Below are 56,599 nucleotides of genomic sequence, written 5' to 3'. Positions count from 1 at the left end.
CTCTGACAGCGTATCGCCCCACTCGCCTTCAACACCGGACGTGTCGTCGGCCAGGTCGAGCCAGCGATAGAAATAGGGCCGCTCGGCGCGCAGAAAGGCCATGGGTGTCGGGTCGTAGCTCATCACCTTGATCTGGCCGTAAAAGGCCATGTCGGCCAGCGATGGCCGGTCCCCAAACAGGAAACTTGCCGATCCAAGCGCCATGTCCTCGAGGCAGGCGGTCACCCGGGCAAAGGATGTTTCGATGATCGGGGCCGTTTCAGGCGTGCAGCCAACAAGGGGCATGCGCGAGATCTGCCGTTCGCGTATCGTGGCGGCGGCTTTCTCGACGGCCTCGCGCCCGGCATTGGGCAGGCTGTCATACATCAGCCAGTTGGCGCACCATTCCGCGTCTTCCTCATAGGCCCAGCGGTAGTGGAACATCGCCTTCATGGTCCATTCGTCGGCCATGTCCTCGAGAAGCAGGCAAGCGAAGCGCTGGACCGGATCTTCCGGCAGGAGCGCCCGGCCTTCGGTTTCAAGGCCAAGCAGGAATGGCGTTGAATCGTTCGTCCATTCGCCTTCCGGTGTCTGGATCACGGGAATGACGGGCGCCTTGACCTTTGACAGGACCGGCTCTCGCAGGTCGGCGGTGAGGGGTACCCAGACATGTGGCAGGCGCTTGGCGCGCATCGCCGCGCGGACCTTCATCGAATAAGGCGAGCCGAGCGCCCCGTGGACCTTGTAGATGCCGCTCATCGTCCCGGCCCCGGCACGGCGGCACAAGGCTCGCCATACATGGCGCCCTGGTCGATGCAGAAGAATTCCCAGTCGCCGGGTGTGTCCGGCTTGTCGCCGACATTGTCGCCGACATAGGCGACCACCTCGACATCCGGATAGCCTTGCGCACCCAGCATGGCCGGGATGATGGCATAGCGCGGCATCTTGTTGGAGGCGCCTTCCGGATAGGCCCGTGTCATCAGGATGCGGAAGTCGTCCGGGCGGGTCAGGCCGACCTGGGCGAGGTTTTCCTCCGTCCAGAGCTGTTCGCTATCGGCACGGTTGGTGACCAGTGCGATGTGGCCGCCAAGCGCATTGACGCGCTCGAGAAACTCCTTCGCGCCCGGCACGAGCGTGGCCGCTTTTTCCCCGGTCCAGGCATGCCAGCTTTCCGGCGTGTAGGTGGCGCCGCTTTCTTCAAGGCGGACCTGGTATTCGACATTGTTCAGCACGGTCTCGTCGATATCCAGCGCGACGGCCCAGCTGCCCTCTGGCCGGCTGGCGGCGACCTGCTCGACATAGGCGGTGGCTTCGTCATAGACGGCTTCGGCTTCGTCGGCCCAGCCCTGGCTGCTGGCGACCCAGGCGACGCCGGGGCTGAGGTCTCGTTCGGCTGTGGGTGTGGTCGCTGCTGGTGTGGCGCAGGCCGCAAGGCCCGCTGCGGCAAGCATGGCGGCCAGGTGTCTGAAGCGGATCATGATGTCTCCCCTGAAAAGCGGTCGGTCAGATCGGCTGGGCCGTGCCGCCCGTATCATTGTTCCAGCCGATCTGGTCCATGAAGGCTTTCACTTCGGTCGTGAACCAGTTCAGCGTGTTGATGAAATTCTCGCGGCTGACGCCATGCACCATGTTCACCGAGAATTCGACGAAGGGATCACCGCTGTCGTCGAGATAGGCCTTGGTATAGTGCGTGGCGTTCCAGTCCCCGAGAATGTCGCGGACCTGCGGGCTGTCGAAGTCGAAGCCGGAGGAGAAGGTGATCACCTCGCAGCCGGTAAACTCCGGCGTGCAGGCCTGGAAATAGAGCCAGAAATTGGTCTCTGCGATGCTCGATTCGATCTGGACGGCGCCGGTCGGTTGTGTGGTGAGGCGGGCGTCGAAACCGGCTTCCTCCAGCAGGTCGACAATCGCGGCGGGATCGCTGGCATCGATGAGGCCACTTGGCGCCGACGGTGTCTGGGCCGGTGATGGCGAGCCGGGCGGAAAGGTGTTGGTCTGATCGGCCATGGCGGCCGGGGCGATCGCGAAGAGCAAGGCCGCAAGGGCCGCAGGCCTGATCATCGTCACGGTGTCTCCCTCTGGACGCGCACTCCGGGGAAGCTTGGCCCAGCCCTGACGCCATCGCAAGCGCGGCAACATTAACTCATCGGATGGGTTTCGATCAGGTCCTGATGGAGCAGGCCCGCCTCGCGGTGGCGGTGGACTTTCTGATAACGCGCATCGCGCATCATGGTCAGCATGTGCTGGCGCGACGGGTAGTGAACGACCAGCACCCGGTCCCAGTCGCCCTCGCCGATGAGGAAGCCATGCGCGCTGCCGGCATAAAGCGGCTTCAGCCCGATGGACGGATCGCGGCTCAGCTCCTCAAGGCCCTCGGCATAGCGGTCATAGGCTTCGGCGCCGGATATGTCGTCGCCGTGTTCGGAATCTTCCGGCTTGTACTGGGCCTTGTCGCGGAATTTGAGCAGGTTGATCATGACGATCGGGCCGTCATGCTCATCCTTGGCGAAGGCGCGCATCTGGTCTGTGGTCGGTTGCAGGGCTGGCATGAGGTCCTCCGTTTCGTCTTTCGGGAAGACTTACGCATGCTGTGCTCTCAGACAACCTCGTCCCAGTTGCGGCTGAGCCGGTTGGCGGCATTGATGATGCCGACCATGGAATAGGTCTGCGGGAAATTGCCCCAGAGCTCTCCCTTGGAGGTATCGATGTCCTCCGACAGCAGTCCCAGCCGTGTGCGGTGGGCGAGCACGTCCTCGAACATCTCGCGCGCCTCGTCGATCCGCCCGATGCGGGCCAGTGCGTCGATATGCCAGAAGGTGCAGGCGGTGAACGCGGTCTGCGGCAAGCCGAAATCGTCCTCCACCTTGTAGCGGAAGACGTGATAGCCATCGCGCAGTTCCTCATCCACACGCTCGACGGTCTTGATAAAGCGTTCGTCCTTCGCGTCGATGAAGCCGATCTCGGCCATGAGCAGGACGGAGGCATCGAGGGCCTCCTCGCCGAAGGCGCCGGTAAAGGCCTGGCGCTCCTCGTTCCAGGCCTGCTCGAGCACGCCGTCGCGGATCTCGTCGGCCCGGCCTGTCCAGTAGGTCGCGCGCTCGTCCATGCCGAGATGGGTGGCGATCCGGGCCAGCCGGTCGCAGGCCGCCCAGCACATGATGGCCGAGGAGGTGTGGACATGGGCCTTGCCGCGAAACTCCCAGATGCCGGCATCCGGCGTGTTCCAGACGGCATAGGCGCGCTCGCCGACCCCTTCGAAATGGGCAAATTCCAGCGCGCCGGCCTTGGCATAGAGCCGGTCGTCGAAAAAGGCCTGGCTCGCACCGAGGATGACGTGGCCATAGACATCGTGCTGGATGTGTTCGGCGGCCTGGTTGCCGAAGCGGACCGGGCCGGTGCCGCGATAGCCGGGCAGGGCGCCGGCAATCTGCTCGGTCAGGTCGTTCTCCAGCGCGATTCCGTAGACCGGCTGGATGTGCCCGCCGCGTGTGTGGGCGACGGTGTTCCTGAGATAGGCGAGATAGTGTTCCAGCGTGCCGACGGCCGACAGCCGGTTCAGCGCGGTGACGGTGAAATAGGCGTCGCGCAGCCAGCAGAAGCGATAGTCCCAGTTGCGCTCGGAACCGGCATGTTCGGGAATGCTCGTGGTCAACGCGGCAACGATCCCGCCGGTCTCCTCATAGACGCAGAGCTTCAGCGTGATCGCCGCGCGGATCACCGCATCCTGCCAGTCCGGCGGGGTGGCGAGGCGCCGCGACCATGACATCCAGTGATCGGCGGTGCGTTCCAGCCATTCCAGCGCGATCACGCCGACCCGGTCGGACAGGCTTTCATCGGGGCCGAGCAGGAAGCTCAGCTCCCGGTCGAGCACGAAATCCCGGCCATCCATGACATAGGACACCGGTGCGTCGGTCGTGACCCGGAAACTCGCATATTCGTCGAGGAAGCTGATATGGTTCACCCCGCGCCGGGTCACCATGTTGTATTCGCCGCGCTGGCTCTGGGCGAACAGTTCGACGCGGATGCGCGGCATGCCCTTGAGCGGCGTAATCCGGCGCACCATGGAGGCCGGACGGAACATCCGGCCGCGGTCCATGAAACGCGGGCAGTAGTCGGTCACCTTGATGGCCGAGCCGTCCTCGGCCTCCAGGATGGTCTCGATGATCGCGGTATTGTGCTGGTAGGTCTGCGTCGAGCGCGTGTGGCCCTGCAGCGAGACGGCGAACTGGCCGCGCCCGTCCAGCAGCTTGTTGAAGACCGGTTCGCCATCGATACGCGGCAGGCAGAACCAGACGCAATTGGCGTGTTCGTCTATCAGGCCGGCAACCGTGCCGTTTCCGATGATGCCGAGTTCGAGATTGGTCATCAGCGCCCCTGTTCTGTCAGCCATGTGGTGACATCGTGTGTATCCTCAAGCCGGTATTGCGCGGCTGTTTCGCCCGGCCCGACCTTGATGGAAAAGCCGCCGAGCCGGTTGACCGCATCGAAGGCGTCTTCGTCGGTCGTGTCGTCGCCTACCATGACCGGCAGGCGGTCGCGGAAGGGCGCATGTTCCATCATGTGGGTGATGGCCCGGCCCTTATGGGCATGGGCGGGCTTGGCCTCCAGCACCATCTTGCCGGCCTGGATCTTGTAGTCCGGGTCGTCGCGCACCGTGTCCTTCAGCCGCGCCAGCAGCATCTCGCCCATTTCCGGGGCCTGGCGGAAGTGGACGGCTATGACCGGACCTTTCCGTTCCATGCGGACCCCTTCGAGCCCGCTCGTGATCATCTCGATGGCATTGACGAGGCCGCGCGGTGCCGCGATCGCTGTCTCGGGCGGGCCTTCGCCCGGCCCGCAGATTTCCAGGCCATGGCCGCCAGCGCGCCAGTAGGCGTTCGGTACGCGGGCCGACAGGTCGCGCACATCGCGACCGCTGATAATGGCGATGGCCTCGCCGATCAGGCTTTCGAGGCCGGCCAGCGCGCGGGCATTTTCCGGTGACAGGACAACCTTGTCGGGATCGTCCTGGATCGGGGCCAGGGTGCCATCGAAGTCAAGAAACAGGGCGTGGCGCTCTTCAAGGCGCGGGGGAGGGGAAAAATCTGGCATGCTCAGGTCAGGTCGCTGGAGAGATCATCGAGAAATTTCTGCCGCCACCAGGAGATGTCCTGCTCCACGACGATGTCGCGCAACTTCTCCCAGCGGGCCTTGCGTTCCTCCAACGGCATTTCGAGGGCCTGATAGATGGTCTCCGCCACCTTGTATGTATCATGCGGATTGACGATCAGGGCTTCCGAGAGCTGCTCGGCGGCGCCGGCAAATTCCGACAGGATCAGCACGCCCGGATCGTCCGGGTCCTGCGCCATGACATATTCCTTGGCGACGAGGTTCATCCCGTCGCGTAGCGGCGTCACCAGGCAGACGCGGGCAATGCGGTAGAGCCCGGCCAGCTCGCGCCGGTCATAGGAGCGCGCCAGATAGCGCAGCGGGATCCAGTCGAGATCGCCATAATCGCCATTGATGCGGCCGGCCAGTTCATCCAGCTGGATGCGCAGGTCGCGATACTCTTCCACCTTCGAGCGTGAGGGCGGGGCGATCTGGGTCACCGACACCACACCACGCGTGGAAGGGAAATTGTCGAACAGCTGGCCAACCGCTTCGAAGCGCTGGGGCAGGCCCTTGGAATAGTCCATCCGGTCGACGCCAAGCACGAGATGACGCCCACCCAGGAAGCGTCCGATGCGCGAGGCGGCTGTTGAGGCCCGCTCGCTGACGGAGGCCTTCGCAAAGCCCTCCGCGTCGATGCCGATGGGATAGGCGCTGGCGCGGATCTTCCGTCCGAAGACGCTGATCCAGCCATCGCCTTCATCGACGGCATCGTAATTCTCGATCAGGTAGCGCACGAAGTTCGACCGGTCGGTTGTCGACTGGAAGCCCAGCACGGAATATTCGCACATGGCCCGCGCGATCCGCTCATGATCGGGCAGGGCCTTGAAGATCTCCGGAGACGGGAAAGGGATGTGCAGGAAGAAGCCGATCGGCCCGTTCCAGCCGCCCTGGCGCAGATAGTCGCCCATCAGCAGGAAGTGGTAGTCGTGCACCCAGACGCTGTCGCCTTTCTTCAGGCGCGGCGTCACAAGGCCCGCGATTCGCTTGTTCACCGCCGCATAGATATCGAAATCGGCATGGCCGAAATGGGCGAGATCGACGCGGTAGTGAAAGACCGGCCAGATCACCCGGTTGGCATATTGGAGATAGAAGCCGTCATGTTCGGCTTCGGTGAAGTCCGTCGTGACGAATTCGACGCCCTCATCGGTGAAGACTTCCGGCGCGCCAACCTCGTCTTCGACGATATTGCCGGACCAGCCGAACCAGATCCCGCCTGTCGCTGTCAGGCTTTCCCAGACCGCGACGGCCAGCCCGCCTGCGCGTGCGCTGGCATCGGCGGCGGTGCGGTTCGAGATGGCGATCAGTCTGCCCATGGTGATCCCGTATCTGCCTCTTGAGAGGATGCTGCAACCGCGCAGTGGTTCAAGGGGTATAATCCTTCTGGAAGCGAGAAATACCCTTTTGGCTCAAAAACCTGTCAGTCCGATGTATCCGGTTTCAGGTGCCGGTTGAGGAAGGCTATGCGCGTCTTCATCAGGTGCGTCTGAAGCGCGGCGCCGCGAATGCCATGGCGCTGGCCGGGATAGGTCATCAGCTCGAAGGGTTTTCCCATCTCCTGAAACGCCGCCATCAGCCGGGTCATATTGTCGAAGGTGACATTGTCGTCGGCCATGCCGTGCATGAGCAGGAGCGGCGTGGTCAGGTTCTTCGCATGGGCGAAAACGGAGGACTGTTCATAGCCGTCCGGGTTGTCCTGCGGCGTATCCATGTAGCGCTCGGTGTAGAAGGTGTCGTAGAGCGACCAGTCGGTCACCGGCGCGCCAGCGGCGGCGGCCGCGAAGGTGCCTTTCGGGGCCTGCAGGATGGTCATCAGCGTCATGTAGCCGCCATAGGACCAGCCCTGTATGGCGATGCGGTCCGCATCCACGAAGGGCTGTGACTTCAGCCAGTCGACGCCGGCGAGCTGGTCGCGCACTTCCGGCCCGCCTGTGCGCCGGTAGATGACGTCCTCGAACTTTTTGCCGCGGTTCGCCATGCCGCGATTGTCCAGCCGGAAGACGATATAGCCCTGCCGGGTGAGATACTGGTCGGACATGCTTTCCCAGTCGCGGTCGACCGTCTGGACATGCGGGCCACCATAGACCTCGATGATGACAGGGTACTGTTTCGACGCATCGAAATCCGGCGGGGTCTGGATGGAATAGTAAAGCGTCTGGCCGTCCTCGGCTTCAAGCGTCCCATAGTCCGGCACCGTATGCCCGGCGAGATAGGGGGCGTAGGGATGGTCAGCGTCCAGCCGGTTCTCCTCGATCCAGGCAATGCGCTTGCCCTCAACTGTGTAAAGCCCCGTCTGCGGGGGCTGGGTCGGCGAGGAGGAGGTGCCGACGAAGGACTTGCCGTCCGGCGCCAAGGTGATCGACCAGGATTTGCCGGCTTCGGTGAGGCGCTCCGGCGCCGGACACTCGCGGGTCGCGCGGGCGGAGTCGGGGGTCAGGTCGATGCAATTGCTGCCGGGCAGGGCGCCCGGGTGGTCTTCACTGTCGAGTTCTTCCTCGGTCCAGGGCAGGCGGGTCCGGTAAAGGTGCTTCTCCAGCGGCGTATCGGCAAAGCCCGTGAAATAGACCATGCGATTTTCGCGGTCGATGCCCTTCACTTCGTCCACGGCCCAGTCGCCGCGTGTCAGGAAGGCCAGCCTCTCCGGGTCGCCATAAGGCGAGACGGCAATGTGACGATGGCCTGTTTTCTCGCTCGTCAGCAGGACGCTTTCATCCAGCGCGACGAAGTCCTTCGACAGGTTCACCCACTTTTCCTGCGTCTCCTGGAGCGGGGACCAGATGCGCCACGGTTTGCCGTCGGTGCGGTGATAGGTGATCTCGGTCTGGTCGCGGTCGACGGTCTGGAACCACAGGCTTCCGGGCGTCCAATTGACCCGGGCGAGATAGGTGTCCGGGCCGACGCTGTAGAGCTTTGTGGCCTCACCGGTTTTCATGTCGCGGACGTAGAGATCCACGATTGCATTCGGCCGGCCGGCTCGCGGATAGCGTTGCTTGATCACGGTCGTCTTGTCGGCCTGGATGTCGAAGCGCGGGATGATGTCGACCGTGCTTTCGTCGACTCTGGTATAGGCGATGTAGCGCGCGTCCGGGCTCCACCAGTAGCCAGTATACCGGCTCATCTCTTCCTGTGCGACGAATTCCGACGTGCCATAGGAGATGGCTTTCTCCGGCTCGGCGTCCGGGGTGATCTGCTGTTCGGCGCCGCTGGCGAGGTCGATCACGTGGACCGCACCGTCGCGGATGAAGCTGACATAGCTGCCGTCCGGCGAGAGGCGGGCATCGTATTCGAAGGCTTCGGTCTCGGTCAGCTGGCGGACGGTCGGGCCGCTGGCGGTGAGCGTGACGAGATAGAGGTCTCCGCCAAGCGGCACGAGCAGGGTGTCGGCGGTGCCCCAGTCATAGTCGACAATGCCCTTCCGGCCGGCAATCCGCTTGCGCTCGCGCAGCGCCTTTTCCTCTTCCGACAGCTCGACATCGTCCGGCTGCAGCAGGGTGGAGTCGACCAGCATGGATTGCGCGCCGGTCGCGACATCGAACTGCCAGAGATCATAGCGGCTGGAGTCGTCTTCCCGCGCCTTGAGGAAGGTCACCCGCTTGCCGTCCGGGGCGTACTTTACGCCGGTGGCGGACGGCCCGTTCAGGGAAGGCGAGGTATACAGGCGTTCGAGGGTCAGCTCTTGCGAAGGCATGGCATCCTTTGAGTGTGACTGGGCCAGCGCGCCGGCACCGGCACAGGCTGAGACGGAGAAGAGAGCGGCGAGGCCGGCAAACACGGGTTTCATGGCGCGCAACCTAGCGCGCCAGCCCTGTCTGTCAGCCCCTGAAAGACAACGCGAAAGATTGGTCATGGCCTGTTTACAGGCTGTTGTGTCGCGGCCCGCAAGCTTTACCTTGCCGCTTGATCTGTAAGCCTCTGCGCGTCTAAACCGCAGGCTTTATTCTCAACCCTCTACGAGCGAGCGTCAGTTCATGGCCGGACCGCAATACGTTTACCACATGCAAGGCCTCTCCAAGACCTATCCGGGCGGCAAGAAGGTCTTCGAGAACATCCACCTCTCCTTCCTGCCGGACGCCAAGATCGGTGTGGTCGGCGTCAACGGCTCCGGTAAGTCGACGCTCTTGCGCATCATGGCGGGCCAGGACCAGGAGTTTAACGGCGAAGCCTGGGCGGCCGATGGCGTGAAGGTCGGCTACCTCCCGCAGGAGCCGAAGCTCGACGAGTCCAAGACCGTCTTCGAGAATATTGCCTCCGAATGCCCGGAAAAGCAGCTCTTCGACCGGTTCAACGAACTCTCCGCCAAGCTCGGCGAGGAATATACCGACGAACTGATGGAAGAGATGACGGCCCTGCAGGAGCAGGTAGACCAGGCCGATGCCTGGGATATCGACTCCAAGATCGAGATGGCCATGGTAGCGCTTGGCTGCCCGTCCGGCGACTCGGGCGTCGACAACCTCTCAGGCGGTGAGGTCCGCCGTGTCGCGATCTGTCAGCTGCTGCTCTCGCGCCCCGACATGATCCTGATGGACGAACCGACCAACCACCTCGACGCCGAGACGGTGAACTGGCTGCAGAACTATCTGATCAACTTCCCGGGTTGCGTCATCCTCGTCACGCACGATCGCTACTTCCTCGACAAGATCACCGACTGGATCCTCGAACTCGACCGTGGCCGGGGCATTCCCTACCAGGGCAACTATTCCGACTGGGTCGAGCAGAAGGCCAAGCGGATGGAGCAGGAGGCCCGCGAGGATGCCGGCAAGAAGCGTACGCTGGCAAAGGAACTCGAATGGGTCCAGGCCGGCGCCAAGGCCCGCCAGACCAAGTCGAAAGCGCGTATCCAGGCCTATGAAGAACGCGCCGCCGAGGCCGAGCGCGAAAAGGTCTCGCATGCCCAGATCCGCATTCCGCCGGGTCCGCGTCTCGGCAATCTCGTCATCGAGGCTGAGCATCTGCGCAAGGCATTCGGCAACAACCTGCTCATCGAGGACCTCACCTTCTCCCTGCCCCCTGGCGGCATCGTTGGTGTCATCGGTCCGAACGGCGCGGGTAAGTCGACCCTGTTCAAGATGATCATGGGCCAGGAAGAGCCCGATGACGGCACGTTGCGCATCGGCGACACGGTGAAGCTTGGTTATGTCGACCAGTCGCGCGACAAGCTCGATGACAAGAAGAATGTCTGGGAAGAGGTTTCCGACGGGCTCGACGTGATCGATCTCGGCGGGGTCGAAGTGAATTCGCGCGCCTATGTCGGCGCCTTCAACTTCAAGGGCTCCGACCAGCAGAAGAAGGTCGGCATGCTCTCGGGCGGGGAGCGCAACCGCGTCCACCTGGCCAAGATGCTGCGTCAGGGCGCGAACCTCCTGCTGCTCGACGAACCGACCAACGATCTCGACGTCGAGACGCTTCAGGCGCTGGAAGAAGGCCTCGACGGCTTCCCGGGTTGCGCTGTCATCATCTCGCACGATCGCTGGTTCCTCGACCGTATGGCGACCCATATCCTCGCCTTTGAGGGCGACAGCCATGTTGAATGGTTCGAGGGCGACTTCTCTTCCTATCTGGAAGACAAGAAGCGCCGCCTCGGGGCCGATGCGGTCGAGCCGAAGCGCCTCAAGTTCAAGAAGTTCTCGCGCGACTAGGGCGGAGGCCTGCACGCCTTGCGTCACACCCTCTCCCATATCCTGCCGGCCGGCCTTGCCCTGGCCGCGCTGGCGGGGCTTGGCCTGCTCGTTCATGACGAAGCGGCACTGACGGCCTTCGACCGGACGCTGAGCGATGGCATCATCGCCCTGCGCAATCCGCCACTCGACTGGGGCGTCGTCCTGATCACGCTTTTCGGCGATGGCACGGCGCTCACCATGATTGCCGTGGCGGTTGTGGTGACCCTGCTTGTGCGGCGCGCCTGGTGGCCGGCGGGCATCTGTGCGGCGGCGTTCAGCCTGACGCCGCTGATCGTGAAGGCGGTGAAGCTCACCGTCGCCCGGGCCCGTCCGACGGCGGATCTCTATGCCGGGGTGGAGAGTTTCAGCTTCCCCTCCGGCCACATGACCAATTCCATGGTGATCTATGGCGCGCTCGCCATTTTCGCCGTGCATGCGCTGACCGGCTTGCGCCAGCGTCTCGCGGTTGGCGGGTTCATCCTGCTCATCACGCTGATGGGCCTGTCGCGCATCTATCTCGGCGCGCACTGGCCGAGCGACGTCATCGGCGCGGTGCTGCTGGCCTCGGTCATGCTGTTCCTGATCGCATGGGGCTTCGACCAGATGCCCGGCCGGGCCCGTTTCGCCCGGCCCTATGGCGTCGTGATCGCGGTCATGCTGGCGATCTGGACGGTCTATGCGGTCGTCACGATCGAAGCGGCCATGGATCTCTATGCCGTCGATGTCTCGCCCGAAGGCACAATTGAGCTAGATGCTGATGCGGTCCGTAATTGACGCAGGAGAAGTCCGACTTCTCATTCTGTTAAGTGCTGTACGTATCTCAGGCTGCCTATATAGGGTATAAATAATTTAATATATTTTGCACAGAGAAAGTATGCATAAAGCAAGCATTTTATGGCATGTGTGCTGTTACTATAATTGGATGAAGGCTCATGGAGTCAATGTTCGCGGAAAATGATATTACATATGCCCCGGCCGATGAATTCTTCCAGAATGTCGTAAAACTTCTTCGCAACATGCTTGGGGTCGAGTCTGCCACAATCTCTGTGACAGATGGTCAGCAGCGATGGCTAAAGGCGTCTTCCGGGCTGGACTACGACGACATTTACACCGATGTGAAATTCTATGCCGGTGTTCCCATTCTGTCAGTAGATGACGAGATTATCGGGACGCTGTCAGCGCTGGATTCCGAAGAAAGGACTCTGTCTCCGGGCCAACTCCAGGCCTTGGAAGGGGTTGCCCGTGTGGTCACGGATTTTTACGAACTCCGCCGGCTGGCCGTAAGTGACGGATTGACCGGCTTGCTGACCCGGCGGGCTTTCGAGGAAGAAGCGGAACGTTTGGCGCAATTATGCACGCGTCACCGGCACCCGTTGAACATGATCTGTCTCGACGTTGACCACTTCAAGTCGATTAACGACACCTATGGTCATGCGGCCGGTGACAAGGTTCTGAGAGCTGTTTCCGAAACCTGTCGGTCCCACCTGCGTCAAAGCGATGTCTTTGGCCGCATGGGAGGCGAGGAGTTCGCGATCCTCCTGCCGCAGACGGATGAAGACGGGGCTATTCTCGTGGCCGAGAAGTTGCGTGTCGCCATTGGCGCCATGCGTTTCGAATTTGGCGGCAAGACTGTTCGTGTGACGGCAAGTTTTGGTGTCGCAAGCCAGAAAGACCGCCAATATGACGTGGCCACCTTGCTCGGCCGCGCGGATGCAGCGATGTATCAGGCAAAGCAGACGGGCCGCAATCGCTCTGTCATATGGGGTGACGAGACAGACCGGGTCGAACGTGTGGTTCGGCGCCGGGTGCTGAAGGCGGGTCAGATTGCCTTTGCCGGAACCCATGCATCGATTGACTGTACCGTTCGATCCCTTGGTCAGGAAGGTGCCGGGCTTGATCTTGTAACCACGACGAACGTGCCTGATGAGTTTCGTTTGCTCATCCGTTCTGACAAACTGAGTGTTTCCTGCAAGGTCACCGCGCGCACGCGCACCCACCTCGAGGTCGAGTTCCGCTAGGTCTCAGCCGTCGCGGCGGAAGGGGGATTTCACGATAATGGTTTTCTTGCCGTCATCGGTTTCCTCCGCCGGCGCACCGTCAAGCTGTGGCGACGCGCCTTGCGGCAGGAAGGTGTCGCTCGACTCGTCCATGGCCGCCATGCCGCCCGGACGAGGCGCCGCGGTCTCTTCTTCCGGCACGATCTGGAAGCCGAGCGCGCCGAGCAGGAAGTAGAAGCCGATGCCGGTGATCAGGGCGGTGACCAGCGTGCGCACGATGAAGCGCATGATGGCGCCACGAATGGTCCAGGCGACAATGGCGGCGCCGCTGCCGCCCGCCAGACCTGCCCCGGAGGCGACCGCCGCCAGGTCGAAGACTTCATTGAACCACTCCATCACGCGCTCCTTTGCCTTGCGGACATCTTGTCCCAGACCGGGACTATAAGCGCGCGAGGGCCGGTGAGGCCAGACGGATCAGAGCCTACTCATTATTGAGAACGAGCCGGGCGCCCCCAATACGGACCCCGTCGCCCGTGCTCTGCAGGTCAAGCTTGTCGGCCCGCTCCAGGGCTTTCATCGCATTGTTGATCGTCAGGCAGAAACCGTCGAGTCGCGGCTTGGCGCCGTCCTGGAAAACCAGAGTCTGATCGTCATCGAGATTGATGCGGGTGACGTCCGGATGGGTCGATGCCGGCACGCCGAGCGCAGCCGCCCAGCGCGAGGCAAGCCCGTTCGGATCCGGGCCTTCCAGGATGGCACCGGTAATCTCGCCCTCGATGGAATTCGTCTCCCAGACCGGGCCGGCCCAGCGCCAGCTCTCCCAGGGATGGGCTTCGTCGAGCGAGACAATGGCCGCGCCGACATCGGCAGGGTGGACGTGGCTGGCGGCGATATCGTCCAGATCGATGTTCCAGACCCGGCGGATCCCGGCCCCGTCGAGGCGTTTGCGGGCCGCGGCGATGTCGTCTGTCTGGAAGATCGCCATATAGCCGCCGGGCCCGTGTTGCTTCAGGAAGCGCTGGACCGGCGCGTCCTTTGTCACCGGAGCGACCACCTCGATGAAGTGGTGTCCGAGCGGGAAGACGGCGTTCTCCAGTCCGAACTCGGCGACATTCCTGTCATGAAAGGGCTCACCGAGATCGAGCACGGTCTGCAGCTGCTCGGCGGTCTTCAGGCTTTCGGCGGCGATGACGAGCTGGCGCAGGCGTAATCGGGTCATGAGAGCGCTCTAACACAAAATGCGTAGAAGAGGGGAGCCATCGAACTCAATTCCTTGATCCAGGTTAAAGCCTGGTATGCTTAAGGCATCGCCGCATGCGCCTGGCCGGAATGCAGGACGAAGATCAGGCTGGCGACCGAGATCGCGATGACGAAGACGGTGCAGGCCGAGGCGACCAGTGCGGTGGCGGCCTTGCGATTGGTCTCGGCCGTCTTCCGGCGCAGCTCGGCGGCTGTCTGCGGCACGTCCGCCATGGCCGCGTTCGAGCGCGGCTCTCTGTAGCGCTTCGCCATGTTCCGGTTTTCCTGCTCGCCCCAGCCATGCAGGACGAAGAGCAGGGCGATGAGGCACATCATGCTGGACGGCATCCAGATGATGAAGCCGCCGGCGGATTCGTCCATCATGGCGGAGATGCCGAACAGGCGGCCTTCGATGTCATAGGCCGGGTAGAGCACCTGGTCCTTCAGCGTCGTCACCGCGCCGAGGATGATGTTGGAGACGATCGCGCCGAGGATCATCAGGATACGCACCGGCCGCGAGGCGCCGAGCGGCGGATCCTGCCGGCGAAACAGGGTGAAAAAGAAGATCAGCCCGGCGAGCAGCATGGTCACATGCATCGTCTCATGCAGCGGGTCGTTCAGGATGGAGGCGTCGTGAACGGCCGGGATCTGCCAGAAATAGAGCGACAGGAAGAAGATCAGGAAGGCTGCCCAGGGCCGGCTGACCCCGCCGCCGAGCCCGCGCATGACGCGGCTTGTCGCAACCGGGCGGATCACGCTGCGCCTCAGCCAGCGCGGCGAGCCCGCCAGCAGCACGCCTTCGGGATGGGCGAGCGCGATGAACATCGGCCCCATCATCCGGATCAGGATGTGCTGGATCTGGTGGACCGAGAACAGCCGCTCGGCCATCGGGTCGACCGGCGATTGCAGCGACAGCCAGACAAGCCCGAGCCCGGCGATGAATGAGATATGGCGGGCCGGGTGTGGGGCGTGCGCACTGCCGGCGCGCCGCCGCATGCCGTTGATATAGATCGCCAGCACAGCGAGCGCCGGGCCGCTCACCAGCCAGTCGAAGCGCCAGGCCGCCCACCATTCGGTGTGATGGCCGATCTCTTCGCCGCCATGGGCGAAGGCGGGCAGGGCGGGGCTCGCCAAGAGGAAAAGGACAAGGAGGGTTCGAAGGCCGAACGGCACAGAGCGCGCGAACGCAGGGTGTCGCCCGGCTGGAGGGACAGACCGGGAAAACATGACCGGCCTTGTACGCTTCTCGCTGCGAGGGGCCATGCGGCGGATCGTCAGGCCGGGCGGGCGGGAAATGACATCGTGCCGCTTTACCGCGCCGGCCGCGTCACTCCGGCTCCATCTCGATCTCGGCGAGACAGCCGCGCACCATGGCCCGGATCGCGCCGGAGGAGGCCGAGCCGCCCTCATGGCGGTACTTGTCCCAGGCACAGTCGCAGGCCGCTTCGGTGTTGGACGCGCTCATCAGATTGCTCGAGGCGCCGCCCTGCTGTTCCATCATCTGCGCGACGGGCCGGCACTTGGCCATGAAGCTCTCATAATCGTCCCCGCCGCCGCTCTCGCCGCACGCCGCCAGAGACATCATCGCCACGCCGGCCAGCATCGTCCGTGTCATCATCCCGATTTCCCTCACTTGCTACAGGGCGAGTTTATCCAAGGCGGGCCGGCTTCGCCATGATGACCGGCAAGATTTGTTTATCCCATGCCGCCATGGACCCCTATCTTCACAGGGGTCTGCGGAGAGGAAATCTTGCGCCGCACCCACATCCAGGGCGGGTCTTCGCGCACCTCGGGGCCGAGATGGCGCAGCATGTCGGTGAGCCAGGGTGGCGTATGCCGGCTCCGCGCGCCCGGCGGCCAGCCGGGGCGGGCCGGATTGAGCCGGCCCATCGGCGTGTTGGCGGCGGCCTTGCGGGCGAGGAAGCGGGCAAAACGTTTCGCCCGGTGTTTCGGATTCTCCAGCACTTTCCGGAGCGCGCGCACCCGCGCGACGAGCCGGGCGGCGCAGAGGCCATCGGGCTGTTCCGCCTCGGCCGGGTAGGGCGTGTCGAGGCTCAGGATGCGCGGGTTTCCGGCGGGTTTCGGCGTGGGCCTGCTGGTGCAGGAGGCGACCGTCGCCAGCGGCTCGAAGAGCTGGAAGTGCGCTTTTTCAGTTTGATCCCGTTTCACCCGGACAAGGTCCGGGCTCACATGGATCGGGCTCAGGGCTGCCGGGTGCGTGCCGGAGAGGTTGCCGTAGAGTTCCCGCGCCATCAGCACGATCAACCGGCGCAGCAGCGCTTCGGCGGGCCGCAGCAGGCGCATCGCACGGATGTGCACGCTGCGCGAGACGCGGACGGGCGCGATGCTGTCGGTGAGCCCGATCAGCGCGGCCAGCGTCGCCGCAAGCCCGGCCAGCAAGGGCCAGGCGCGCTCCATCGCGATCTTCAGGTGCCGGTCTGGGGTCTCCATCGTGTCCCAAGGGTACACCTGAACGGTACAGTGGGGATGGATTTGAGGTGCACCAATCCCAACCCCCTCTCCCGATCACCCCGGCGAAGGCCGGGGTCTCAGGCAGATGGAGAGGTCCCGCCTGTGGCACGAGGTCCCGGCCTGCGCCGGGATGAGCGGGACTCGACGTCCGCGCTTCCTCTCCCGGGAGAACCGGGAGAGGAAAAGACGCTCTATTTCTGCCGCTGGTCGAAGACGTTGTGGACGCCGGTCTTGAGCGACGGGTTGGACGCATTCGTCTTCGGCTTTTCCTTCTTGGGCTTGCGCGGCTCGCGGTTCGATCTCTGTTGTTTCGACATGGGATGGGTCACTTCCTTTGCATCGCAGCCAGCGATGCGGATTGCCCCTGTTGGCCGGCGCGCGGCATGCGCGATCAGGCAGGGACAGCGCCGGAATGGCTTTGCGGATTTTTGGTGTGACGTGGGCCGCAAAAGGCGTGGGTTAGATATCGTGCGCGGGGAGAGGGAATGCAATGGGATTTGCTAGGATTATGCCACTTACCATGCAGCAAGCTCAGAGTGAGAGATTCACCCGCATCAAAAAAACAGAACGCTGGACAGAAGTCTTTAGTTAATACATTATAAATTTCCAACGGAACGTTCTGTTGGTCGAAAGGAGGCATACATGACGTTTGATGCGATCATGGTATTGCTTTCTGCCTTAAACCTCGCAGCCACTGTTTGGCGACGGACTGCGAAGAAATAGGGCAAAAGCGGGGCGGCGGAGCGAAAGTTCCGCCGCTTCGATTCTATAGCAACGTACTCGCTATCCTCGAACTGTCACCTTAGCCTTACTCTATGGTGTTTACTAAAACACATTGATCTCGAAGCTGGCAAGCGCACTTTTTAGGAAAAATAAGAATTTTTCAGATTGACACTTTTTAAAAACAAAAATTCTGGTTCTTGAACAGAGGCTTACTCTTCTCAAAAAAGTCTTTGGGCTTTCGTGAACATGTGGTTTTCGACAAATGTTCATTTATTGTTCTGTCAAGCAAAATTGAGCATTTTATGTAACAAAGTTATGAGGGCGCGTCTCAGATCACGCTTTACCCCATGGATCGGGCGCTCTTGGTGTATCCGTGTCAACATCCATGGCGGTGGCTGCTAGTTTCCGCAGGGAGAGCGGATGGGGGGCTAATGCGCCGCCGCCCAGTTGTCCGCCGCGCGCGCATCCACATCCAGCGGTACGCTGAGCTGCAGGGCCGGCAGGGGCGCTTTCTGCATGACCTTCTGCACCACGGCGATGGTGTCTTCGGCCTGGTCTTCGGGGCATTCGAAGATGAGTTCGTCGTGGACCTGGAGCAGCATTTTCGCATCGAGCTTCGTTGCCGCCAGCGCGTCGGGCATGTGGACCATGGCGCGCTTGATGATGTCGGCGGCCGAGCCCTGGATGGGGGCGTTGATGGCCTGTCTCTCCGCAAAGGCCCGTTGGGCGCCGTTCTTGGACTTGATCTCCTTCAAGTGCAGCTTCCGGCCGAAGGCGGTTGAGACATAAAGATTTTCCTTCGCGAACTCCTTGGTCTCGTCCATGTATTTCCGGATGCCGGGGAATTTCTCGAAATAGGCCTTGATATAGTCCGACGCCTCGCCGCGCTCGATGCCGAGCTGGTTGGCGAGGCCGAAGGCGGAGATGCCGTAGATGATGCCGAAATTGATCGCCTTGGCGCGCCGGCGGATCATCGGGTCCATGCCCTCAATGGGCGTGTCGAACATCTCGCTCGCCGTCATGGCGTGGATGTCGAGCCCCTCCTTGAAGGCGTTCTTCAGCGCGTCGATATTCGCGATGTGGGCGAGCAGCCTGAGTTCGATCTGGGAATAGTCGGCGCTGATCAGGACATGGCCCGGCTCGGCGATGAAGGCTTCGCGGATCTTGCGGCCTTCCTCGGTGCGCACGGGGATGTTCTGCAGGTTCGGATCGGTCGAGGACAGCCGGCCCGTCTGCGCGCCCGCCATGGAATAGGAGGTGTGGACGCGGCCCGTCTCCGGATTGATCGCGTCCTGCAGGGCCTCGGTATAGGTCGAGCGCAGCTTTGAGAGCATGCGCCAGTCGAGGATGATCTGCGGCAGCTCATGGCCCTGGGCGGCGAGGAATTCGAGCTGGCTGGCGTCCGTCGACCACTGGCCGGACTTCGTTTTCTTGCCGCCGGGCAGGGCCATTTCGCCGAACAGGATCTCGCCGAGCTGTTTCGGCGAGCCCATATTGAACTCGCCGCCGGCGGCCTTGTAGGCGGCGTCTTCCAGGCCCGCCATGCGCTGCTGGAAATCGGCCGACATGCGCGAGAGGTGGTCGCGGTCGACCTTGATGCCCGCGCTCTCCATCGCCGCCAGCACCGGGATGAGCGGGCGGTCGAGCGTCTCATAGACGGTGGTGACTTTCTCTCGGAAGAGGCGGTTCCTGAACTCCTGCCACAGGCGCAGCGTCACATCGGCGTCCTCGGCGGCATATTCGGTGGCCTTGTCCAGCGCCACGCGGTCGAAGGTGACCTGGGATTTGCCGGTGCCGGCGACGTCCTTGAAGGCGATGGGCGAGTGGTGGAAATAGCGCTCCGACAGCTCATCCATGCCGTGGCCGTGCATGCCGGCGTGGAGGGCGAAGGAAATGAGCATCGTGTCGTCGATCGGGGTGACGTCGATGCCGTTGCGCTTGAAGACGGTCAGGTCGTATTTGAAGTTCTGGCCGACCTTGAGGACGGCCGGGTCTTCCAGCAGCGGCTTCAGCGCGTCGAGCACGTCGGCCTTGCGCAGCTGGCGCGGCGGGTCTGCATCGAAGAAATCGTCGCCGCCGGAATGGTCCGGATCGATATGGCCGAGCGGGATGTAGGCCGCCTCGTTGGGCGCGACGGCGATGGAGATGCCGATCAGGTCGCAGGTCTGGCAGTCGAGGCTGTTGGTCTCGCAGTCGAGGCCGATCACGCCGGCCTCATGGGCGCGCGCAATCCAGTCTTCCAGCGCCTTGAAGTCGCGGATGCAGGCATAGTTTTCGGTGTCGAAACCGATATCGCCGGCCGAGCTTTCGTCCAGCACGCCTTCGGCCTCGAAGGTTTCGCGCACGCGGCGTGTGATGGTGCGGAATTCCATCTTTTCCAGGAAGTCGATCAGCGTCTTCGGGTCCGGATCGGAGACGGCGAGGTCTTCCATCGGCACTTCGAGGGGCACATCGTCCTTCAGCGTGACGAGCTGTTTGGAGATCATCACCTGGTCGGCATGGTCGATCAGCGTCTGGCGGCGCTTGGGCTGCTTGATCTCCTCGGCACGCGCAAGCAGGGTTTCGACATCGCCATAGTCCTGCAGGAGCTGGGCGGCGGTCTTCACGCCGATGCCGGGCGCGCCGGGGACATTGTCGACGCTGTCGCCGGCGAGCGCCTGGACGTCGACCACCTTGTCCGGGGTGACGCCGAACTTCTCGTACACGGCTTCAAGGCCAAGCGTCCTGTTCTTCATCGTGTCCAGCATGGTGACCTTGTCGGAGACCAGCTGCATGAGGTCCTTGTCGGACGAGACGATGGTGACGCGCGCGCCCCTGGCCTCGGCCTGGCGAGCATAGGTCGCGATCAGGTCGTCGGCCTCGTAGCCTTCCTGCTCCAGCGCATGGGTGTGGAAGGCGATGGCGGCCTCGCGCACCAGCGGGAATTGCGGGCGCAAATCCTCCGGCGGCTCGTCGCGATTGGCCTTGTAGTCGGGATAGAGGTCGTTGCGGAAGGAATAGGACGACTTGTCGAAGACGCAGGCGAAATGGGTCGGCCGCTCGCCGCCCTTCAGCTCTTCCAGCAGTTTCCAGAGCATGTTGCAAAAGCCCGACACCGCGCCGACCGGCAGCCCGTCCGAGGCCCGCGACAGGGGTGGCAGGGCGTGGAAAGCGCGGAAGATATAGGCGCTCGCATCGATCAGGTAGAGATGGCTGTCTTTATTGACGGGCGCTGATGGCATGGGCGTGATTCCTTCCTGACGTCCGCAGGTTTAGCGGGACAAGGCAGGAAGGGGTAGGGGGCGTGTGAGGTCCCGTCCCGGCGATATCGGGCTGAAGCGCGAAAAGGCCGGTGCCGCGCTAGAATTCCTTGCGGCTGCCGCGATCGAGATCCGTGCCCTTGCCGTCGATGATCTCGTCGAGACGTTCGCGCATTTCGTTCTTGTCGTCCTTCGGGGCTTTCAGCGCGGCGATGCGCAGCACGTCCTGGTCCTCCTCGCGATAGTCCTCGCAGAGATCGGTGATCACGGCGCTGAATTCGCGGAAGCTGACCCGCCGGTCGAGATTGGGGTCGAAGCGCACCGGATTGGCGAGCGAATCATCGCGGGTCGGCAGGCGCTCGGCCCATTTCTGCTGTTCGATGGCGGTCAGCGTGCCGTCGCCATTCGCGTCGGCCGCGGCAAAGGCACCTTCAATGCCGGCTTCAAGCTCGCCCTGCGAGATCCTGCCGTCGCCATCGGTGTCGAACGAGGCGAGCAGGCCGCCGCCGGGTTTCAGCTTCTCGGCATTCAGCTTCTTGCGGCCATGGTCCGTTTTCACTTCGCCGGAGCCGGGCAGGCGTACCAGCGATTCATCTTCGGCAGCCGCAGCGCCAGAGAGCGTCGCAACTGAAGCCATCATCAGCGTGAGGGCAGAAATAAAGCGGATCATCAGACCTCCTCGAGAAGGACGGTAAACGCATACTATAGCCCGGTGTTGCCTGAACACCACATGACCAATCAGTAGGTTTTGGGAATTTCTTGTTTGAAAAACACAAAAGACTGACTGGAGTTCGCTGAATTCCTGGCAAGGCTCTACTGTTTAAGCCTTCCCACGGCTGGTCCGTGGGATCCATCTCCACCCGGTTTGGCCCTGGCAGAACGGACCGGAGATGGGCCCCACGGATAAACCGTGGGGAAGCTCCAAAACGATCCCTCCTTCTCCAATCCTCAAACGAAGGGAAGGGTCATCGAAAGATCGTCCCAATGCCTGTTCGTTGTCTCGATCAGATTGATTTTCCATTGCCGCGGCCAGGTCTTGATCCGGCGTTCGCGATGCCGGGCCGGAGATATGTCAGTGTGAATTTCGTACCAGACGAGCCGGTCGCACCCATATCTTGCCGTGAAGTGCGAGCCCTTTCCCGATTTGTGTTGGCCGATTCGAGCCCAGAGGTCTGACGAGACGCCTGTATAGATCGTCCCATTCTTTCGGTTGGCGAGCATGTAAACGGCGATAAGGTCGAACCGGGCCATTTGTTCTTTTTATGTTCCTGCCCGTGGAAGGTCAACGCGTTTCACGGCGCCCTCTCACGGATAAACCGTAGGGAGGTTTTCAGACGGCGTGGGGCGTAATGCTGGAAGACTGGGCAGGCGTGCGAACAGGGCCCGCTGCAGGACAATTTCAGCATTGTCGCAATCTATTGATCGCCCCTCCCTTGCTTTCGTCCGGTGCCTTCGTTAAATGCGGCATATAAACGTATAAAGGATCATTGATATGTCGAATGACTACGCTGTCGCGGACATCTCGCAAGCCGAATACGGCCGCAAGGAAATCGCCATTGCAGAAACCGAAATGCCGGGCCTCATGGCGGCGCGCGAAGAGTATGGCTCCGAGAAGCCGCTCAAGGGCGCACGCATCGCCGGCTCGCTGCACATGACGATCCAGACGGCCGTCCTCATCCAGACGCTCGAAGCGCTCGGCGCCGAAGTGCGCTGGGCAAGCTGCAACATCTATTCGACGCAGGACCACGCTGCGGCCGCCATTGCCGACAATGGCACGCCGGTCTTCGCTCACAAGGGCGAGACGCTCGATGAGTACTGGCAGTTCTGCGACAAGATCTTCGAGTGGCCGGACGGCAAGATGATTAACCTCATCCTCGACGATGGCGGCGATGCCACCATGTACATCCTGCTCGGCGAAAAGGCCGAGAAGGACCCCTCCCTGCTGGAAAATCCGGGCGCGGAAGAAGAAGTCGCCCTGTTCAAGCAGATCAAGAAGCGGATCGCCGAGACCCCGGGCTGGTTCGCAAAGGTCAAGAAAGAGATCCTCGGCGTGTCCGAGGAAACGACCACCGGTGTGAACCGCCTCTACCAACTCGCCAAGAAGGGCGAGCTGCCGTTCCCGGCGATCAACGTCAACGACTCGGTGACCAAGTCGAAGTTCGACAACAAGTATGGCTGCCGTGAAAGCCTGGTCGACGCGATCCGTCGCGGCACCGACCTGATGATGGCCGGCAAGACCGCTTTCGTCGCTGGCTATGGTGACGTCGGCAAGGGCTCGGCCGCGTCGCTCGACGGCGCCGGCTGCCGCGTGACGGTGTCGGAAGTCGACCCGATCTGCGCCCTGCAGGCCTCCATGGACGGCTTCGACGTCCAGACGCTCGACGACACGGTCGGCACCGCCGACATCTTCGTTACGGCCACGGGCAACAAGGACATCATTACCGTCGATCACATGCGCCAGATGAAGGACATGGCGGTCGTCTGTAATATCGGTCACTTCGACAATGAAATTCAGGTCGAAGCGCTAAAGAACTTCGAGTGGACCAACATCAAGCCGCAGGTCGACATGATCACCTTCCCGGATGGCAAGCGGATCATCCTGCTGTCGGAAGGCCGTCTGGTGAACCTCGGCAATGCGACGGGCCACCCGTCCTTCGTGATGTCGGCCTCCTTCACCAACCAGGTGCTGGCCCAGATCGCGCTCTTCCATAACAAGGGCGAGTACAAGAACGAGGTCTACACCCTGCCGAAGCACCTCGACGAGAAGGTTGCCCGCCTGCACCTGAAGAAGCTGAGCGTCGGTCTCACCGAGCTGCAGCCGGACCAGGCCGAATATATCGGCGTGACCCCGGAAGGCCCGTACAAGCCGGAGCATTACCGCTACTAGGGCTTTCCCATAGCCTGTGTGGTGCCTCCCCACGGTTTATCCGTGGGGCCTATCTCCACCCATCGACGTTTGTCGGGACTTCGGGAGATGGATGCCACGGACAAGCCGTGGCAAGGCATACAGAAGAAACATATCGCAAGAGGCGCCGGGCAACTGGCGCCTCTTTCTTTTTGCGCCTTTGTCTCCTCCCTTGCCGAAGCATCAGAAAAAAGTGACACTGGCGTCAGATAAAAAAGACCGGGAGGAACAAGTGAAGCGGAACTGGATGATAGCGGCGGCGGGGCTGGCCCTGATCGCGGCGTGTGGTGGGCCCGAAACGCCGAGCGATGAAGCCCTCGATGAAACGGCGGCCAGCGAGACCGAGGTGACGACGCCCGGCATGATCGAGGCCGGGGAGGGCTTCCAGACCAGGCTGCAGACCGCGCTGATCGAGGCCGAAGAGGGCAGCACGATCACGCTGCCCGCCGGCACGTTCGCGATGACGGACGGGCTGTCGCTCGACGTCGATGGCGTCACCATCACCGGCGCCGGGCAGGGCGAGACCGTGCTCGACTTCTCCGGCCAGCGCGGCTCGGGCGAGGGGCTTCTGGTCACCGCCGACGATGTGACGCTGGAGAACTTCTCCATCCAGGAGACCAGGGGTGACGGCATCAAGTCCAAGGATGCCGACCGCATCATCTACCGCGACCTTACCGTCGAATGGCTGGGCGAGCCGGATGCCGAGAACGGCGCCTATGGCGTCTATCCGGTCGAAAGCTCCGACGTGCTGGTCGAGCGGGTGACGGTGCGCGGCGCATCTGACGCGGGCATCTATGTCGGCCAGTCGGACAATATCATCGTGCGCAATTCCAGGGCCGCCTACAATGTCGCCGGGATCGAGATCGAGAATTCCACCCATGCCGAGGTCTATGGCAATGACGTGACCGAGAATGCCGGGGGCATCCTCGTCTTCGACCTGCCGGACCTGCCGGTCATGGGCGGCAATTCGACCAGGATCTACGACAACGACATCTATCTCAACAACACGCCGAACTTCGCGCCGCCGGGCAATATCGTGGCCGGGGTGCCGTCGGGCACAGGCGTCATCGTCATGGCGAACGACAAGGTGATCGTCACCGGCAACCGTTTCGACGAGAACCAGACCGTGCAGGTGCTGATCACCGCCTATACCGAGCCGTTCACCGACGAGGACTATAATCCGCTGCCGCGCAACATCACCGTCTCCGGCAACAGCTATGGCGAGGGCGGCAACAATCCGCAGGGCCTGCTGGGCGAGTTCGCGCCGCTGCTCGGGGGCCGGATGCCGCCCATCGTCTGGGACGGCGTGACCCGCTGGGACGAAGAGGCCGATGCCGACCTCAACCTCGCCATCGAGGAGGGCGATAATATCGCCTTCGTGAATATGGGGCTTGGCAGCTATCCGGTCGATCCGGCCGCCGCCAGCCCGAGCATGGAGCGCCCGGACGGCGACGCGTTCGGAGAGCTCGAGCCGGTCAAGCTCGCCCACGCGGAATGAGGGGCGCGCTCGCCACGCTTGTTCTGGTCCTGCTGGCGGCCTGCGGGCAGGAGGCCGCCGGGCCGGACATGGGCGTGATCCTGGCGGACTCGCCCGCCCCGACACTCGCGGCCTATGGCTTCTTCAAGGATGCGGGCGCGCGCGAGCCGGCCGATGGCGTCGTCGCCTATGACCTCGTCAATCCGCTCTTCTCCGACCATGCCGCCAAGCACCGCTTCGTCTATGTGCCGGACGGCGAGGCCGCCGATTACGAGCCGGACGCCGTCTTCGACTTCCCCGTCGGCACGGTGCTCATCAAGACCTTTGCTTTCGCCCCGGACATGCGTGAGCCCTCCGTCAATGAGCGCTATCGCGAGACGCGGCTGCTGATCCACAAGCAAGAGGGGTGGGCGGCCTATCCTTATGTCTGGAACGAGGGCGAGACTGAAGCCAGCTATGCCCCCGCCGGGGCGTGGCTGGAGCTTGCCTTCACCGGTCCGGGCGGCGAGCCGGTCGAGACCGAATACCGCGTGCCGAACCAGAATCAGTGCAAGACCTGCCACCAGCTGGGCGAGGCCATCGCCCCGATCGGGCCGAAGGCGCGCAACCTCAATCATGTCGGCCCTTATGGCCGTGCCCAGCTCGCCGACTGGTCGGCGCGCGGCCTGCTGCAGGGGCTGCCGGACGCTCCGCCCAGTGTGCCCGATGTACACGACGCCACCGCCAGTCTCGAGGGCCGGGCACGCGCCTATCTCGATGTGAACTGTGCCCACTGCCACCGGCTGGAAGGCTCGGCGTCGAATTCCGGGCTGCTCCTCGGCTGGAGCGTGGAAGACCCAGTCGCGCTCGGCATCGGCAAGCATCCGACCGCCGCCGGGCGTGGCTCGGGCGACGCCATCCATGTCATTGCGCCGGGCGCGCCGGACCACTCCATCCTCACCTATCGCATGGCGTCAACCGAAGCCGGCATCGCCATGCCGGAGCTCGGCCGCTCGCTTGCCGATGCGGAGGGCGTGGCGCTGGTGCGGGCCTGGATCGCGGAGATGCCGCAGCAGTGAGCCCCCTCTGGCAAGCAGTCTCAAGGCTTCCTAACTGAGAGGTCTCGAACGAACAGGGAGATGCCCCATGGCCGGTGGCTGGTCGCGCGATGGCGCGGTGCATGAACAGATCGAGGATTCCATCCAGGACGAGCTGAAGCGCGTTCAGGCCATGCAGCCGCGTGGGGAAAGCCTGACCCACTGCCTGGAATGCGGCGAGCCGATCCCGGAAAAGCGCCGCGAGCTGGTGCCGGGTGTGAAGTTCTGCATCGAGTGCCAGCAGGAGCGCGATGCCGACGCCGCACAGCGCGGCGGGATCAACCGGCGCGGCTCGAAGGACAGCCAGCTCAGATAGGGTCTGCCCGCGCGGGGTTCGCCAATTACATAAAATTCCACAGAGCGCTTTCGGGCCGCTTCAAGACCTTTCTGCCTATGCTCCCGGCGGTTGAGGGAGAAACCGGCATGGCAAAAACTCAATGGATCGCGGCGGCGCTGATGGCGGTGTCGTTGGGCGGATGCGATGCGGCGCTCTCGGGTGCGGGCCCGGTTTCGCCGGAGACGCCGATGGTCGCGGGCGAGGATCAGGGCGATGTCCGCTTCGGTCAGGTGATGACGGGCGCGGAGACCTGGCGCGCCAGTGACCCGGCGCCGGCCTTCGAGGCCTATGAGATGCCCACCCATTGCCGCCTGCCGCGCGCGAGCGGGACGGCGAAGGTCTATTATCTCTACACCTATGGCGGCGGACAAAAGGTCCCGCTGCATGTCGTCTGGCGCCAGCCGGGCAGCGCCCGGATGGACACGCGCAAACGCGTGCCGACCCTGCCGGGCAATGATCCGATGTTCTCGAAAGGCTCGCCTGTTCACAACGAAATGGAAAAGCTCGCCGAGGCCCGCCTGATCGGCAATATGCGCCGCGCCGACGTCGTTGTGACCGATACCGACCAGCCGGTCTATCTCGTGCTCGCCTCCTATGACGAGATACTCTGGAACCTGCAGCTGGCACCCGGCGTGATGCTCGATGGGGTGTCGGTGATCTCCTATGAGGGCGCCATGGTCGCCAATGCGCCGGAGCCGGAGCGTGTGGGCTTTATCTCCATGCGCAACAGCCCGAATGCGAAGTGCTATGAAAGCCCCAAGGGCCGGGAAATCCCGGTCGCAGAACGGGTCGCCGGGGCGAAGAAGCTCAATCCCGATTTCGACGAGCGCGCCTATCTCGACCGCTGGCGTCAGGACATTCGCGACACCCGCAAGTTCCACACCCAGACCCTGCCGCGTCTGGTCGGCGCGCGGGCCGGTGTGCAGCTTTACCGCAAGAAGGGAGTCGGCGCCGATGCCGTTCTGATGGGGCCTGTGCCAGAGGTGCCGTTTGCGCCGCAGCCGGTGACGTCCATCCTGTATCAGTCCAACATGATCCCGCTCTGGGGCACGCGGAAAGACGCTGAAGAAGCGGTGCTTGGCAAGAGCTGAGGCGGCTTATCCTTGAAGGGGATCGCCTGAATCTTTTGCGCCTTGCCGCGGACAGGCCGTGGGACAGTTTTGAAACAAAGGTCGGGACGAACGCTTCAGCCCGCGCCCTAATAGACCTTCATGATCTCGTCGATCGTGGTGAGGGCGTCGCCGCCGCAGCGGATCTCGACGCGGGCCGGGTCGATGCCCTTGCTGCGATAGACGATCTTGTTCAGGCCAGCATCCGGGCCCCACTCGACCACATCCAGCATCAGCGTGCCGTTCTCGCTCACGCCCTGGCTCTCGAAGCGCCTCGACAGGCCGTCGGCCTTGACTTCCAGCATCACGACAACCTGGCCGCTCGGCCCGTCGGGGCCGGGCATCATGTCCTTCCAGGCCGACTGGTCGGTGATGGTGAACTCGCAAAGCGGGGTGGCGGGCGTCTCGGCCATGGGGCCTCCCGGAGCGGTGCAGGCGCCAAGCATGGCGGCGGCGAGAAGGGGAAAGGTCAGTTTCATATCCAGTCTCCTACCATGTCTTCGCAAGGGTGAACCAGTAGACACTCGCCGCCTCGGCGCTCTCGACATGGTTGGGCTGGGTCGACAGCGCCGCCGTCAGGCCGGCATTGAAACCGCCCGGCATGCCGAAGCCCCAGCTGGCCTCGTAATTGATTTCGCGCCCGCTGGGCGTCAGCGGGGCGTTGATCATCTCGGAGACGAAGCTGAAATTTTCGTCGAGGCCCGTGACGCCCTGGAAGTTGAGCGTGCCGGTCTCGGCCCGGCGCGGCTGGGCGACGGTAAGCCCCAGCGTGCCGATGGCGGTGATCGTGTCGGCGCCAACCGACCAGCGGCTCGTCCAGACATTCTCGGCGTCGACGCCCGGCAGGTCGACGGCAGCCGCTTCCATGCCGGCCGACAGGCGCAGATTGCGCCAGGGGCGGTAGGCGCCCTCCAGCGCATAGGCGGACAGCTTGGAGCGGTCCTCGCCGCCGAAGCGGCCCTGGATGACGCCGCCCAGCGCCGTGCGCTCGTCGCGAATGGTCGAGATCTGGCCGCGCAGGCCCCAGCGTTCCTCGATGCGCGACAGGCCGACGCCGGAAACCGACAGCTCTTCAGCGTCCGAGGAGAAAACCTCGAATGACATGTCGCCGACATCATGGCTGAAGCGGGCCCAGCCGCCATCGGAAAAGCCGGTGCGCGCGCCGGCTTCGGTGATCAGGCTGACCTGCGGGGCGAGCGATTTCGCGCCATAGCCCCGGCCGAACTCGACCGAACCGCCGGAGAAGCTGTACTCGGCTGTAAATTGCGCCGGCGGAGCCTCGTCATAGGGCACGGCCGGATCGTCGCGGAAGGCTGGCTGGTAGTAGGCGAAGGTGACAGGGCCCTGCCGGAAGGCGCGGTTCTGGCCGGCGGCGGCATCGGCACGATAATCGAAATCGGCAATGCGGGCCGAGCCCTGCGGCATCAGGGCGGCGGCATCGAAGCGGTAGGCGCGGTTATACTTGTCGGTGAAGACCAGTTCCCCGAACGCGCCCGGCTGGCTCGCCCAGTCCCCGAATGCCCCGGAGGCGGGCGCCATGGAAAGCGCGGTCGGCACGGCCTCGCCCTCGATCTGGAAGCTGGTGGTGCCCTGCGGGGCGAAGGCGGCGGCCAGGTTCAGCGTGCCGACGCCGGACACTGCATCGGTGCCGGTGCCGGCCGGCTCCTCGCGGATCGGGTCGGGATCGCTGTCGACATAATCGTCGGCGCTGTCGAGCAGGGCGGCCAGCGCATCCTCGGGTGCCATGTTCGGGAAGAGGTCCAGCATCAGCGCCAGCGCCCCGGAGACGTAGGGCGCGGCGAAGGAGGTGCCGCTGACAAAGTAATAGTCGCCCTCATCGTCGGCATCATTGCAGCCGGAGGTGACATTGGCGCTGCAATCGGGTCGGTCGGGCAGGGCGACATTGTCGTCCGGCCCGGTCGTGACGACCCGTTCGCCGGGGGCGAGGATATAATAGTTCTGCGTGTCGCCGGCGCGGTTGGAGAAGTCCGAAATCTCGCCATTGCGGTCAATCGAGCCGACGGCGACGACGCGGCCGAGCGTTCCGCTGGTACCGGCGATATTGGCTGGTTCGGTGGGCGAGGTGCCCTCGGCCTCAAGCACCGTGCTGGGGTCGTCCTCGTCGGGACCGGCCGGAGCGGCATCGTTGCCGGCGGAGACGACGACAAGCACGCCCGCGCTGGCGGCCCGGCGCACGGCGTTTTCAAGCGTCGGATCGGTATCCGGTTCGCCGCCGAGCGAGAGGTTAATCACCCGGGCGCCCAGACTGACGGCGCGGTCGATGGCCGCTGCGGTGTCGGCATCGCGGAACTTGCAGCCCTCATCCTCGCCGGTTTCCTGGCAGCTGCCGGGCCGGTCGGCGCGGATGGCGAGAATGTCGGCCTCGAAGGCGATGCCGTGCGCGCCGGTGTCGTTCTTCAGCGCGGCCACCACGCCGGCGACCTCCGTGCCGTGCCCGTCGGGGTCGATATCGTCGGGCGCGCGGGTGGCGGCATTGATGTCGAGGGAGGTCGAGAGGATCTGGCCGTCGAGGTCCGGATGGTCGGCGATCACATTGGTATCGATCACAGCGACCGTAATGCCTTCCCCTGTCGCGCCGGCGGCATAGGCCGAGGACGCGCCGATCAGGGGCAGGCCTTCACTCGCATTGTATTCCGGCGTCTCGAAATCTTCCGGATCACCCGCCGGGGGCGGGGGAGGCGGCGGCGGTGGCGGAGGGGGTGGAGGAGGCGGAGGACTGACCGGGGCGTGACTGCTGCCGCCGCCACCACCACTGGCACAGCCGGCCGCGCCGAGCAGTAAGGGGACGGCCAGCGACGCGCTCAAGAGGAGGTGCGAAAGGGGGCGGGGGCGACTGACGGTCATGATGTGGGATCTCTTCTTTTGACCAGATCGCCCATCCGGGCGCGTCTGACTGTGAACGCCATAGCTGTCTTACAGCTTCTTGCAGGGCAAGGCGCCTGAAAATGTTACGCAACCAAGGCTGTGTCAGGTCGCATCCCTTGGCAAGTCACACCGGCGGTGAAGACAGGTAGTATACGCGCTATGGTCATGGCCGGATCAGCAGGATTCGCGGAAAAGACGCGGATTCGGTGTCTGGACAGGCCTTACGGACATTGAATCCGGCGTCCGGGGCCGTCTGAGGGTTACTGCGCCGTTAACGCGGGCTTAACGCGAACCACCCATTCCGTTAACTAGTAGATTGGCCAACGTGCGAAGTGATTCGCGCGGGAGGGATGATATGACGGCTGAACAGGTCCCCATCATTATCGCGGCCGGTGCGCTTGCACTCGGGCTAGCCTTTATTCTCTGGGCGCTCCGGACGTCGGAAGGCGCGCGCGGCGCTGCCAAGCGTTATCGCGAGCGCGCGGGCGAGGCCGAGACCGATCTGGCCGAGCTGAAATCCGTGCTCGGGGCCCATCCGGGCGTCATCCTGGTCTGGCAGGGCGATACGCTGGAGGATGAGGGCGACGCCATCTCACCGCCGGAAATCCATGGCTCGCCCATCGCGCTGGCCGGCCTGTTGCGCTTTACCGATGACGCGGTCTCGGCCGACCCGGCCATGCGCATCATCGAGGGACTTGCCGATCTCGAGGCCCGTGACGGGGCCGGGCAGGACACGACGCTGCGCATCCGCCTGCGTGAGCTGCGCGAGAACGGCCAGCCTTTCTCGCTGACGCTGATCGGCCCGTCCGGGCGTTTCCTGGAAGCCGATGGCCGCACCGCGGGGGCGCGTGCCGTCGTCTGGATCACCGACTCCACCATCAAGGGGCTGGAAGAAAGCTCCGCGCGCGGCAAGCTCGAAGAGGCCCGCCAGGTTATTGCGCGCGACCCGACCGCCTTCCTCGACATGCTCGGCAAGGCGCCGTTCCCGGCCTGGCGCGTCTCGGGTGTCGGGCGCCTGCAATGGGCAAACGCCGCCTATATCGAGGCCGTCGATGGTGGCTCGCTCGACCGCACGCTCGACCGTCAGGTCATGATCGACGACAAGGCCGTCGACCAGATGCGGCGCACCATCTCCGAGGGCAAGGATATCGACGCCACGCGCCATATCGTCGTCGGCGAGGAGCGCCGCGCGATGCGTATCCTGACCTTCCCGCTCTCGGGCGGGGCCGGGGCCATGGCCTTCGACGTCACCGAGGAAGAGGCCGCCCGCGAGGAACTGAACCGCCACGTCAAGGCGCATGACGAGACGCTGAACCACGTCGCCGATGGCGTCGCCATCTTCGGGCCGGACCGCAAGCTCGTCTTCTATAACCGCGCCTTTGCCGCGATGTGGGAGCTCGACGAAGGCTTCCTGCTCGACAGTCCGAGCCATGGCGAACTGCTCGACCGGCTGCGCAGCCACCGCCGCCTGCCGGCGCGGGCCGACTATGCCGAATGGCGCGCCAATGAGCTGTCGCACTATCTCGACATCTCCGGCATCGAGGAAGACAAGTGGTCGCTGCCCGACGGGCGCACGCTGCAGGTCACCCGCCAGCGTCACCCGATGGGCGGGCTGCTGCTGCTGTTCAAGGACATTACCGGCGAGCTCGATCTGCAGACCAAGTTCAATGCGATGATCAAGACGCAGACCTCGACGCTGGACAGCCTGCACGAGGCGGTCGCCGTGTTCGGGGCCGATGGCCGGCTGAAGCTTTCCAACAAGGCGTTCACCACGCTCTGGGGGCTGGACGAGCAGCTGGTGAAGAACACGCCGGACTATGACGTGATCATCGAGGCCTGCATCCCGCTCTTCCACGACCGCGAGACCTGGAGCCAGATCAAGGGCCACATCACCGACCCGTCGGCCAATGCGCGCCAGATGACGACGGGTGAGATGAAGCGCTCCGACGGCACGACGATCACCTATGTCACCCAGCCGCTGCCGGACGGGAACACGCTGATCGCCTTTGCCGACGTCACCGCCCAGCGCGCGGTCGAGGGCGCCCTGCGCGGCCGGGCCGAAGCCTTCGAGGCGGCCGACCGGCTGAAGACGGAATTCGTGCGTAATGTCAGCTACCAGCTGCGTTCGCCGCTGACGACGATCCTCGGCTATGCCGAATTCCTGCAATCGGGCCGGAATGGCGAGCTGAATGAACGCCAGCTCGACAATGTGAACTCGATCCTCACCGCCTCGGACCATCTCAACAAGCTGATCGAGAACATCCTCGACCTCGCCCTGATCGAGGCCGGCCGGATGGATCTCGACCTTGAGGACTTCAAGCTCGCCGAGGTGGTGCAGGAAAGCGTCGACCTCATCGTCGGCAAGGCGACCGACACCCAGATCAGCGTGCATGCCGATATCGAGAAGGGGCTGGGCACCGTGCATGCCGACAAGCGTCGCATCCGGCAGGTGCTGTTCAACCTGCTCTCCAATGCGATGCGCTTTACCGAGCCGGGCGGCGAGATCACCGTTTCGGCGAGCCGCGTCGAGACCATGGCGATCCTGTCGGTCAAGGATAATGGCAAGGGCATCGAGGCCGACCAGCAGGCCTCCAGCTTTGACAGCTTTACCTCGTCCGACCAGCGCGGGGCCGGGCTCGGTCTGGCGCTGGTGAAGAATTTCGTCGACCTGCATGGCGGCAATGTCGGCATCAAGTCGGTCCCCGGCGGCGGCACCGAAGTCGTCGTCTGGCTGCCGGTGACGGCGGTGACCAACAAGCGCACCCCGCTGGAGAATGCGCCGATGGAGGCCAGTGCCTGATTTGGACAGTCCCGCCGGCACAGGCTGACGCGGCGGGAGAAAGCGGAAAAAGCGAGGCCGGGGCTTGAACGCTTCGGCCTTTCCCGCTTCAAGGCATATGTTGAGGGGGCCGGGCGATGTGGTGCATCGTCTGGCCTTCCCCGTATTTGAAGGGACAGAGGAAGGATACACCATGCCGTTTACAGAGCCCCGCCATGACTGGACGCGTGAAGACATTGCCGCGCTTTACGAAGCGCCGCTGGACACGCTGATCGGCAAGGCACTGGCCGTGAAGGCCGAGAACTGGGCCGACGGCAAGGTGCAGAAAAGCCAGCTCCTCTCCATCAAGACCGGCGGCTGCGCGGAGAATTGCGGCTATTGCAGCCAGTCGGCGCACTTCGACACCGATGTGAAGGCCGAGAAGCTGATGCCGCTGGAAGACGTCGTCGCGGCCGCCCGCGAAGCCAAGGCCGGTGGCGCCGACCGCTTCTGCATGGGCGCGGCCTGGCGCAGCCTGAAAGAGCGCGATGTGCCGAAGATCACCGCCATGATCGCCGCGGTGAAGGCCGAGGGCCTGGAAACCTGCGTCACCGCCGGCATGCTGGAGCCGCACCAGGCGCATGCGCTGCGTGAAGCGGGCCTCGACTATTACAATCACAACCTCGACACCTCGCGCGAATATTACAGCACGGTCGTCTCCACACGGACCTATGAGGACCGGCTGGAAACCATCGCGCACTGCCGCGAAGCGGGCATCAATCTCTGCGTCGGCGGCATCCTCGGCATGGGCGAAGGCCGCGAGGACCGCGTCGGCCTGATCCATGAGCTCTCCAAGCTCGATCCGCATCCGGAAAGCATTCCGATCAACATGCTGGTCCCGATCGAGGGCACGCCGCTCGGCAACAGCCCGGAAATCAGCGTGATCGAGATGGCGCGCGCCATCGCCGTCTGCCGTATCGTCTTCCCCAAAAGCTGGGTGCGCCTGTCGGCGGGCCGCGAAGGCATGACCGAGGAAGGCCAGGCGCTGTGCATGCTGGCCGGCGCGAACTCCATCTTTGTCGGCGAGCGGCTGCTGACCACGAACAATCCGGGTGAGACCCGCGACGAGGCGCTGCTCAAGTCGCTCGGCTTCGAGCATGCCTCGCGCGAGGAGACCGCGACGCCGCAAGTGCGCCGTCACACCCTGCTCGGCCAGGCCTGAGAGGGCACGCCATGAGCACGACAATCGAGGCCGTCATCTGGGACTTTGGCGGTGTGCTGACCTCCTCGCCCTTCGAGGCCTTCAACCGGTATGAGGCCGAGAAGGGCCTGCCGGCGGACTTCATCCGTGGGGTGAATGCCCGCAATGGCGACACCAATGCCTGGGCGAAGTTCGAGCAGGCGAAGATCAGCGCCGAGACGTTTGACGAGCTGTTCCGCGAAGAGAGCAAGGCGCTCGGCCATGAAGTGCCGGGCAAGGACGTTCTCGGCCTGCTCTCGGGCATGGTCCGTCCGCGCGTGGTCGATGCGCTGAGGGTGTGCAAGGCCCAGACGAAGGTCGGCTGCATCACCAACAATGCGCCGTATGGCAAGGGCGCCGGGATGACCCCGGATGAAGACCGCGCCGCCGAAGCCGCAAAGGTGTTCGAGCTGTTCGACGAGGTCATCGAAAGCTCCAAGCTGGGCATCCGCAAGCCCGATCCGCGCATCTATGCGCTGATGTGCGAGGCGCTGGATGTCGATCCGAACCGTTGCGTCTATCTCGACGATCTCGGCATCAATCTGAAGCCGGCCCGTGCCATGGGGATGACGACCATCAAGGCGCTCAATGAAGAGCAGCTGCTCAAGGATCTCTCCGAGGCAACGGGATGGGCCATTCCAGCGTGATCCGCACCTTCGCGCTGGCGGCCCTGGCGGTTGGCGGGTTGGCGGCCTGTGAGCGCGAGGCCCCGCGTGACACGGTGCGTCTGCAGGTCGAGGAAGCGCCGGACTATATGCAGCCGGCCGGCGAGGCCGAAACCGAGACGCCGGAGCTGACGGACGCCGCCCGCGACACGATCGAGCAGCTGAGAGCGATCATCAATTCGAACTCGATCTACCGGCTGGCGCGCTTTGCCGGCCAGCAGGAAGGGTTCATCTCCAACTTCGCCGGCGCCTCCCACCGCGACCATTGGGACCTGTTGCGCCGCACCGGTTTCGACCCGGTCCTGCGGCTGAATGATCTGCTGAACCAGCCCTATGGCACAAAGCAGGTCGGCGGTGAGACCTGGTATATCTGGCCGGACCTCGCCGCGCTCGACCGCGATGCGCTGCAGCCCGAGCGGCTGAATTTCAGGCAGCGGGCCCGGCTGGAGGAACTCGTCGGCGACAGCGGCATTGCTGAGATACGGGCCGGGAGCGGTTATCCCGGCGTTCGCACCGCCATCGCCGAAGACGGCCGGTGGCTCTACTATGTGCACGAAAGCGAAAATGAGGAATAGATATGGCCGAGACGCTCGACCTTGATACCGCCCTTGGCAAGCTGGATGGCTGGTCGAAGTCGAAGGATGGCAAGCAGGCCATCAACAAGACATTCAAGTTCGCCGATTTTTCCACCGCCTTCGGCTTCATGAGCGCGATGGCGACCCAGGCCGAGAAGGCCGATCACCATCCCGAATGGTTCAACGTCTACAACACGGTCGACGTGACGCTGACGACCCATGATGCCGGCGGCGTGACCGACAAGGATATCGCGCTGGCCAAGAAGATGGACACGCTGGCCGGCAAGCTCGGCTAGAGCTGGCGATCAGGCACTCATCCGCTGCAGGAGGGTGTCGATTTCTTCCAGCGTCTCTTCATCCTGCGCGTGCGCGAGGTCGGCCCTGTCCTGCGAGGAGGCTGACAGGCAGCGTGTGAGCACGGTGAGAAGCTGGCGCTCGTCGATGGGCTTGGAGACATAATCGGCCATGCCGAGGGCGAGATACCGCTCGCGGTCGCCGGCCATGGCGTCTGCCGTCAGCGCGACGACGGGCACATCGGCCCAGGCCGCGTCGCTGGCACGGATATGTTCCAGCGTTTCCGGGCCGTCCATTTCCGGCATGTGAATGTCGAGCAGGACAATGTCGACGGCGTGCTTGGCGAGCATGTCGAGCGCTTGCAGGCCGCCACTGGCTTCAAGCACATGCAGGCCCAGCGGCTCCACGAAAAGACGCGCCACGCGGCGATTGATGCGGTTGTCGTCGACGACGAGGGCGGTCTTGCCGCGCAGGCCGATGACCCGGCTTTCCGGTTCCATCTGGACGAGCTTCGGCGCGAATTCGGCCGGCTCCGGGTCGACCTCGACCGGGCGAACGCGGCCGGTTTCAACCGTCAGCGTGAAGATCGAGCCCTTTCCGGGTTTTGAGACCACATTCACATCGCCATTCATCATGCGGGCGAGCTTGCGGGTAATGGCAAGGCCAAGGCCTGTGCCGCCATAGCTGCGCGAGGTGGAGTGGTCGGCCTGGTGGAAGTTCTGGAACAGCTTCTCCACCTGGTCCTCGCTCATGCCGATGCCGGTATCGGAGACATGGATCTTCAGCCGGATGCGGTCGGGCGTGCTGCCTTCTTCCGAAGTCGCGGCGACGATCACGCCGCCCTCGGTCGTGAATTTCAGGGCATTCGAGATGAGATTGTCGATACACTGGCGCAGGCGCACCGGGTCGAAGTGCATCACCGAGGGGATGTTCTTGTCGGCGATCACCCGCAGGCTCAGGCCCTTTTCCTCGGCCTTTGTGCGATAGAGACGCTCGGTGCGCTTCAGCTTATGGCGGAAATCATCCGCGATGGGCGCGATTTCCAGCTTGCCGGCCTCGATCTTGGAGAGGTCGAGAATGTCGTTCAGCAGCGTCATCAGCGACTTCGAGCAGTCGAGAATGGCATCGACCATTTCGCGCTCTTCGGCCTGAAGGTCGCGGTGGCCAAGCGCCTGGGCCATGCCGAGAATGCCGTTGAGCGGGGTGCGGATTTCGTGGCTCATCGAGGCGAGGAATTCCGACTTCGCCTCGCTCGCCGCCAGAGCTTCGCGCTTGGCATGGCGCAGTTCGCGCTCGCGCTCATGGGCGTCGGTGATGTCGGAGCTGATGCAGAGCACTGTGCCGTCCGGCAGCTGCGAGAAGGTGGCCTTGACGTGCGTGCCGCCCAGGGTCCGGACATCGACCGTCTTGAACCGGCGGATCGTGGCGCAAAGCGCGTTGGAATAAGCTTCCAGATCGAAATCCGTCACATCGCCCGAAATGGTGCGGATGCTGTTGAGCATGGCGCTCTCGAGCTCTTCGCCCTTTTCAAGCCGGCCATAGAATTCCGGAAAATGCTCGCGCGCGGTCTCGTTGACATAAAGGAGGCTGAAATCCGACGCATGCAGCGCGAATCCGTTATCGATGCGCGACAGGGCGTCCAGCATCTGGTCCAGTGTCAGCGGAATGTCCTTGTGATCCGACACGTAGCCTCCCTCATTTTTCTCCGCGGCTTGCTTAACGCACTATGGTTTAGATTTCCTTCACGGGGCGCGATGGCGGGCTTGCCGTGCGATGTGGCTTGACGCTTCCCGGCGAAGCTGGAACTGAAGCGTTTACGGACAAAAAGACGACAAGGGAGGAGATGGCATGGGCCGTGTTTCAGGAAAGATGGCACTGGTTACCGGCGGGGCGCAGGGGCTGGGCGAAGCGACGGCCCGGATGCTGGCGCGCGAGGGCGCGAAAGTCTCGGTGACCGACATCAATGGCGAGGGTGCCAGCAAGGTCGCTGCCGCGATCAATTCGGAGTTTGGAGAGGGCACCGCCTTTGCCTGGCAGCATGACGTCACCGATGCCGACCGCTGGAAGGCCGTGCTTCAGGAAGCCCATGATGCGATGGGCGGGCTGAACATACTGGTCAACAATGCCGGCATCGGCTCGCACGGCACCATCGAGAACGAGTCGTATGAAATGTTCCGGAAGGTGCAGGCGGTCGATGTCGATTCCATCTTCCATGGCTGCCAGCACGCCATTCCGCTGATGCGCGCCCACGGACTTGGCTCGATCGTCAACATTTCGTCCATCGCCGGCATCATCGCGAGCGGGAACTATATCGCCTACAACACGGCCAAGGCGGCGGTGCGCCACATGTCGAAATCCATCGCGCTGCACTGTGCGAAGACGGGTGGGCAGATCCGCTGCAACTCGGTCCATCCGGTCTTCATCAACACGCCTATCCTCGACAGCACCAAAGAGATGTTCGGGGAGGAAGAGGCGCTCGCCAAGCTCGGCCGGCAGATCCCGCTTGGGCGTGTCGGCGACCCGGACGATATCGCCTATGCCGTGCTTTATCTCGCTTCCGACGAAAGCAAGCTGGTGACTGGCATCGAGCTCAAGGTCGATGGCGGCATTTCGGCGATGTGATCAGGCCGGCAGGGCGTCGCCCAGCTTGTCCTGACGCGCCAGCCGCTTCTGGTGGCGCGCCCGCATGATCGGCGCGACCTTCCAGGCAAGCGGGGCCGCCAGCGCGGCGCTGAGCACGACCACGGCCGGGATGGCGATCGCGGCATGGGCTGCCAGCGGTGTCACGAGCACGGCGAGCAGGCCGAAACCGAACAGCACGCCCTGGGCCATGCCGTAAATTAACAGGGTAATTGCGAGGCGATTGGACATTTCCTTGCTCCAGATCTTGCCAGAGAGATACCGGATTAACCGTTTCGCCGGCCTCCTTGTTCCCGCTTGAGGGCCAAGATTCCGATTGCGCGGGCCCAAATGTTCGCATAATGTTCCTGCCGTCCAGACAAGGAGGACGGGACATGATCGGCTATGTGACACTGGGAACGAAGGACCTTGAGAAAGGCGCGAAATTCTATGACGCGGTCTGCGGCGCGCTGGGCGTCGGGCGGATGATGGAATTCGACGAGTTCATCGCCTGGGGCGAGCAGGGCGGCGGCGCGGGCATCGGCCTGACCAAGCCCTTCGACGGCAAGCCGGCGAGCGTCGGAAACGGCGTTATGGTCGCGCTTGAGGCGAAAGACGAGGCGCAGGTCCAGAAGGTCTATGAGACAGCGCTCGCCAATGGCGGCACCGATGAAGGCGCGCCGGGCCCGCGCGGCGATGACGGGTTCTATGCCGCCTATTTCCGCGATCCGGATGGCAACAAGCTCAATGCCTTCACCATGGTCCAGCCCGGCTAGCCGGGCTCGTTGCCGCGTGCATTGCGGTAGAGCCGGTAGGCAAAGAGGCTCGCCATCATGGCCGCGCTGATGACGAGCGGCAGGCGGTGCTCGACAGAGTAGAGCGTCGCGCCCAGCAGCGGGCCGAAGACGAAGCCTGAGGGCGGGGCGGCCGAGAGCAGGGCGGCGGCGCTGCCCTGTTCGTGGCGCTCCACAGACAGGCTGCCGAGCGCATTGGCGGCAGGCACGGCGAGCGCCGAGCCGGTCCCGACCAGGGCAAAGGCGATGCAGACGGCCGGGAAAGGCGTGAAGGCGGCGGCAGAGACATAGCCGGTCATGATGCAGAGCAGCCCGACCGGCAGGATGCGTTTCGGGTCCGGCCGGAAGGGCTGGACATAGCCGAACTGCACGGTGATCAGGGCCACCGACATGCAGGCGAACGCGATCCCCGTCGCCTGCACGCTGTCGGCCTTGGCGAGGCCGTAGCGGTCCTCGATCAGCCAGGCGAGGGTCTGCTGGATGGCGCCGACGGCGACGAAATAGCTGAACAGGAAGACGAGGTGCGGCAGGACGCGAGGATCGCGCATGCGCAAGGGTTCCGGACGGGAGGTCGACCGGTTGCCGCGCGAGGGCGGCAGGGCAAAGCCGATCACCACCGCAGCGATCACACAGAAGGTGATCGAGCCCCAGATCGGGGCGAGCGCCCCCAGTTCGGCCAGCACGCTCGCCCCGGCGGGCCCGAGAATGGAGCCGAGGCCAACGGCTGCGCCAAGCATGCCGAGATTGCCCGCGCGGGTTTCCGTCGTGCTGGCATCCGTCAGCGCCGCCATCGACGCCGGCTGCAGGCCAGGCGAGAGAAAGCCGAAGATGAGCCGGGTAAAGACCAGCAGGAAGAAGGTCGACAGCCCCGTCACCAGCCCGGCCAGGGCCGCTTCCAGCGCGAACACGAAGAGCGCGGTCGTGCCGGCCATGGCGAGCAATGAAAACACCATGACCCGCTTGCGGCCGAACCGGTCGGCGAGGCGGCCCCATTGCGGGATCATCAGGGCATAGACGGCCGCCGACAGCGTCAGGATGCCGGCGACCTGGACTTCGCTCAGCCCGGCTTCGCGTGCGAGGGGGGCGACGACCACGAAATTGACGGTCATGCCTGCGCCCAGCGCGACACTGCCGAGGGCGATGGTGAGCTTCTGCAGGCCCGAAAGCGGCCTGAGCGGCATCTCCGTGTCCATCGCTGGTGCCGTCATCTGACACTCCTCCCGATGCCACAGTGGCGCGCGCCGTCGCAGGCAGCAAGCCGGGCGTCGGGGAAGGGGGCGGCAAAAGCCGGTCAGAGCGCTGCTTTCCGCCGCGTGGCCCCTCGCTACGTCATCCGTAACTCCCCGTATTTGGCATGGCCCCGCGCATGGCAGACTGCTGGCCTTCCGGATGCCAAGAGGCCGAGATGGACGGCAATTTTCCTGTGAGCCCCGATGCACGCCAGCGCGTACGCGACGATGGCGTGAGCCAGACGTTCCGCGAGGCGGTGAACGGCTTCCTCGCCGACGCGCTGACCGACGCGCTGCGTCAGGCCGGGCGCGAGACGGTGGGGCTGAAATCGCCGCGCTGGGCCAGCAAGCTCTGGCAGGAGAAACTTCACGCGCGCGGCTGGGCGGCGCCCTCCTGGCCGGTCGAGCATGGCGGCACCGGCTGGAGCGCGGCCGAGCAGCTCTATTTCGAGACCGCGTGTGCCGATCAGGATGCGCCCATCGTGTATAGCTCCGGCATCCGCACCATCGGCCCGCTCATCATGGCGATGGGGCGCGAAGACCAGAAACAGGCCTATCTGCCGGCCATCCTGACCGGCGCGCATGAATGGTGTCAGGGCTATTCCGAACCGCAGGCCGGCTCCGACCTGACCGCCCTGCAGCTGCGCGCCGAGCGCGATGGTGACGACTTCGTCCTCAATGGAAGCAAGATCTGGACGAGCCTCACCAATGACGCCACCCATATGTTCCTGCTGGCCCGCTGCGACCCGGCCGCGAGCGGCAAGGACGGGCTTGTCTTCCTGCTGGTCGAGATGGACCGGCCGGGCATCGAGGTCCGCCCGATCCGCTTCATCGACGGCACCTGCGAGACCTGCCAGGTCTTCTTCACCGATGTGCGCACCCCGGCCAGCGACCGGATTGGCGAGATCGGCGATGGCTGGACGGCGGCGCGCACGCTGATGACGATTGCCCGCTCGAACAATACCACACCCGGCCGCCTGCGCCGGGCGCTGCGGGCGGCCAAACACTCCCTCGGGGCGGACGGCGCCGACCCGGCCCTTGCGGCACGGCTGGCCGCGCTGGAGATGCGGCTCGACACCTTCGAAGCGCTCTCGGCGCGAAAGGCGAGCGAGGCCCAGGGGGCGGTGACGCCGCTGACGGCGTCGATGCTGAAAGTGCTCGCGACCGAACTGCAACAGGCGATCAACGCGGCCGCGCTCGATGGCGGGCCCGGGGCGCCACTGGCTCTGCCGCGCTATCTCGCCAACCGTGCGGCCACCATCTATTCCGGCACCAGCGAAATCCACCGCAACACCATGGCGCGCCTTATCGGCTGCGCATGAGGCTTGGGCCCCGGCGGGCAATTGACGCGGCCGGGGGACTGGCGTTCTAATCGCACTTCACCAAGCCCGTATTCATGCGGAAAGGGAGGGCAGGATTGAGACGCAAGGCCGTGCTGTCCCGCCGCCCGCTCGGCCTGTACATGCTGCCGCTTTTCCTGGGGCTGGTGTTCTTCGCGGTCTCGCTGACGCCCTCGCTCATTCCCCGGACCTGGCTGGTCCAGGGCATTCTTGGCGGCTTCCTGATGGCGCTCGGCTACATGCTGGGCCGGTTCGCGCTGGTCGTCTGGTGGGTTACGGAACTGCCCGTTCTGAGCGGCCGGCTTGCACGGATCGGCCATGCAATCATCGCGGTGCCGGTCAGCCTCCTCGTCATCGTCTGCCTTGCCCAGGTGCGCGGCTGGCAGAACGGCATTCGCGAACGGATGGGCATGGAGCTGCTGGACACCGCCCACGGCCTGCGGATCGTCCTGCTCGCCGTGATCGTCTTCGCCGTGCTGGTCCTGCTCGGCACCGGCCTGCGCATCCTGTTCGATCTCCTGCGAAACCGGCTCGATCGCTACATGCCGCGCCGGACGGCCAATATTGCGGGTCTGATCCTGCTGGTCGCCGTGCTCTTCATCGTCACCATGGACGGCATCGTCGACCGGGCGATTTCCGGATTCGACCGTTCCTACACCATGGCCCAGCAACTGTTCGACATGGCCCCCGCAGCCCCGGCCGGCACGCGGGTTACCGGCGGGGAGGGCTCACTGATCGACTGGCGCGCGCTGGGCAAGCCCGGCCGGGATTTCGTCACCGGCGGGCCGGATGCAGACGATATCTCCGCCTTTACCGGGCGCCCTGCGCAGGACCCGGTCCGCGTCTATGTCGGGCTGGCAGAGGCCGACACACCCGAGGAGCGCGCGGAGATCGCCCTGGCGGAACTCAAGCGTCTCGGCGGGTTTGACCGGGAGGTGCTGATCGTCGCGCTGCCGACCGGCACCGGCTGGCTCGATCCGGGCGCGATCGAGACGGTGGAGTACATGCATGGCGGCGACATTGCGACGGTGGCGGCGCAATACTCCTACCTGCAATCCCCGCTGGCCCTGATGCTTGAGTCGCATGTCGGGCTCGACCAGGCCCGCACGCTGATCGGGACGATCCACGCTTACTGGCGCACCCTGCCGGAAGAGACGCGCCCGCGCCTCTATATGCACGGGCTCAGTCTCGGCGCCTGGGCCTCAATGTACGGGACGGGGCTTTACGAGCTTCTCGACGAGCCGATCGATGGCGCGCTGTGGGCCGGGCCGCCTTTCCCGTCGCAGGTGTGGCGCGGGATTACCGCGCAGCGCAATGAGGACAGCCCCTATGTCCTGCCGGAACTCGGCAATGGCCGGGTCGTGCGCTTTGCCTCCCATTACAAGGGGGCGACGGGCGATGAGGGCTGGGGGCAGACGCGGATCGTGTTTCTGCAATATTCCAGCGATCCGATCGTCTTCTACGAGCCGACCTCCCTGTTCCGGGCGCCGCAATGGATGCGCGAGCCGCCGGCGCCCGACGTCTCGCCGGACCTGCGCTTTGTGCCGATCGTGACGCAGTTCCAGCTCGCGGTGGACCTGGCGCTGGCGACCACGGCCCCATCCGGGCATGGCCACACCTATTACGCGCCCGACTATGTCCAGCCCTGGGCGGCGGTGACGGCGCCCGAGCCCTGGACGCCAGCCGAGACAAGGCGGCTGATGGCCTATTGCGACAACGGATTCCAGAAAGGGTGCGGGGACCGGTACGGACCGGAAGAAGACGAGCCCTGAGCACGATTCATGGCGCGGAGCGGCGAGACGGAATCGAAGTATGAAAGCCCCTGCCGGGGCATTCAAATCCTAAAATCGACCCACTGGATCGATTTTTTTCACGAAGCGAACCGGGATTTGAATGGTGGAGCCAGGCGGAATCGAACCGCCGACCTCGTCATTGCGAACGACGCGCTCTCCCAACTGAGCTATGGCCCCGATGTCACTCGGACGGCGCTTATCTGAGAAGCTGGCGCGGGCAAGTCAAGCGCTCTGTTGCGTCGGGCTGTCACTGCCTTGTGACATGCGCGAATTGCCGCCCCATATTGCGGAGGCTTGGCGAATTGGCCTAGTCAGGCCGTTGAAAGCAATGGAGAGACACTTTGCGCGCCCTTCTCGATATCGTCATGATCATCCTCCAACTCGGCATCTGGGTGCTGATTATCCAGGCCATCCTGTCCTGGCTGATCGCCTTCAATGTCGTGAACACACGCAACCAGTTCGTCGCCTCCGTGTGGAATTTCCTCTACCAGATCACCGAGCCCCTGTGCCGGCCGATCCGCAATGCCTTGCCGCGCATGAGCGGGATCGACCTGTCGCCGCTCGTGCTGATCCTGATCATCATTTTCCTGCAGCGGGTGATCGCCTATTACGTCTATCCGAACGTGGTCTGACGAGGGGCTCATGCGCCTGACTGTCCGGGTGACGCCAAACGCTTCGGCCGATGCGATCCTGGGCCGGATGGTGGACGATGCCGGCCGCGAGTTCCTGAAGGTGAAGGTCCGCGCCGTACCCGAGGGCGGCAAGGCCAACCGGGCGGTCGAGAAGCTGCTGGCGAAACGCCTGAAGCTTGCGAAATCTGCGGTCCGGGTGGTGACCGGCGAGACGAGCCGGATTAAGGGCGTGGACATTGAAGACCCTTCGGGCGCCGCCGAGCGCCTGATCAGCGAATGGATGAGCGCGGATGGCTGAACGCATCGATGGCAAACAGGTCGCAGCACAGGTACGGGCAAAGGTGGCAGAGGCCGTTTCCGGCCTGCCGGGCAAGCCGGCGCTGGCCGTCGTCCTCGTCGGGGAAGATCCGGCCAGCCAGGTCTATGTCCGCAACAAGGTGAAGCAGACCGAAGAGACGGGCATGCGCTCGCTGCATTACCACCTGCCCGCCGATGCGGCCCAGGCCGAGGTGGAAGACCTGATCTCGCGGCTGAATGCCGATCCGGATGTCGACGGGATCCTCCTGCAGCTGCCCTTGCCGGACGGGCTCGACGAGCAGCGTGCCATCGAATGCATCAACCCGGCCAAGGATGTCGACGGGCTGACCGAGGCGAGTGCCGGGCGACTGGTGCTGGGCAAGCCGGGGCTTCGGCCCTGCACGCCGACCGGCTGCGTCATCCTCGCGAAAAGCGCGCTGGGCGAGGACCTGTCGGGCAGGAATGTCGTCGTGATCGGCCGCTCCATCCTGGTCGGAAAGCCGGCGGCTCTGCTCTTCCTGGCCGAGAACTGCACCGTCACCATCGCGCATTCGCGCACGAAGGATCTCGAGGCGCTCTGCCGGACCGCCGACATTCTCGTGCCGGCTGTTGGCCGCGCGAAAATGGTCAAGGGCGACTGGGTGAAGCCGGGCGCGGTGGTTATCGATGTCGGCATCAACCGTATCGATGCGCCGGAACGCGGCGAGGGCAAGACGCGGCTTGTCGGCGATGCCGACTTTGCCGAGTGCGAGCCCGTGGCCGGGCATATCACGCCGGTGCCGGGCGGGGTCGGCCCGATGACGATTGCCTGCCTGTTGCGCAACACGGTGATCGCGGCGTGCTACCGCCGTGGCTGGGAGCTGCCGAAAGGCTTCTGAGCGCTCCCTTGTGTGCCCCCATGAGAACCCGCCGCCCGTCTCGTGCGTTGGGGCAGGGGTTACAGGGAGCTGATCATGGAAAAGCCGCGTACGTTTCTCGGATGGGCCGGGTTCGTCTTTCTCCTGACGGTCCTGGCTGTCATCGTCATGGTGGCCGCCAGCATCGCCTTTATCTTCGTCGTGGCCGTGGCGATTGCCGGCGGCGTGATCACGCTCTTGCTGCTGCTGGCGAAACGCGGCGGCGACTAGACCGTCAGGCTTCGGCGGGCTTGGCGACGAAAATGATCGTGACCGCCAGCAGGCAGGCCGCGCCATAAAGCCCGGCCTTGGCCCAGGCGCCACGCTGGGCCGCCGCGCTGGAGGCGAGGAAGGCCTGCAGGGCGTAATAGGCGACAAAGGCGCGCGAGGCCCAGGTGATGATCTCGAAGATGTGGAAGCCCCAGGTCATCACGATGGCGACGGCCGCCGTCAGCAGATAGGCGGCCTTGACCGGCACCCGCCGGCGCGAGGCTTCGGCGATCAGGCCGCCGGCGCCATTCGTGTCGGCAATCGCGGCGGAGGATTGCGAGGCGAGCGCGGCGGCGATGAGCAGAGGCGTCACCGCGATGCTGAGCGGGGCGAGCATGTCGATGATGGCCGTTTCGGCGCCTTCGCCTTTCACCTCGCCGGTGAAATAGGGCAGGAACAGCGTGATGAAGACGACATAGATGCCCATCGCGATCCATTGTGCGCGCCGCATGGTGCGCACCCGCATCTCCGCATCGTATTTGCCCCCGAGATAGCGCGACGTCTCGAAGCCCTGCACCAGCACGACAAGACCGAGAATGGTGCGGATCTCGTCCCAGCCGCGCTGGGCGGCGAATTCGTGCTGGGGAAAGCTCTCGCCGGACAGCCAGGTGGCGGCGGCGGCGAGCGCCATGGTGACGAGCAGGCCGCCAATGACCGACAGCTTCAGCCCGACCGTGCCGACTTCAAGGCTTTCCAGCGCGCCGAGCCCGCCAAACGCGCCGGTGGCCCCGATGGCCGCAATCGCGCTGGTCGCCACGATACGGATGATGAACGGGTCGGTGATGTCGCCAAGGCGCAGGCCGAAGGCGGCGAAGAGGTTGAGATAATAGGCGACCGAGATGAAATAGGCGCCGGCCAGCACCAGGCCGGCGGCCTCGTTGACGAAGCCCTGGAGCGGTGTGCGCTGGGCATCCTCGATGTGCAGGATATTCTCGCGCACAGCCGCGCCGAAGAGATAGGCCAGCCCGCACAGCCCCAGCATGGCGAGCCAGGCCATGGTGCCGGCGGCGTCATAGAGGATCGGGCCGGCGATCAGGAAGCCCGAGCCGACAATCGAGGCCAGCGGTGTCACCGTGGCGCGCCAGAAGTTCGAGCCCAGCATTCGCGGGCGGAAGAAATAAACCGCGAAAGCAATCGACGCGGCGATCAGGACAAGTGTGGTCGGCATGGGATGGCCCTGCGGCTGGGCGGAGGAGGCTTGCCAGTAGCAAGCCGGCCTGTTGGCGTCAAAGCGGCATGAGCGCCGCAGGCGGCGGGCTCGACTTGGCGGGGCAGGTGTCGCAGACAGGCGGCATGAGCCAGCCCATCACCCCGCCGCAGACCGATCTGTTCGCCCGGCTCTGGCAGGCCCAGGCCGGCGACTGCGCGCTTTGCGGCAAGGCCATGCCGCGCTCACGTTTCGAGGTCGCCCATGCCGCGATCTGGAAGAAGGAGCGCCCGACTTTCGACCATATTATTCCGCGCGCGGCTGGCGGCCCGGACCGGGCCGAGAATCTCCAACTCGCTCATGCGCGCTGTAACAAGCGCAAGGGAAAGGCTCAGACAGGCTCGCTCGGCCGCGTCAGGACATAGGCCATGCCGACGGCGATCAGGCCGAGCGCGACGGCGATCCAGGTCCAGCGGCCCCAGAGAAGCGCGGTGCTGATCGCGGCGGCGAGGCTCATGCCTGCAATCGCCCCGGTCTTGGAGGCGCGCGACAGCGTGCCCTGTTCGACAAAGTCGCGGATGGGCGGGCCCAGCTTCGGGCGGGCATAGATCCAGTCGCGCATGGCCGGGCTGGAGCGGGTAAAGGCGAGCGCGGCGATGATCCAGAAGATGGTCGTCGGCCAGACGGGCAGGAATATCCCGATGGCCCCGAGCGCAAGGAACAGGAAGCCGAGCAGTCTAGCGATCATCAAAGCCCGGCCCTCTCAGGTCTGTGCGTGGCGGCAGGTTGTTGCGAATGGTTCTCGCATAAAAGAGGCGGGCGGACCATCCGGCAAATACCGGAGGTCTCCGCCCGCCAGTCAACGGGCCTCCCGGGCCCTGTCGGGATTATTCCGCGGCTTGCGGGGTGTTCTCGGTCACAGGCGCCGCGTTCGGTTTGTAGCCGCCCTCGGCGCGGACCTTTTCCCAGGCCTTGCGCACGCCGGCCTCATAGTCGGGGTGAACCTTCTTGAACTCGGCCAGCTGGCGCTCGCAGATATAGTCTGGCACATCGCCCCACGTCCCGGCGATGTTCATGAAAAGCCGTTCTTTCTCGTCGTCCTCGAGGACCTTCTCGAAGAGGGTGCGAACCTGGCTGTAATCGTCATGGCCTTCGCGGTGATTGTACCGGTCGGCATCGCCGGAAACCTTGAGCGGCGGTTCCTGTGCTGAAGGCACCTCGGTCGGGCCGTTCATGGAGTTCGGCTCGTAATAGGCGTTCGGATCGCCTGTCTTGATGCCGCCATAGACGTTCATCTCGCCATCCATGTGATAGTGATGGACCGGGCATTTCGGGCGGTTGACCGGGATCTGCTCATAATGCGTGCCCAGGCGGTAGCGGTGGGCGTCGGCATAGGCGAAGATGCGCGCCTGCAGCATCTTGTCCGGCGACCAGGAGATGCCCGGCACGGTATTCGAGGGCGAGAAGGCTGCGTTCTCGATCTCGGCGAAATAGTTTTCCGGGTTCCGGTTGAGTTCGAAATAGCCGACCTCGATGGGCGGGAAATCGGCATGCGGCCAGACCTTGGTGAGGTCGAACGGGTTGAAGTCGCACTTATAGGCGTCTTCCTCGCTCATCACCTGGATCTGGAAGCTCCAGCGCGGGAATTTCCCGTCCTCGATGGAATTGTACAGCCGTTCCTGATAGCCCTCGCGGGTCTTGCCGGTGACCTGTTCGGCCTCGTCATTGGTGTAATGTTCGTGGCCTTGCTGGGTCTTGAAGTGGAACTTCACCCAGAAGCGCTCGCCGGCATCATTCCAGAGCGAGAAGGTGTGCGAGCCATAGCCGTTCATGTGCATCGGGCTGACCGGCAGGCCCCGGTCCGACATCAGGATGGTGACCTGGTGCAGGCTTTCCGGCGAGAGCGACCAGAAATCCCACATCGCCGTCGGGGAGCGCATATTCGTCTTGGGATGGCGTTTCTGGGTGTGGATGAAGTCGGGGAACTTGTACGGGTCGCGCACGAAGAAGACCGGCGTGTTGTTGCCGACCATGTCCCAGTTGCCTTCCTCGGTGTAGAATTTCAGGGCGAAGCCGCGCACGTCACGCTCATGATCGGCGGCGCCGCGCTCACCGGCGACGGTCGAGAAGCGGGCAATCATCGGCGTTTTCGCGCCGGGCTGCAGGCATTTCGCCCTGGTGTATTTCGAGATGTCTCCGGTGATGACCAGCTCGCCATGCGCGCCCCAGCCCTTGGCGTGAACGGTGCGTTCCGGAATGCGCTCGCGGTTCTGGTGGGCGAGCTTTTCCAGCAGCTGGTAGTCCTGCATCAGGAGCGGCCCGCGCTCGCCGGCCGTGATCGAGTCCTGATTGTTCGGCCAGGGCGCCCCGGCGGTTGTGGTGAACGTCTTGCTCTTGTCGGCCATGGGGCATCTCCTTTGCTGGGTGAACAGGTCCAACGAAAGGGAGGCATCATGTTTCCATTGATAATGGAGGCAGAGCTATAGTCTCGTTCAATGAGACGCGAGCGCCTCACCGGCGGCAGCCGCGCTCGCCCAGGCCCACTGGAAATTGTAGCCGCCGAGCCAGCCGGTCACATCCACGCATTCGCCGATGAAATAGAGCCCGGGCACGGTCTTGCTCTCCAGGCTGCGCGAGGAAAGCCCGTCGGTGGAGATGCCGCCAGCGGTGACTTCGGCGGTGCGCCAGCCCTCGGTCCCGGCGGGCGTGATCCGCCATTTCTTGAGCGTGATGGCGAGCTGGTCGGTCTCGGCCCTGGAGAGATTGGCCAGCTGTTTCTCGCCCGGCACGCCCGGCCAGCCGGCGATTTCGGCGGCCAGCCGGTCGGGGTAGTGGCCCGACAGCCAGGTCGACAGGCGCTGCTTCGGGCTGTTGGCCTTGGCCTCGTTCAGCGCGTCGACCACCGACCAGCCGGGGGCAAGATCGATGGAGAGGGCTTCGGTCTCGCGCCAGTAGGAGGAGACCTGCAGCATGGCCGGGCCGGATAGCCCGCGATGGGTAAACAGCATCGCCTCGTGAAAGTCCGGCCCGCGGGCGGCCTGCGCATCGACCGGGCAGGCCACACCGGAGAGCCCGGAGAAGGTGTCTTTCAAAGCGCCGGTAAAGGTGAAGGGCACAAGCGCCGGGCGGGTCGACACGATGTCATGGCCGAACTGGCGGGCAAGGTCATAGGCGAGCCCCGAGGCCCCCATCTTCGGAATGGAAAGCCCGCCCGTGGCAACGACGAGGTTGTCGGCGATGAGCGCGCCCCCGCTCGTCTCGACATGGAAGCGCCCGTCGGCGTGGCGTACCTCGGAGAGACTGGTCGACAGGCGCAGCGTGCCGTTCACGGCATCGAGTTCGTCCAGCAGCATCTGGATGATGGCGCCGCTCCTCTGGTCGCAAAAGAGCTGGCCCAGCGTCTTCTCATGCCAGGTCAGGCCGTGGCGGGCGACGAGGTCGCAGAAATCCCAGGGCGTGTAGCGCGCGAGCGCCGACTTGGCGAAATGCGGGTTTTCGGAAAGGAAGTTCGCAGGCGTGGTGTGGATATTGGTGAAGTTGCACCGCCCGCCGCCGGAGATGCGCACTTTCTCGGCCGGTTTGGCGGCATGGTCGATGACGCACACGGATTGTCCGTGCGCGCCCGCCCGTGCGGCGCAGAAAAGCCCGGCGGCACCGGCGCCTAAAACTATGGTTTCAAACCGTTCGGCCAGAATGAAAATTCCTTAAAAAGTCCAATTCCCGCCCTGTTGGCGGCACAGCAACTTCCTGTAAAGGTATTCGCTCACACAGGGAGGATTCGGACGATGACCGGGCGCACTATTCGGGCAAGGGGCCTAATTCTCGCAGGACTGTTCATGGCCCTTGCCGCGTGCGGCGGTGGCGACGAACCCCCAACAGCTGTTCCGGAAGACGCCGGCGGCCAGGTCGTCGAACGTTCCCCGGCCGATCAGCGGGCCGCCGAGCGGCGCGAAGAGCAGCGCCAGAAGCTCGCCGCGCAGGAAGAAAATGAGTTCACCTATTTCCGCTATGCCCCGGATACGAGCGGCAACCAGCCGCGCGCCTGCCTGGTCTTCTCCCAGCCGCTCGACCCGGATGTCGACTATTCCACCTATATCCGCATGCAGCCGGCCGTGCGCCCGGCCTATAGCGTCGAGGGCCGCGAGCTCTGCCTGGAAGGGCTCGACTTCGCGCAGAGCTATACCGCGACCATTCTGGAAGGCCTGCCGGGCGCCGACGGGCGCGAGATCGAACGCGAGGAAGACGTCCAGATCAGCTTCGAGGACCGCCCGCCCTATGTCGGCTTCAAGGGCGCCGGGGTGATCCTGCCGCGCGACGATGCCGACGGCCTGCCCATCGAGACGGTGAATGTCGAGGAGGTGAAGGTCACGGTCTACCGCGTGAATGATCGCGCGCTTGCCTTCAAGAAGATCAGCCAGGGCCAGGAAGCTCCGCAGGGGCGCTATTCCTACCTCTACGGCGAAGACGACCCGCGCGATGTCTCCAGCGAGGTCTGGTCCGGCACGATGGAGATCGACAATGTCACCAATGCGCCGGTGACGACGGTCTTTCCGCTGCCCGATGTCATCGGCGAGCTGAAGCCCGGCTCCTATTTCGTCGAGCTGCAGGACGCCAAGGACATCAACCGCTATGACGGCCCGGCCGCGTCTGCGCGCCGCTGGATCATGCTGACCAATCTGGCGCTGACGGCCTATCGCGGCGAGGAGGGTCTCGATGTGACCCTGCGCTCGCTGCAGGATGGCGAGGTCCTGCCGAATACGCGCGTCCAGCTGATCGCTTTCAACAACGAGATCCTCGGCCAGAGCGAGACCAATGATGAGGGCCGCGTGCGTTTTGCCGCGCCGCTGCTCAATGGCGAGGGCAATATGGCCCCGCGCATGGTCATGGCCTTCGGCGCGAAAGGCGATCTGGCCGTCCTCGACCTGACGCGCGCGCCGGTCGACCTGTCGGAAGAACACACAGGCGGGCGGCGGACGCCCGGCCTGGTCGATGGCTATGTCTATGGCGACCGCGGCATCTACCGCCCGGGCGAGGTGGTCCACCTCACCGCCATGATGCGTGATCGCGCCGCCGAAGCGATCGAGAACCGCGCCGGCAATCTCGTCATCTACCGCCCGAACGGGCTGGAAGCCGACCGCTACCGCTTCCCGAATGCCGAGGGCGGGGCGATCCAGTGGGACTTCAAGCTCGCCAAAACCGCCTCGCGCGGCATGTGGCGCGCCGCGCTCGAGATTGACGGGCTGGGCGAGGCCGGCAGCTTGCGCTTCGCGGTCGAGGACTTCGTCCCGCAGCGCATTGCCGTGGAGCTGGAGACCGATGAGGACACCCCGATCCGTGCCGGCGAGACCCGCCAGATCGAGGTGGATTCCCGCTTCCTCTATGGTGCGCCGGGCGCCGGGCTGACGGTGCAGACCCAGGCGCGGGTCGAGCCCGATCCGAGCCCGTTCGAGGCGTTTGACGGCTTCGATTTCGGGCGCCATGACGCGACCTTCAACGAACAGATCATCGAACTCGACGACCGCACGAGCGACGGCGCCGGCAAGGCGACGCTGCAGCTCTCGCCCGGCAATCGTGGCAGCGAGTCCGACCGCCCGCTCAGGCTCAACACCAATGTCAGCGTGCTCGAACCGGGCGGTCGTGCCGTCACCGAGAGCGTGCGCATCCCGTACCGCCCGCGTGACCTCTATCTCGGCATCAAGGAGGATTTCGACGGGCGCGCCGACAAGGACGAGCCGGTGAAGTTCGACCTCGCCGCCGTGGATGCCAGCGGTGCGATTGTCGAGACAGAGCTCTCCTGGAAAGTCATTTCCATCGACTATCACTATGACTGGTACCGCGAGGACGGCCAGTGGCGCTGGCGCCGCTCGCGCACGGTCAGCACCGTCAATGAAGGCGTGGTCGATACTGATGGCACGACGCAGTCGATCAGCGTCGACGGGCTCGACTGGGGCGAACACCAGCTGATCGTCAGCGCCGAGGGCACCCAGGCCGAAGCCAGCACGCAATTCTATGTCGGCTGGGGCGGCTATGTCTCCGATGAAGGCGTCGAGGCCCCCGACCGTGTGCAGGTGATCGTCGAGGAGCAGAAGATCGTTGCCGGGCGTCCGGCGGCCATCACCGTCGTCCCGCCCTATGACGGCGAGGCGCAGATCGTTGTGGCGACCGACAAGGTGCTTTCGGTCCAGACGCGCGATGTCTCCGCCGAGGGCACGCAGTTCACCCTGCCGGTGACCGAGGAATGGGGCGAGGGCGCCTATGTGCTCGTCAATGTCTACACCCCGCGCGACCCGGTCGTGCAGTCGAAGCCGCGCCGCGCGGTTGGCGTCGGCTATGTGCCGCTCGACATGGATGAGCGCACCTTCGATGTCACCATCGACGCGCCGGAGCTGGTGCGCCCGCGCCGCGAGCACACCATCGATGTGGATGTCTCCGGCGGGCCGGGCGAGCATATCTGGCTGACGCTGGCGGCTGTCGATGAAGGCATCCTGCGGCTCACCAAGTTCGAGAGCCCGGACCCGGTCGACTATTACTTCGGGAAGAAGGCGCTCGGCGTTGATATCTATGACGATTATGGCCGCCTGCTCGATCCGAACATGGGGCTTCCGGCCGAAGTGCGCACCGGCGGCGACCAGCTTGGTGGCGAGGGCCTGACCGTGGTGCCGACCAAAACGGTGGCGCTGTTCTCCGGCCTGGTCGATGTCGGGCGCAACGGCAAGGCGAAGGTCACCTTCGATGTGCCGGACTTCAATGGCGAGCTGCGCCTGATGGCCGTCGCCTGGTCGGAGACCGGCCTCGGCGCGGCGAGCCAGCCGATGACGGTGCGCGATCCGGCGCCGGCCGACCTGATCCTGCCGCGCTTCCTGGCGCCGGGCGATGAGGCGCTGGCCACGGTCTCCATCGACAATATCGAGCTGGAAGAGGGCACCTTTACCGCCGAACTCGACGTGACCAATCCGCTGGACGTTCCGGCCAAGCAGGTCTCCCGCCAGATCCCGCAGGGCCAGCGTGTCGACGAAGGCATCACGGTGAAGGCGGACGCGACCGGCATTGCCGACCTCAAGCTCAGCGTCGACGGGCCGAAGAACTATTCGGTCAATCGCGAGTACAAGATCCAGGCGCGCTCGCCCTGGCTGCCGGCAACCAGCATCTCGACCAGCATGATGGAGGTGGGCGACAGCTGGTCGATCCCGGACAATCTGCTGGCGAGCTATGTGGCCGACACCGCCGAGGTGAGCATTACCTTCTCGACGCTGCCGCTGGATGCGAATGCGCTTTATGCCTCGCTGGCGCGCTATCCGTATGGCTGTACCGAACAGACCATCAGCCGTGCCCTGCCGCTGCTCTATGAAGACCAGCTGGTCGCCATGGGCGCGGAGGAAGACAGCCGCGAGCCGGTGAAGACGCAGGTGCAGGAAGCCGTGACCGCTGTGCTGAATCGTCAGTCCGGCGAAGGCGCCTTCGGCCTATGGCGCGAGGGTGACCGCAATGCCACGCCCTGGCTCGGCGCCTATACGACCGACTTCCTCTACCGCGCCAGCGAAGCGGGCTATGAAGTTCCGCAGGAAGCGCTCGACCGGGCTTACGAGTCGATGCGCGCGATTGCGCAGGGTGATGCGTGGCGCGCCTATGGCTATGACACCGATGTCTGGGAAAGCCGCTGGCACAGCGACACCGAGAAGAAGCTGATGCGCCGCTCCTCGGCCTATGCGCTCTATGTGCTCGCCAAGGCCGGCAAGGCCGATATGAGCCGGCTGCGCTATCTGCACGACCGCGAACTCGACAAGATCGAGAGCCCGCTGGCGCGCGCCCACATCGCCGCGGCGCTCTCCTATATGGGCGACCGCTCGCGGGCCAATAGCGCCTTCAGCTCGGCGGAAGAGGCGCTCGGCTATGAGAATGACGGCGACTATTACCAGACGCCGCTGCGTGACCTGACCGGCGTGCTCGCGCTCGCCGCCGAGACCGGCTTCAACGAGCATGTTGCCCGCCTTGCCGAAAGGCTGGGCGAGGATGTGCCCGATCCGAGCGAGCTGACGACGCAGGAAAAGGCCTTCGCGCTGCTGGCCGTTAACGGCATGAATGAAGAGGCCGGCGAACTGCGCCTCAGCGTCGAGGGGCTGGGCCGCGGCAACAATAATGACCGCCGCTATGTCCTGAATGACGAGCAGGCGACCGCCGATGTCAGCTTCACGCTGGAAGAGGGCTCCCCGCCCATGTTCCGCACCGTGATGGTGCGCGGCGAACCGTCGAGCCCACCGCCGGCGGTTTCCTCGAAGCTGCGCGTGGCGAAATCGATCCGTTCCATGACCGGGCGGTCTGTCGATCTCGGCAGCCTGCGTCAGGGCGACCAGCTTGTCGTCTCAGTGCAGCTGAATCCCGAGCAGAAGCGGACCAATCCGGTGATCGTCGCCGACCTGCTGCCCGCCGGTTTCGAGATCGAGACGGTGCTGAAGCCCGCCGATGGCAAGCGGTCCGAGGGCACCGATGGCGCCTTCTCCTGGCTGGGCGAGATCGACGAGGCCAAGACCGCCGAAGCGCGCGATGACCGTTTCGTCGCCGCCGTCGATGTACGTGACGAGCCGGTGCGGCTTGCCTATGTCGTGCGCGCGGTGACGCCGGGCAATTACGCCATGCCGGGCGTGAACGCCGAGGACATGTACCGCCCCGACGTCTTCGCCCGCTCGGCGCCGGGCCGCATCACTATCGACACGCAGAACGCAACGACAGGCGGACAGAAATGATCTGGCTGAAGCGGCTGGCAATTGCCTTCGCGGCAGTGCTGGCCGCCGCCTATGCCCTCGACCGGGTCTTCCCGCCGCCGCTGGAGCGGGGCGAGACGGTCTCCATCATGGTCACCGACCGCGATGGCCGCCCGCTGCGCGCCATTCCGACGCCGGACCATTATTGGCGCTTCAAGGCCAACCTGGACGAGATCGACCCGGTCTTCATCGAGTCACTGCTTGAGGTGGAGGACCAGCGGTTCTGGCGCCACAGGGGCGTCGACTGGATCGGCATGGTGCGCGCGGCCTGGAGTTCGGCCCTGGCCGGGCGCATCGTCTCCGGCGGTTCGACCATCACGATGCAGACCGCCCGCCTGCTGGAGCCGCGCGAGCGCACAATCCCGTCCAAGCTGATCGAGATGTTCCGCGCCTGGCAGATCGAGCAGCGCCTGTCGAAGGAAGAGATCCTCGAACTCTATCTCACCCTGACGCCCTATGGGGGCAATATCGAAGGCATCCGCGCGGCGAGCTGGCGCTATTTCGGGCGCGCCCCGGACCAGTTGTCGGATGACCAGATCGCGCTGCTGATCGCGTTGCCGCAAAGCCCTGAAGTGCGCCGGCCGGATCTGCGCCCGAAAGGCGCCGATGCCGGGCGCAAGGCGATCGTCGCCAAGCTCGAACGGCTCGGCTATCTCGATGCCGCCCGCGCCGAAGAGGCGCGAAGTTCGATCATGCCGACCGGCGACCATGCCTTCCCGGCAGAGGCCTGGCATGCGACCGCGCGCGCCGCCGAGGTGGCGGGTGGAGACGTCCGCTCGACGCTGGACGCCAAGCTGCAGCGGGAAATGGAAGCGCTCGCCTTCGAACATGCAAAAGAGTTCGGGAACCAGACCCAGGTGGCCATCCTCGTGGTCGACATTCCGACACGGGGCGTGCGCGCGGCTGTCGGCTCGGCCTCGCGCGACATGGCGGGCGGCTGGCTGGACCTCACCGCGCAGGCGCGCTCGCCCGGCTCGACGCTGAAGCCCTTCATCTATGCCATGGCCTTCGATGACGGCTCGGCGGCACCCGACACGCGCATTTCCG

Annotated in this window: 50 protein-coding genes and 1 tRNA gene (1 of these 51 cut by a window edge); 24 read left to right on the top strand and 27 right to left on the bottom strand. The window is 64.4% G+C overall.

Going from position 1 to position 56,599, the window contains the following annotated elements; translation table 11 throughout:
* From B8784_RS06275 to B8784_RS06240, 8 genes are all read right to left on the bottom strand, one after another.
* Positions 1-738 carry the 5' portion of a glutathione S-transferase family protein gene (locus B8784_RS06275; RefSeq protein ID WP_084396746.1) on the bottom strand. The gene continues 249 nt to the left of window position 1, outside the view, so 738 of the gene's 987 nt are visible here — the first part of the coding sequence; the start codon lies at positions 736-738; the stop codon falls past the left edge of the window.
* Positions 735-1,457 (bottom strand): HAD family acid phosphatase, encoded by a 723-nt coding sequence (locus tag B8784_RS06270; RefSeq protein ID WP_158085605.1) that lies wholly within the window; start codon positions 1,455-1,457, stop codon positions 735-737. Before B8784_RS06270 ends, B8784_RS06275 begins: the two co-directional genes overlap by 4 nt.
* 25 nt (positions 1,458-1,482) lie before the next feature.
* Positions 1,483-2,040 (bottom strand): YbjN domain-containing protein, encoded by a 558-nt coding sequence (locus tag B8784_RS06265; protein ID WP_158085604.1) that lies wholly within the window; start codon positions 2,038-2,040, stop codon positions 1,483-1,485.
* Between the two features lie 77 nt (positions 2,041-2,117).
* Positions 2,118-2,528 carry a DUF1330 domain-containing protein gene (locus B8784_RS06260; RefSeq protein WP_084396743.1) on the bottom strand — a complete coding sequence of 137 codons (411 nt, stop codon included), beginning with the start codon at positions 2,526-2,528 and terminating at the stop codon, positions 2,118-2,120.
* Positions 2,529-2,575: 47 nt separating this feature from the next.
* Positions 2,576-4,345 (bottom strand): glycoside hydrolase family 15 protein, encoded by a 1,770-nt coding sequence (locus tag B8784_RS06255; RefSeq protein WP_084396742.1) that lies wholly within the window; start codon positions 4,343-4,345, stop codon positions 2,576-2,578.
* Positions 4,345-5,070: a trehalose-phosphatase gene (gene otsB, locus B8784_RS06250; RefSeq protein ID WP_084396741.1), complete on the bottom strand. Its 726-nt coding sequence runs from the start codon at positions 5,068-5,070 to the stop codon at positions 4,345-4,347. Before otsB ends, B8784_RS06255 begins: the two co-directional genes overlap by 1 nt.
* 2 nt (positions 5,071-5,072) lie before the next feature.
* Positions 5,073-6,443: an alpha,alpha-trehalose-phosphate synthase (UDP-forming) gene (locus B8784_RS06245; protein WP_084396740.1), complete on the bottom strand. Its 1,371-nt coding sequence runs from the start codon at positions 6,441-6,443 to the stop codon at positions 5,073-5,075.
* Positions 6,444-6,547: 104 nt separating this feature from the next.
* On the bottom strand, positions 6,548-8,908 hold the full coding sequence (locus tag B8784_RS06240) for a S9 family peptidase (protein WP_233355998.1): 2,361 nt from the start codon (positions 8,906-8,908) through the stop codon (positions 6,548-6,550).
* Between the two features lie 187 nt (positions 8,909-9,095).
* Here B8784_RS06240 and ettA point away from each other — a divergent pair, with 187 nt between their 5' ends.
* The 3 genes from ettA to B8784_RS06225 all read left to right on the top strand — a co-directional run bounded on the left by ettA (position 9,096) and on the right by B8784_RS06225 (position 12,802).
* A complete protein-coding gene (gene ettA / locus B8784_RS06235) occupies positions 9,096-10,763 on the top strand; it encodes an energy-dependent translational throttle protein EttA (RefSeq protein ID WP_084396739.1) in 1,668 nt (555 codons plus the stop codon).
* A gap of 18 nt (positions 10,764-10,781) precedes the next feature.
* Positions 10,782-11,558, top strand: coding sequence for a phosphatase PAP2 family protein (locus B8784_RS06230; protein WP_084396738.1), 777 nt, complete (start codon positions 10,782-10,784; stop codon positions 11,556-11,558).
* Between the two features lie 158 nt (positions 11,559-11,716).
* Positions 11,717-12,802 carry a GGDEF domain-containing protein gene (locus B8784_RS06225; protein WP_084396737.1) on the top strand — a complete coding sequence of 362 codons (1,086 nt, stop codon included), beginning with the start codon at positions 11,717-11,719 and terminating at the stop codon, positions 12,800-12,802.
* A gap of 3 nt (positions 12,803-12,805) precedes the next feature.
* Here the strand turns inward: B8784_RS06225 and B8784_RS06220 are convergent, their stop codons facing one another.
* From B8784_RS06220 to B8784_RS06185, 9 genes are all read right to left on the bottom strand, one after another.
* Positions 12,806-13,177: a hypothetical protein gene (locus B8784_RS06220; protein ID WP_084396736.1), complete on the bottom strand. Its 372-nt coding sequence runs from the start codon at positions 13,175-13,177 to the stop codon at positions 12,806-12,808.
* Between the two features lie 85 nt (positions 13,178-13,262).
* Positions 13,263-14,000, bottom strand: coding sequence for a VOC family protein (locus B8784_RS06215; RefSeq protein WP_084396735.1), 738 nt, complete (start codon positions 13,998-14,000; stop codon positions 13,263-13,265).
* A gap of 80 nt (positions 14,001-14,080) precedes the next feature.
* Complete coding sequence (locus B8784_RS06210) at positions 14,081-15,154, bottom strand: cytochrome c oxidase assembly protein (protein WP_158085603.1); 1,074 nt, start codon at positions 15,152-15,154, stop codon at positions 14,081-14,083.
* Positions 15,155-15,347: 193 nt separating this feature from the next.
* Entirely contained in the window at positions 15,348-15,638 is a 291-nt protein-coding gene (locus B8784_RS06205) for a hypothetical protein (RefSeq protein ID WP_084396733.1), read from the bottom strand.
* A 77-nt stretch (positions 15,639-15,715) separates the two neighbouring features.
* Positions 15,716-16,471 (bottom strand): hypothetical protein, encoded by a 756-nt coding sequence (locus B8784_RS06200; protein WP_143435329.1) that lies wholly within the window; start codon positions 16,469-16,471, stop codon positions 15,716-15,718.
* A 212-nt stretch (positions 16,472-16,683) separates the two neighbouring features.
* On the bottom strand, positions 16,684-16,809 hold the full coding sequence (locus B8784_RS22050; RefSeq protein ID WP_267889970.1) for a hypothetical protein: 126 nt from the start codon (positions 16,807-16,809) through the stop codon (positions 16,684-16,686).
* 834 nt (positions 16,810-17,643) lie between these two features.
* Positions 17,644-20,436, bottom strand: coding sequence for a DNA polymerase I (polA, locus tag B8784_RS06195; protein ID WP_084396731.1), 2,793 nt, complete (start codon positions 20,434-20,436; stop codon positions 17,644-17,646).
* Between the two features lie 118 nt (positions 20,437-20,554).
* Positions 20,555-21,124, bottom strand: a complete 570-nt coding sequence (locus B8784_RS06190; protein WP_084396730.1) for an EF-hand domain-containing protein — start codon at positions 21,122-21,124, stop codon at positions 20,555-20,557.
* 278 nt (positions 21,125-21,402) lie between these two features.
* Positions 21,403-21,705, bottom strand: coding sequence for a GIY-YIG nuclease family protein (locus tag B8784_RS06185; RefSeq protein ID WP_084396729.1), 303 nt, complete (start codon positions 21,703-21,705; stop codon positions 21,403-21,405).
* A gap of 241 nt (positions 21,706-21,946) precedes the next feature.
* On the opposite strand from B8784_RS06185, the gene ahcY reads away from it, so the two are divergent.
* From ahcY to B8784_RS06160, 5 genes are all read left to right on the top strand, one after another.
* Positions 21,947-23,341, top strand: coding sequence for an adenosylhomocysteinase (gene ahcY, locus B8784_RS06180; RefSeq protein WP_084396728.1), 1,395 nt, complete (start codon positions 21,947-21,949; stop codon positions 23,339-23,341).
* Positions 23,342-23,591: 250 nt separating this feature from the next.
* Positions 23,592-24,857 (top strand): parallel beta-helix domain-containing protein, encoded by a 1,266-nt coding sequence (locus tag B8784_RS06175; protein WP_233355997.1) that lies wholly within the window; start codon positions 23,592-23,594, stop codon positions 24,855-24,857.
* Entirely contained in the window at positions 24,854-25,894 is a 1,041-nt protein-coding gene (locus tag B8784_RS06170) for an SO2930 family diheme c-type cytochrome (RefSeq protein ID WP_084396726.1), read from the top strand. Before B8784_RS06175 ends, B8784_RS06170 begins: the two co-directional genes overlap by 4 nt.
* A gap of 67 nt (positions 25,895-25,961) precedes the next feature.
* Positions 25,962-26,228 (top strand): DksA/TraR family C4-type zinc finger protein, encoded by a 267-nt coding sequence (locus tag B8784_RS06165; RefSeq protein WP_084396725.1) that lies wholly within the window; start codon positions 25,962-25,964, stop codon positions 26,226-26,228.
* Positions 26,229-26,335: 107 nt separating this feature from the next.
* A complete protein-coding gene (locus B8784_RS06160; protein ID WP_143435327.1) occupies positions 26,336-27,340 on the top strand; it encodes a hypothetical protein in 1,005 nt (334 codons plus the stop codon).
* Positions 27,341-27,447: 107 nt separating this feature from the next.
* Here B8784_RS06160 and B8784_RS06155 read toward each other — a convergent pair whose 3' ends face one another.
* Together B8784_RS06155 and B8784_RS06150 are read right to left on the bottom strand one after the other, a co-directional pair.
* Positions 27,448-27,837 (bottom strand): hypothetical protein, encoded by a 390-nt coding sequence (locus B8784_RS06155; RefSeq protein WP_084396723.1) that lies wholly within the window; start codon positions 27,835-27,837, stop codon positions 27,448-27,450.
* 10 nt (positions 27,838-27,847) lie between these two features.
* Positions 27,848-30,223, bottom strand: a complete 2,376-nt coding sequence (locus B8784_RS06150) for a S8 family peptidase (RefSeq protein WP_084396722.1) — start codon at positions 30,221-30,223, stop codon at positions 27,848-27,850.
* Between the two features lie 376 nt (positions 30,224-30,599).
* Between B8784_RS06150 and B8784_RS06145 the strand changes: the two genes are divergently transcribed.
* From B8784_RS06145 to B8784_RS06125, 5 genes are all read left to right on the top strand, one after another.
* The gene (locus B8784_RS06145) at positions 30,600-33,044 is read left to right on the top strand and encodes a PAS domain-containing sensor histidine kinase (protein ID WP_084396721.1); all 2,445 of its coding nucleotides are present in this window, start codon (positions 30,600-30,602) and stop codon (positions 33,042-33,044) included.
* Between the two features lie 172 nt (positions 33,045-33,216).
* Complete coding sequence (gene bioB, locus B8784_RS06140; protein WP_084396720.1) at positions 33,217-34,224, top strand: biotin synthase BioB; 1,008 nt, start codon at positions 33,217-33,219, stop codon at positions 34,222-34,224.
* An 11-nt stretch (positions 34,225-34,235) separates the two neighbouring features.
* The gene (locus tag B8784_RS06135) at positions 34,236-34,889 is read left to right on the top strand and encodes an HAD-IA family hydrolase (RefSeq protein WP_084396719.1); all 654 of its coding nucleotides are present in this window, start codon (positions 34,236-34,238) and stop codon (positions 34,887-34,889) included.
* Positions 34,871-35,482 (top strand): hypothetical protein, encoded by a 612-nt coding sequence (locus B8784_RS06130; RefSeq protein ID WP_084396718.1) that lies wholly within the window; start codon positions 34,871-34,873, stop codon positions 35,480-35,482. Before B8784_RS06135 ends, B8784_RS06130 begins: the two co-directional genes overlap by 19 nt.
* A gap of 2 nt (positions 35,483-35,484) precedes the next feature.
* A complete protein-coding gene (locus tag B8784_RS06125) occupies positions 35,485-35,778 on the top strand; it encodes a 4a-hydroxytetrahydrobiopterin dehydratase (RefSeq protein ID WP_084396717.1) in 294 nt (97 codons plus the stop codon).
* Between the two features lie 9 nt (positions 35,779-35,787).
* On the opposite strand, the gene B8784_RS06120 is transcribed toward B8784_RS06125, so the two are convergent.
* Positions 35,788-37,461 (bottom strand): ATP-binding protein, encoded by a 1,674-nt coding sequence (locus B8784_RS06120; protein WP_084396716.1) that lies wholly within the window; start codon positions 37,459-37,461, stop codon positions 35,788-35,790.
* Positions 37,462-37,624: 163 nt separating this feature from the next.
* On the opposite strand from B8784_RS06120, the gene B8784_RS06115 reads away from it, so the two are divergent.
* A complete protein-coding gene (locus B8784_RS06115; RefSeq protein ID WP_084396715.1) occupies positions 37,625-38,398 on the top strand; it encodes an SDR family oxidoreductase in 774 nt (257 codons plus the stop codon).
* Here the strand turns inward: B8784_RS06115 and B8784_RS06110 are convergent, their stop codons facing one another.
* Entirely contained in the window at positions 38,399-38,647 is a 249-nt protein-coding gene (locus B8784_RS06110) for a hypothetical protein (protein WP_084396714.1), read from the bottom strand.
* A 143-nt stretch (positions 38,648-38,790) separates the two neighbouring features.
* Between B8784_RS06110 and B8784_RS06105 the strand changes: the two genes are divergently transcribed.
* Positions 38,791-39,171, top strand: coding sequence for a VOC family protein (locus tag B8784_RS06105; protein ID WP_084396713.1), 381 nt, complete (start codon positions 38,791-38,793; stop codon positions 39,169-39,171).
* Here B8784_RS06105 and B8784_RS06100 read toward each other — a convergent pair.
* Entirely contained in the window at positions 39,168-40,397 is a 1,230-nt protein-coding gene (locus B8784_RS06100) for an MFS transporter (RefSeq protein ID WP_084396712.1), read from the bottom strand. The genes B8784_RS06105 and B8784_RS06100 overlap by 4 nt on opposite strands.
* 197 nt (positions 40,398-40,594) lie before the next feature.
* Between B8784_RS06100 and B8784_RS06095 the strand changes: the two genes are divergently transcribed.
* Together B8784_RS06095 and B8784_RS06090 are read left to right on the top strand one after the other, a co-directional pair.
* Positions 40,595-41,740 carry an acyl-CoA dehydrogenase family protein gene (locus tag B8784_RS06095; protein WP_084396711.1) on the top strand — a complete coding sequence of 382 codons (1,146 nt, stop codon included), beginning with the start codon at positions 40,595-40,597 and terminating at the stop codon, positions 41,738-41,740.
* Positions 41,741-41,835: 95 nt separating this feature from the next.
* Positions 41,836-43,530, top strand: coding sequence for an alpha/beta hydrolase (locus B8784_RS06090; protein ID WP_233355996.1), 1,695 nt, complete (start codon positions 41,836-41,838; stop codon positions 43,528-43,530).
* Positions 43,531-43,652: 122 nt separating this feature from the next.
* Here B8784_RS06090 and B8784_RS06085 read toward each other — a convergent pair.
* Positions 43,653-43,728, bottom strand: a tRNA-Ala gene (locus B8784_RS06085).
* A 164-nt stretch (positions 43,729-43,892) separates the two neighbouring features.
* Here B8784_RS06085 and B8784_RS06080 point away from each other — a divergent pair.
* From B8784_RS06080 to B8784_RS21560, 4 genes are all read left to right on the top strand, one after another.
* Positions 43,893-44,183 carry a YggT family protein gene (locus B8784_RS06080; RefSeq protein WP_084396709.1) on the top strand — a complete coding sequence of 97 codons (291 nt, stop codon included), beginning with the start codon at positions 43,893-43,895 and terminating at the stop codon, positions 44,181-44,183.
* Positions 44,184-44,193: 10 nt separating this feature from the next.
* Positions 44,194-44,481 carry a DUF167 family protein gene (locus tag B8784_RS06075; RefSeq protein ID WP_084396708.1) on the top strand — a complete coding sequence of 96 codons (288 nt, stop codon included), beginning with the start codon at positions 44,194-44,196 and terminating at the stop codon, positions 44,479-44,481.
* Complete coding sequence (gene folD, locus B8784_RS06070; protein ID WP_084396707.1) at positions 44,474-45,358, top strand: bifunctional methylenetetrahydrofolate dehydrogenase/methenyltetrahydrofolate cyclohydrolase FolD; 885 nt, start codon at positions 44,474-44,476, stop codon at positions 45,356-45,358. Before B8784_RS06075 ends, folD begins: the two co-directional genes overlap by 8 nt.
* 75 nt (positions 45,359-45,433) lie before the next feature.
* Positions 45,434-45,607 carry a hypothetical protein gene (locus tag B8784_RS21560; RefSeq protein WP_158085602.1) on the top strand — a complete coding sequence of 58 codons (174 nt, stop codon included), beginning with the start codon at positions 45,434-45,436 and terminating at the stop codon, positions 45,605-45,607.
* A gap of 4 nt (positions 45,608-45,611) precedes the next feature.
* Here the strand turns inward: B8784_RS21560 and B8784_RS06065 are convergent, their stop codons facing one another.
* A complete protein-coding gene (locus tag B8784_RS06065) occupies positions 45,612-46,814 on the bottom strand; it encodes a hypothetical protein (RefSeq protein WP_084396706.1) in 1,203 nt (400 codons plus the stop codon).
* A gap of 68 nt (positions 46,815-46,882) precedes the next feature.
* On the opposite strand from B8784_RS06065, the gene B8784_RS06060 reads away from it, so the two are divergent.
* Positions 46,883-47,218: an HNH endonuclease gene (locus B8784_RS06060; protein ID WP_233355995.1), complete on the top strand. Its 336-nt coding sequence runs from the start codon at positions 46,883-46,885 to the stop codon at positions 47,216-47,218.
* Here the strand turns inward: B8784_RS06060 and B8784_RS06055 are convergent.
* The 3 genes from B8784_RS06055 to B8784_RS06045 form a co-directional block, all read right to left on the bottom strand.
* Entirely contained in the window at positions 47,185-47,541 is a 357-nt protein-coding gene (locus B8784_RS06055) for a YbaN family protein (RefSeq protein WP_084396705.1), read from the bottom strand. The two genes, B8784_RS06060 and B8784_RS06055, sit on opposite strands and share 34 nt — an antisense overlap.
* 139 nt (positions 47,542-47,680) lie before the next feature.
* Positions 47,681-49,198, bottom strand: coding sequence for a catalase (locus B8784_RS06050; protein WP_084396704.1), 1,518 nt, complete (start codon positions 49,196-49,198; stop codon positions 47,681-47,683).
* Positions 49,199-49,285: 87 nt separating this feature from the next.
* Positions 49,286-50,488, bottom strand: a complete 1,203-nt coding sequence (locus tag B8784_RS06045) for a BaiN/RdsA family NAD(P)/FAD-dependent oxidoreductase (protein ID WP_084396703.1) — start codon at positions 50,486-50,488, stop codon at positions 49,286-49,288.
* Positions 50,489-50,629: 141 nt separating this feature from the next.
* On the opposite strand from B8784_RS06045, the gene B8784_RS06040 reads away from it, so the two are divergent.
* On the top strand, positions 50,630-55,534 hold the full coding sequence (locus tag B8784_RS06040; protein WP_233355994.1) for an alpha-2-macroglobulin family protein: 4,905 nt from the start codon (positions 50,630-50,632) through the stop codon (positions 55,532-55,534).
* Positions 55,531-56,599 (top strand): transglycosylase domain-containing protein (locus B8784_RS06035; RefSeq protein ID WP_199288576.1); only part of this gene is annotated, 1,069 nt, incomplete at its 3' end. The genes B8784_RS06040 and B8784_RS06035, both read left to right, overlap by 4 nt.

The organism is Henriciella aquimarina, assembly GCF_002088975.1.
GTDB lineage: Bacteria > Pseudomonadota > Alphaproteobacteria > Caulobacterales > Hyphomonadaceae > Henriciella > Henriciella aquimarina.
The sequence above is the reverse complement of the archived record's forward strand: the minus strand, read 5'-3'. Positions and strand labels throughout refer to the sequence as shown.

What these genes read in the sequence shown, in the direction of transcription:
- B8784_RS06115 (WP_084396715.1), top strand. Translation starts at nt 37,625, where the DNA reads ATGGGCCGTGTTTCAGGAAAGATGGCACTGGTTACCGGCGGGGCGCAG.
- B8784_RS06170 (WP_084396726.1), top strand. Translation starts at nt 24,854, where the DNA reads ATGAGGGGCGCGCTCGCCACGCTTGTTCTGGTCCTGCTGGCGGCCTGC.
- folD (WP_084396707.1), top strand. Translation starts at nt 44,474, where the DNA reads ATGGCTGAACGCATCGATGGCAAACAGGTCGCAGCACAGGTACGGGCA.
- B8784_RS06225 (WP_084396737.1), top strand. Translation starts at nt 11,717, where the DNA reads ATGGAGTCAATGTTCGCGGAAAATGATATTACATATGCCCCGGCCGAT.
- B8784_RS06245 (WP_084396740.1), bottom strand. Translation starts at nt 6,443, where the DNA reads ATGGGCAGACTGATCGCCATCTCGAACCGCACCGCCGCCGATGCCAGC.
- B8784_RS06255 (WP_084396742.1), bottom strand. Translation starts at nt 4,345, where the DNA reads ATGACCAATCTCGAACTCGGCATCATCGGAAACGGCACGGTTGCCGGC.
- B8784_RS06040 (WP_233355994.1), top strand. Translation starts at nt 50,630, where the DNA reads ATGGCCCTTGCCGCGTGCGGCGGTGGCGACGAACCCCCAACAGCTGTT.
- B8784_RS06060 (WP_233355995.1), top strand. Translation starts at nt 46,883, where the DNA reads ATGAGCGCCGCAGGCGGCGGGCTCGACTTGGCGGGGCAGGTGTCGCAG.
- B8784_RS06125 (WP_084396717.1), top strand. Translation starts at nt 35,485, where the DNA reads ATGGCCGAGACGCTCGACCTTGATACCGCCCTTGGCAAGCTGGATGGC.
- B8784_RS06095 (WP_084396711.1), top strand. Translation starts at nt 40,595, where the DNA reads ATGGACGGCAATTTTCCTGTGAGCCCCGATGCACGCCAGCGCGTACGC.
- B8784_RS06265 (WP_158085604.1), bottom strand. Translation starts at nt 2,040, where the DNA reads ATGATCAGGCCTGCGGCCCTTGCGGCCTTGCTCTTCGCGATCGCCCCG.
- B8784_RS06055 (WP_084396705.1), bottom strand. Translation starts at nt 47,541, where the DNA reads ATGATCGCTAGACTGCTCGGCTTCCTGTTCCTTGCGCTCGGGGCCATC.
- ahcY (WP_084396728.1), top strand. Translation starts at nt 21,947, where the DNA reads ATGTCGAATGACTACGCTGTCGCGGACATCTCGCAAGCCGAATACGGC.
- B8784_RS06105 (WP_084396713.1), top strand. Translation starts at nt 38,791, where the DNA reads ATGATCGGCTATGTGACACTGGGAACGAAGGACCTTGAGAAAGGCGCG.
- B8784_RS06270 (WP_158085605.1), bottom strand. Translation starts at nt 1,457, where the DNA reads ATGATCCGCTTCAGACACCTGGCCGCCATGCTTGCCGCAGCGGGCCTT.
- B8784_RS21560 (WP_158085602.1), top strand. Translation starts at nt 45,434, where the DNA reads ATGGAAAAGCCGCGTACGTTTCTCGGATGGGCCGGGTTCGTCTTTCTC.
- ettA (WP_084396739.1), top strand. Translation starts at nt 9,096, where the DNA reads ATGGCCGGACCGCAATACGTTTACCACATGCAAGGCCTCTCCAAGACC.
- B8784_RS06130 (WP_084396718.1), top strand. Translation starts at nt 34,871, where the DNA reads ATGGGCCATTCCAGCGTGATCCGCACCTTCGCGCTGGCGGCCCTGGCG.
- B8784_RS06205 (WP_084396733.1), bottom strand. Translation starts at nt 15,638, where the DNA reads ATGATGACACGGACGATGCTGGCCGGCGTGGCGATGATGTCTCTGGCG.
- B8784_RS06190 (WP_084396730.1), bottom strand. Translation starts at nt 21,124, where the DNA reads ATGATCCGCTTTATTTCTGCCCTCACGCTGATGATGGCTTCAGTTGCG.
- B8784_RS06110 (WP_084396714.1), bottom strand. Translation starts at nt 38,647, where the DNA reads ATGTCCAATCGCCTCGCAATTACCCTGTTAATTTACGGCATGGCCCAG.
- B8784_RS06260 (WP_084396743.1), bottom strand. Translation starts at nt 2,528, where the DNA reads ATGCCAGCCCTGCAACCGACCACAGACCAGATGCGCGCCTTCGCCAAG.
- otsB (WP_084396741.1), bottom strand. Translation starts at nt 5,070, where the DNA reads ATGCCAGATTTTTCCCCTCCCCCGCGCCTTGAAGAGCGCCACGCCCTG.
- B8784_RS06100 (WP_084396712.1), bottom strand. Translation starts at nt 40,397, where the DNA reads ATGACGGCACCAGCGATGGACACGGAGATGCCGCTCAGGCCGCTTTCG.
- B8784_RS06165 (WP_084396725.1), top strand. Translation starts at nt 25,962, where the DNA reads ATGGCCGGTGGCTGGTCGCGCGATGGCGCGGTGCATGAACAGATCGAG.
- B8784_RS06075 (WP_084396708.1), top strand. Translation starts at nt 44,194, where the DNA reads ATGCGCCTGACTGTCCGGGTGACGCCAAACGCTTCGGCCGATGCGATC.
- B8784_RS06145 (WP_084396721.1), top strand. Translation starts at nt 30,600, where the DNA reads ATGACGGCTGAACAGGTCCCCATCATTATCGCGGCCGGTGCGCTTGCA.
- B8784_RS06185 (WP_084396729.1), bottom strand. Translation starts at nt 21,705, where the DNA reads ATGGCCCGGTTCGACCTTATCGCCGTTTACATGCTCGCCAACCGAAAG.
- B8784_RS06155 (WP_084396723.1), bottom strand. Translation starts at nt 27,837, where the DNA reads ATGAAACTGACCTTTCCCCTTCTCGCCGCCGCCATGCTTGGCGCCTGC.
- B8784_RS06220 (WP_084396736.1), bottom strand. Translation starts at nt 13,177, where the DNA reads ATGGAGTGGTTCAATGAAGTCTTCGACCTGGCGGCGGTCGCCTCCGGG.
- polA (WP_084396731.1), bottom strand. Translation starts at nt 20,436, where the DNA reads ATGCCATCAGCGCCCGTCAATAAAGACAGCCATCTCTACCTGATCGAT.
- B8784_RS06200 (WP_143435329.1), bottom strand. Translation starts at nt 16,471, where the DNA reads ATGGAGACCCCAGACCGGCACCTGAAGATCGCGATGGAGCGCGCCTGG.
- B8784_RS06215 (WP_084396735.1), bottom strand. Translation starts at nt 14,000, where the DNA reads ATGACCCGATTACGCCTGCGCCAGCTCGTCATCGCCGCCGAAAGCCTG.
- B8784_RS06050 (WP_084396704.1), bottom strand. Translation starts at nt 49,198, where the DNA reads ATGGCCGACAAGAGCAAGACGTTCACCACAACCGCCGGGGCGCCCTGG.
- B8784_RS06160 (WP_143435327.1), top strand. Translation starts at nt 26,336, where the DNA reads ATGGCAAAAACTCAATGGATCGCGGCGGCGCTGATGGCGGTGTCGTTG.
- B8784_RS06240 (WP_233355998.1), bottom strand. Translation starts at nt 8,908, where the DNA reads ATGAAACCCGTGTTTGCCGGCCTCGCCGCTCTCTTCTCCGTCTCAGCC.
- B8784_RS06150 (WP_084396722.1), bottom strand. Translation starts at nt 30,223, where the DNA reads ATGACCGTCAGTCGCCCCCGCCCCCTTTCGCACCTCCTCTTGAGCGCG.
- B8784_RS22050 (WP_267889970.1), bottom strand. Translation starts at nt 16,809, where the DNA reads ATGTCGAAACAACAGAGATCGAACCGCGAGCCGCGCAAGCCCAAGAAG.
- B8784_RS06065 (WP_084396706.1), bottom strand. Translation starts at nt 46,814, where the DNA reads ATGCCGACCACACTTGTCCTGATCGCCGCGTCGATTGCTTTCGCGGTT.
- B8784_RS06135 (WP_084396719.1), top strand. Translation starts at nt 34,236, where the DNA reads ATGAGCACGACAATCGAGGCCGTCATCTGGGACTTTGGCGGTGTGCTG.
- bioB (WP_084396720.1), top strand. Translation starts at nt 33,217, where the DNA reads ATGCCGTTTACAGAGCCCCGCCATGACTGGACGCGTGAAGACATTGCC.